At 40.7% G+C, this 57671-nt stretch carries 57 protein-coding genes and 4 tRNA genes (1 of these 61 running past the window's edge); 8 read left to right on the plus strand and 53 right to left on the minus strand.

The annotated features are described in order from the left end of the window. The 6 genes from O3598_RS03990 to O3598_RS04015 all read right to left on the minus strand — a co-directional run. On the minus strand, positions 1 to 3519 hold a 3519-nt coding region (locus O3598_RS03990), incomplete at its 3' end, for an ESPR-type extended signal peptide-containing protein (protein ID WP_371451895.1). 565 nt (positions 3520 to 4084) lie between these two features. Next, a complete protein-coding gene (locus O3598_RS03995) occupies positions 4085 to 5116 on the minus strand; it encodes a 5-oxoprolinase subunit C family protein (RefSeq protein ID WP_371451898.1) in 1032 nt (343 codons plus the stop codon). After that, positions 5103 to 5846, minus strand: a complete 744-nt coding sequence (gene pxpB, locus O3598_RS04000; protein ID WP_371451900.1) for a 5-oxoprolinase subunit PxpB — start codon at positions 5844 to 5846, stop codon at positions 5103 to 5105. The genes O3598_RS03995 and pxpB overlap by 14 nt, the downstream gene beginning before the upstream one ends. 9 nt (positions 5847 to 5855) lie before the next feature. Next, positions 5856 to 7052 (minus strand): NRAMP family divalent metal transporter, encoded by a 1197-nt coding sequence (locus O3598_RS04005; protein ID WP_371451902.1) that lies wholly within the window; start codon positions 7050 to 7052, stop codon positions 5856 to 5858. A 55-nt stretch (positions 7053 to 7107) separates the two neighbouring features. Continuing rightward, positions 7108 to 7875 carry a LamB/YcsF family protein gene (locus O3598_RS04010; protein WP_371442173.1) on the minus strand — a complete coding sequence of 256 codons (768 nt, stop codon included), beginning with the start codon at positions 7873 to 7875 and terminating at the stop codon, positions 7108 to 7110. Between the two features lie 310 nt (positions 7876 to 8185). Further along, complete coding sequence (locus tag O3598_RS04015) at positions 8186 to 10393, minus strand: ATP-dependent Clp protease ATP-binding subunit (protein ID WP_371451904.1); 2208 nt, start codon at positions 10391 to 10393, stop codon at positions 8186 to 8188. Positions 10394 to 10911: 518 nt separating this feature from the next. Here O3598_RS04015 and O3598_RS04020 point away from each other — a divergent pair. Then, positions 10912 to 11319: a type II toxin-antitoxin system death-on-curing family toxin gene (locus tag O3598_RS04020; RefSeq protein ID WP_371451906.1), complete on the plus strand. Its 408-nt coding sequence runs from the start codon at positions 10912 to 10914 to the stop codon at positions 11317 to 11319. Positions 11320 to 11796: 477 nt separating this feature from the next. Here the strand turns inward: O3598_RS04020 and O3598_RS04025 are convergent. The 27 genes from O3598_RS04025 to O3598_RS04155 form a co-directional block, all read right to left on the minus strand. After that, positions 11797 to 11873, minus strand: a tRNA-Arg gene (locus O3598_RS04025). A 108-nt stretch (positions 11874 to 11981) separates the two neighbouring features. Then, positions 11982 to 12055: transfer RNA gene (locus O3598_RS04030), tRNA-Gly, on the minus strand. A gap of 11 nt (positions 12056 to 12066) precedes the next feature. After that, positions 12067 to 12143 (minus strand) — tRNA-Pro (locus O3598_RS04035). A 249-nt stretch (positions 12144 to 12392) separates the two neighbouring features. Further along, positions 12393 to 13226: a nucleotidyl transferase AbiEii/AbiGii toxin family protein gene (locus O3598_RS04040; protein ID WP_009660993.1), complete on the minus strand. Its 834-nt coding sequence runs from the start codon at positions 13224 to 13226 to the stop codon at positions 12393 to 12395. Continuing rightward, positions 13219 to 13812 (minus strand): type IV toxin-antitoxin system AbiEi family antitoxin domain-containing protein, encoded by a 594-nt coding sequence (locus O3598_RS04045; RefSeq protein ID WP_009660995.1) that lies wholly within the window; start codon positions 13810 to 13812, stop codon positions 13219 to 13221. The genes O3598_RS04040 and O3598_RS04045 overlap by 8 nt, the downstream gene beginning before the upstream one ends. A 127-nt stretch (positions 13813 to 13939) precedes the next feature. Next, positions 13940 to 15145, minus strand: a complete 1206-nt coding sequence (locus tag O3598_RS04050) for an NAD(P)-dependent malic enzyme (protein ID WP_005380274.1) — start codon at positions 15143 to 15145, stop codon at positions 13940 to 13942. A 203-nt stretch (positions 15146 to 15348) separates the two neighbouring features. Next, positions 15349 to 16131: an adenosylmethionine decarboxylase gene (speD, locus tag O3598_RS04055; RefSeq protein ID WP_005377253.1), complete on the minus strand. Its 783-nt coding sequence runs from the start codon at positions 16129 to 16131 to the stop codon at positions 15349 to 15351. Between the two features lie 79 nt (positions 16132 to 16210). Next, positions 16211 to 16708: a metallophosphoesterase family protein gene (locus tag O3598_RS04060; protein WP_371451908.1), complete on the minus strand. Its 498-nt coding sequence runs from the start codon at positions 16706 to 16708 to the stop codon at positions 16211 to 16213. Further along, complete coding sequence (locus O3598_RS04065) at positions 16705 to 17286, minus strand: XTP/dITP diphosphatase (RefSeq protein ID WP_016475928.1); 582 nt, start codon at positions 17284 to 17286, stop codon at positions 16705 to 16707. The genes O3598_RS04060 and O3598_RS04065 overlap by 4 nt, the downstream gene beginning before the upstream one ends. A gap of 1 nt (position 17287) precedes the next feature. Next, positions 17288 to 18061 (minus strand): ribonuclease PH, encoded by a 774-nt coding sequence (rph, locus tag O3598_RS04070; RefSeq protein WP_287500709.1) that lies wholly within the window; start codon positions 18059 to 18061, stop codon positions 17288 to 17290. A 141-nt stretch (positions 18062 to 18202) separates the two neighbouring features. Next, the gene (locus O3598_RS04075; protein ID WP_371451910.1) at positions 18203 to 19576 is read right to left on the minus strand and encodes a histone deacetylase family protein; all 1374 of its coding nucleotides are present in this window, start codon (positions 19574 to 19576) and stop codon (positions 18203 to 18205) included. After that, positions 19563 to 21227 carry a hydantoinase/oxoprolinase family protein gene (locus O3598_RS04080; protein WP_371451912.1) on the minus strand — a complete coding sequence of 555 codons (1665 nt, stop codon included), beginning with the start codon at positions 21225 to 21227 and terminating at the stop codon, positions 19563 to 19565. Before O3598_RS04080 ends, O3598_RS04075 begins: the two co-directional genes overlap by 14 nt. A gap of 94 nt (positions 21228 to 21321) precedes the next feature. Then, entirely contained in the window at positions 21322 to 21975 is a 654-nt protein-coding gene (locus O3598_RS04085) for a coenzyme F420-0:L-glutamate ligase (RefSeq protein WP_005377243.1), read from the minus strand. A gap of 12 nt (positions 21976 to 21987) precedes the next feature. Continuing rightward, positions 21988 to 22527, minus strand: coding sequence for a hypothetical protein (locus O3598_RS04090; protein ID WP_371451914.1), 540 nt, complete (start codon positions 22525 to 22527; stop codon positions 21988 to 21990). Positions 22528 to 22539: 12 nt separating this feature from the next. Next, complete coding sequence (murI, locus tag O3598_RS04095) at positions 22540 to 23349, minus strand: glutamate racemase (protein WP_005377276.1); 810 nt, start codon at positions 23347 to 23349, stop codon at positions 22540 to 22542. Then, positions 23342 to 23761 carry an acyl-CoA thioesterase gene (locus O3598_RS04100; RefSeq protein WP_005377257.1) on the minus strand — a complete coding sequence of 140 codons (420 nt, stop codon included), beginning with the start codon at positions 23759 to 23761 and terminating at the stop codon, positions 23342 to 23344. Before O3598_RS04100 ends, murI begins: the two co-directional genes overlap by 8 nt. A gap of 117 nt (positions 23762 to 23878) precedes the next feature. Continuing rightward, complete coding sequence (locus O3598_RS04105) at positions 23879 to 24217, minus strand: YkvA family protein (RefSeq protein ID WP_371451915.1); 339 nt, start codon at positions 24215 to 24217, stop codon at positions 23879 to 23881. A gap of 14 nt (positions 24218 to 24231) precedes the next feature. Next, positions 24232 to 25095: a hypothetical protein gene (locus O3598_RS04110; RefSeq protein ID WP_287503536.1), complete on the minus strand. Its 864-nt coding sequence runs from the start codon at positions 25093 to 25095 to the stop codon at positions 24232 to 24234. Positions 25096 to 25254: 159 nt separating this feature from the next. Then, positions 25255 to 26022, minus strand: coding sequence for an SDR family NAD(P)-dependent oxidoreductase (locus O3598_RS04115; protein WP_005377228.1), 768 nt, complete (start codon positions 26020 to 26022; stop codon positions 25255 to 25257). Between the two features lie 11 nt (positions 26023 to 26033). Continuing rightward, entirely contained in the window at positions 26034 to 26828 is a 795-nt protein-coding gene (locus tag O3598_RS04120; protein ID WP_316065542.1) for a TSUP family transporter, read from the minus strand. A 135-nt stretch (positions 26829 to 26963) separates the two neighbouring features. Beyond that, the gene (locus tag O3598_RS04125) at positions 26964 to 27263 is read right to left on the minus strand and encodes a YerC/YecD family TrpR-related protein (RefSeq protein ID WP_005380196.1); all 300 of its coding nucleotides are present in this window, start codon (positions 27261 to 27263) and stop codon (positions 26964 to 26966) included. Between the two features lie 8 nt (positions 27264 to 27271). After that, the gene (locus tag O3598_RS04130; RefSeq protein WP_005377242.1) at positions 27272 to 27925 is read right to left on the minus strand and encodes a methionine ABC transporter permease; all 654 of its coding nucleotides are present in this window, start codon (positions 27923 to 27925) and stop codon (positions 27272 to 27274) included. Further along, positions 27906 to 28952 carry a methionine ABC transporter ATP-binding protein gene (locus O3598_RS04135; protein WP_016475934.1) on the minus strand — a complete coding sequence of 349 codons (1047 nt, stop codon included), beginning with the start codon at positions 28950 to 28952 and terminating at the stop codon, positions 27906 to 27908. Before O3598_RS04135 ends, O3598_RS04130 begins: the two co-directional genes overlap by 20 nt. A gap of 74 nt (positions 28953 to 29026) precedes the next feature. Then, on the minus strand, positions 29027 to 29884 hold the full coding sequence (gene dat, locus O3598_RS04140) for a D-amino-acid transaminase (RefSeq protein WP_371451918.1): 858 nt from the start codon (positions 29882 to 29884) through the stop codon (positions 29027 to 29029). A 208-nt stretch (positions 29885 to 30092) separates the two neighbouring features. Next, positions 30093 to 31208: an acyltransferase gene (locus O3598_RS04145; RefSeq protein ID WP_371451920.1), complete on the minus strand. Its 1116-nt coding sequence runs from the start codon at positions 31206 to 31208 to the stop codon at positions 30093 to 30095. A 6-nt stretch (positions 31209 to 31214) separates the two neighbouring features. After that, positions 31215 to 33011 carry a DUF4127 family protein gene (locus O3598_RS04150; RefSeq protein ID WP_371451922.1) on the minus strand — a complete coding sequence of 599 codons (1797 nt, stop codon included), beginning with the start codon at positions 33009 to 33011 and terminating at the stop codon, positions 31215 to 31217. 139 nt (positions 33012 to 33150) lie between these two features. Further along, complete coding sequence (locus O3598_RS04155) at positions 33151 to 33777, minus strand: trimeric intracellular cation channel family protein (protein ID WP_371451923.1); 627 nt, start codon at positions 33775 to 33777, stop codon at positions 33151 to 33153. A gap of 105 nt (positions 33778 to 33882) precedes the next feature. Here O3598_RS04155 and tadA point away from each other — a divergent pair, with 105 nt between their 5' ends. From tadA to O3598_RS04170, 3 genes are all read left to right on the plus strand, one after another. Continuing rightward, complete coding sequence (tadA, locus tag O3598_RS04160; protein ID WP_287505525.1) at positions 33883 to 34431, plus strand: tRNA adenosine(34) deaminase TadA; 549 nt, start codon at positions 33883 to 33885, stop codon at positions 34429 to 34431. Beyond that, positions 34385 to 34475, plus strand: a tRNA-Ser gene (locus O3598_RS04165). Before tadA ends, O3598_RS04165 begins: the two co-directional genes overlap by 47 nt. Before the next feature lie 240 nt (positions 34476 to 34715). Beyond that, a complete protein-coding gene (locus O3598_RS04170) occupies positions 34716 to 35903 on the plus strand; it encodes an MFS transporter (protein ID WP_371451925.1) in 1188 nt (395 codons plus the stop codon). A gap of 86 nt (positions 35904 to 35989) precedes the next feature. On the opposite strand, the gene O3598_RS04175 is transcribed toward O3598_RS04170, so the two are convergent. The 4 genes from O3598_RS04175 to O3598_RS04190 form a co-directional block, all read right to left on the minus strand. Further along, positions 35990 to 37237: an L-cysteine desulfidase family protein gene (locus tag O3598_RS04175; RefSeq protein WP_371451926.1), complete on the minus strand. Its 1248-nt coding sequence runs from the start codon at positions 37235 to 37237 to the stop codon at positions 35990 to 35992. Between the two features lies 1 nt (position 37238). After that, positions 37239 to 37610, minus strand: coding sequence for a RidA family protein (locus O3598_RS04180; protein WP_005375663.1), 372 nt, complete (start codon positions 37608 to 37610; stop codon positions 37239 to 37241). 81 nt (positions 37611 to 37691) lie between these two features. Further along, positions 37692 to 38516: a hypothetical protein gene (locus O3598_RS04185; RefSeq protein WP_371451928.1), complete on the minus strand. Its 825-nt coding sequence runs from the start codon at positions 38514 to 38516 to the stop codon at positions 37692 to 37694. Then, the gene (locus O3598_RS04190) at positions 38516 to 39460 is read right to left on the minus strand and encodes a glutamyl-tRNA amidotransferase (RefSeq protein WP_371451930.1); all 945 of its coding nucleotides are present in this window, start codon (positions 39458 to 39460) and stop codon (positions 38516 to 38518) included. Before O3598_RS04190 ends, O3598_RS04185 begins: the two co-directional genes overlap by 1 nt. 202 nt (positions 39461 to 39662) lie before the next feature. Here O3598_RS04190 and O3598_RS04195 point away from each other — a divergent pair, with 202 nt between their 5' ends. Continuing rightward, positions 39663 to 40559, plus strand: coding sequence for a prenyltransferase (locus O3598_RS04195; RefSeq protein WP_005375669.1), 897 nt, complete (start codon positions 39663 to 39665; stop codon positions 40557 to 40559). A 235-nt stretch (positions 40560 to 40794) separates the two neighbouring features. Further along, complete coding sequence (locus O3598_RS04200; protein ID WP_005382209.1) at positions 40795 to 41616, plus strand: MetQ/NlpA family ABC transporter substrate-binding protein; 822 nt, start codon at positions 40795 to 40797, stop codon at positions 41614 to 41616. An 82-nt stretch (positions 41617 to 41698) separates the two neighbouring features. Here O3598_RS04200 and O3598_RS04205 read toward each other — a convergent pair whose 3' ends face one another. The 4 genes from O3598_RS04205 to O3598_RS04220 all read right to left on the minus strand — a co-directional run bounded on the left by O3598_RS04205 (position 41699) and on the right by O3598_RS04220 (position 44824). Then, the gene (locus O3598_RS04205) at positions 41699 to 42103 is read right to left on the minus strand and encodes a cytidine deaminase (protein ID WP_371451932.1); all 405 of its coding nucleotides are present in this window, start codon (positions 42101 to 42103) and stop codon (positions 41699 to 41701) included. Positions 42104 to 42113: 10 nt separating this feature from the next. Continuing rightward, positions 42114 to 43415 (minus strand): pyrimidine-nucleoside phosphorylase, encoded by a 1302-nt coding sequence (locus O3598_RS04210; protein WP_316595666.1) that lies wholly within the window; start codon positions 43413 to 43415, stop codon positions 42114 to 42116. A gap of 53 nt (positions 43416 to 43468) precedes the next feature. Then, entirely contained in the window at positions 43469 to 44131 is a 663-nt protein-coding gene (gene deoC / locus O3598_RS04215) for a deoxyribose-phosphate aldolase (protein WP_005382204.1), read from the minus strand. 63 nt (positions 44132 to 44194) lie between these two features. Continuing rightward, the gene (locus O3598_RS04220; RefSeq protein WP_227068837.1) at positions 44195 to 44824 is read right to left on the minus strand and encodes a 3'-5' exonuclease; all 630 of its coding nucleotides are present in this window, start codon (positions 44822 to 44824) and stop codon (positions 44195 to 44197) included. Between the two features lie 231 nt (positions 44825 to 45055). Here O3598_RS04220 and pyrF point away from each other — a divergent pair, with 231 nt between their 5' ends. Then, positions 45056 to 45775 carry an orotidine-5'-phosphate decarboxylase gene (gene pyrF / locus O3598_RS04225; RefSeq protein ID WP_005375655.1) on the plus strand — a complete coding sequence of 240 codons (720 nt, stop codon included), beginning with the start codon at positions 45056 to 45058 and terminating at the stop codon, positions 45773 to 45775. Further along, complete coding sequence (gene pyrE, locus O3598_RS04230) at positions 45772 to 46359, plus strand: orotate phosphoribosyltransferase (RefSeq protein WP_005375671.1); 588 nt, start codon at positions 45772 to 45774, stop codon at positions 46357 to 46359. The genes pyrF and pyrE overlap by 4 nt, the downstream gene beginning before the upstream one ends. Positions 46360 to 46549: 190 nt before the next feature. Here the strand turns inward: pyrE and O3598_RS04235 are convergent, their stop codons facing one another. The 12 genes from O3598_RS04235 to O3598_RS04290 all read right to left on the minus strand — a co-directional run. Continuing rightward, positions 46550 to 46918: a hypothetical protein gene (locus O3598_RS04235; protein ID WP_005380198.1), complete on the minus strand. Its 369-nt coding sequence runs from the start codon at positions 46916 to 46918 to the stop codon at positions 46550 to 46552. Positions 46919 to 46927: 9 nt separating this feature from the next. Beyond that, on the minus strand, positions 46928 to 47503 hold the full coding sequence (locus O3598_RS04240; RefSeq protein ID WP_005382199.1) for a DUF1700 domain-containing protein: 576 nt from the start codon (positions 47501 to 47503) through the stop codon (positions 46928 to 46930). After that, positions 47490 to 47819 (minus strand): PadR family transcriptional regulator, encoded by a 330-nt coding sequence (locus O3598_RS04245; protein WP_038124780.1) that lies wholly within the window; start codon positions 47817 to 47819, stop codon positions 47490 to 47492. Before O3598_RS04245 ends, O3598_RS04240 begins: the two co-directional genes overlap by 14 nt. A 229-nt stretch (positions 47820 to 48048) precedes the next feature. After that, positions 48049 to 49146 (minus strand): S1C family serine protease, encoded by a 1098-nt coding sequence (locus tag O3598_RS04250; protein ID WP_371451935.1) that lies wholly within the window; start codon positions 49144 to 49146, stop codon positions 48049 to 48051. A gap of 445 nt (positions 49147 to 49591) precedes the next feature. Further along, entirely contained in the window at positions 49592 to 50281 is a 690-nt protein-coding gene (locus O3598_RS04255; protein WP_005377711.1) for a response regulator transcription factor, read from the minus strand. Continuing rightward, positions 50274 to 51617, minus strand: a complete 1344-nt coding sequence (locus O3598_RS04260) for a sensor histidine kinase (protein ID WP_005377717.1) — start codon at positions 51615 to 51617, stop codon at positions 50274 to 50276. Before O3598_RS04260 ends, O3598_RS04255 begins: the two co-directional genes overlap by 8 nt. 138 nt (positions 51618 to 51755) lie before the next feature. Then, positions 51756 to 53108, minus strand: coding sequence for a pyruvate carboxylase subunit B (locus O3598_RS04265; protein WP_009661019.1), 1353 nt, complete (start codon positions 53106 to 53108; stop codon positions 51756 to 51758). Positions 53109 to 53597: 489 nt separating this feature from the next. Continuing rightward, positions 53598 to 53915 carry a hypothetical protein gene (locus O3598_RS04270; protein ID WP_005382186.1) on the minus strand — a complete coding sequence of 106 codons (318 nt, stop codon included), beginning with the start codon at positions 53913 to 53915 and terminating at the stop codon, positions 53598 to 53600. 82 nt (positions 53916 to 53997) lie between these two features. Then, complete coding sequence (gene waaF / locus O3598_RS04275) at positions 53998 to 55077, minus strand: lipopolysaccharide heptosyltransferase II (protein ID WP_371451938.1); 1080 nt, start codon at positions 55075 to 55077, stop codon at positions 53998 to 54000. 168 nt (positions 55078 to 55245) lie between these two features. Next, positions 55246 to 56187 (minus strand): hypothetical protein, encoded by a 942-nt coding sequence (locus tag O3598_RS04280; RefSeq protein WP_005377691.1) that lies wholly within the window; start codon positions 56185 to 56187, stop codon positions 55246 to 55248. Positions 56188 to 56195: 8 nt separating this feature from the next. Then, complete coding sequence (locus O3598_RS04285) at positions 56196 to 57134, minus strand: phosphodiester glycosidase family protein (protein WP_118353540.1); 939 nt, start codon at positions 57132 to 57134, stop codon at positions 56196 to 56198. Positions 57135 to 57145: 11 nt separating this feature from the next. Next, positions 57146 to 57671 carry the 3' portion of a polysaccharide deacetylase family protein gene (locus O3598_RS04290; RefSeq protein ID WP_005380216.1) on the minus strand. Its footprint extends 281 nt past the window's final position, so 526 of the gene's 807 nt are visible here — the last part of the coding sequence; its start codon lies beyond the right edge, outside the window — the gene reads right to left on this strand; the stop codon is at positions 57146 to 57148.

Below are 57671 nucleotides of genomic sequence, written 5' to 3' on the forward strand. Positions count from 1 at the left end.
AGTGCTAGAATTTGTTGTTAGATTCCATGCAGAAGCACTCTTAGCCGCATTCTTAATGGCTTGTTCATCAATTGTCAATGTTACATCGTTACCAGTTGCTTTAGTTGTAAGATATGTAGGACTGCCACTCTTAATGCCAAAGTTAACATCACCAGAAGATAAGGATTTAGCCGTTGTAGTACCTGTATCTCCACCAAGAGAAATCGTACGCGCTACAGCAGTAGCAGAATCAGTAATCGATTGCTTTGTTGCCGTATTAAGATCAAAGGACACTTGACCATTCGTTCCTACTGTTGCCGTAGTAGTAGTACCATTTTTAAAGTTTAAGCCATCAGATAGCTTAACTGAATTATTACCGGTACCATTAGCTTTATATGTAATAGTTCGATCTGCATTGGCTTGGTTAATTACATCAGCTACATTTTGAGCAACTGCTAAGCCATTAGCACCATTAACAGATACAGTACCAGACGTATTTTGCAAAGTACCTTGCGTTGTCTTAATTTCTAATTTCTTATTAGCAGCCGTAGTAGTAATAAAGGAATCAGTACCACCTTCAACAGCTAATTTACTCTTAGATAAATTAACGTCTCCACTACCAGAATTGCCTTTGAAGGCTAGGTTAACACTCTTCAATTGTGCTACGTTAACGGCATCAGTATCGGCTTGACCTGCTGCAACGCCTACAATTTGTCGTGTGCTAGTAGCAGCACCACTAGCATCAGTTACACCAACTGATAGAGCCCCTAAGTTACTATTCAATGCCACGCCAGTTAGACCAGCATACTTATCTGTACGAGCAATATTTTCTGTATTAGCATTATAACCAGCAACACCAGAAGCTACATTAGCTTTAGAACCAGCACCAATCGCAATGCCTTTGTCTACATTAGCTTGAGAATCCGCACCAATTGCAATAGAATTAGTAGCTAAAGCTTGCGCATTTGCACCATAAGCAAGAGCTTTTTCTGCAGTAGCTTTAGAATCACGGCCAGTAGCAATTGAATCTACACCACTTGCTGTTACATCACGACCAATAGCAATACTATAATTTCCGCTTGCTGTCGATTTATTATTACCATATGTACCAATAGCAAGCGCTGCAGTGCCTGTAGAGGATGCATATCGACCCATAGCTACACTATTATTACCATTAGCTACTACTTCGCTACCTATGGCTACGTTATAATCTTGTTTTGCCTCTGCAGATTTACCAACAGCAATACTTTGTTGACCATTAGCTTTAACACTTCTACCCATCGCAACAGAATCAGCCTTTGTTGCTGCTGCATCCGGGCCAATCGCTACAGAATCACTTCCTGTCGCGCCATCATTATTTTGGTTATTACTTATTGTAGAATTAATAGATACATATTTTGTACGAAGGCCTTCAGCTACGGCATATAACTGTGCACCGTTGATAGCATCTGTACTAGTTGCAGAAATCTTACCAGCTGCAACATTTTTAATTTGGCGTTCTGCACCAGTTGCCCCAACAGATACTTGCATACCATCCAAATTAGTACCAGACAACACACCTGCAGTCCAGGTGATATTTTTATTACCAAATGTTACTGAACTTTCAGATGTCGCAGCATTAACTGTACTTGAATTACTGCCCAGTGATACAGAATTCTTACGCGTTGCATTTGCATATGTACCCAATGCTAATGCATTTTCTTCAGATGCAGTAGCACTCATACCAAAAGCAGATGCAGAATTTTCGGAAGCTTCGGCTAAAGGACCAACTGCAGTTGCATTTAAGGCACTAGCCTTTGTCTTACGACCGAGAGCAATCGCACTTTCCTCTGTAGCCGATACATCTGTACCAATAGCAACAGCATTTGTATGTGTTGCTTTTGTATTATAACCAAAACTTATTGATGTACCACCAGAAGCATTAGACAATCTACCAATTGCAACAGCATCAGAGGAAGATGCAGTTGCGTCTGTCCCAATAGCCGTCGCACTTTCACCTGTTGCTTGAGTAGCACGGCCAATAGCAATAGCATTTTTGGCGGTTGCTTGAACTTTTTTTGCAGGCATAGATCCTAGAGCATCAGTACCAGCACCAATAGCAACAGAACCCTCACCTTGAGAATTCACACTATAACCAATGCCTGTTGCATATTGAGCAGTGGAATTAATAGTAGAACCTAACGCAACAGTTTGATTACCAGATGCAGTCGCATAGTAACCTAAGGCTGTAGCAGCACCACCACTAGAGGTAACACCAAGACCAACTGCAAGATCATTCCCAGTTTTTGCTTTAGCATTGTAACCAATAGCAGTGGATTTTTCACCTGTTGCCTCAGTTTTTTCCGTATTGTCTGTAGCAGAATCGCCATTGCCACCACCAATAGCAATGGCATTGGCAGCAGTAGCTGTCGCGCTGCGACCAAGAGCAGTAGCATTACCACCAGAAGCAATTGCACGCAAACCTATAGCCGCATCACCCCATTTAGCATAATTGGCAATATCTGTACTAGAATCATCAAATTTACTGTTGGTACTATTAAAAATATTAGCACCGGATAGAGCTTGATAACCAAGAGATATAGCGCCACTGCCATAAGCACGTGCACCAGCTCCCATTGCTGAAGCACCATCTTTGTTAGCTTTGGCTGATACACCTACGGCTGTAGAATTAGATCCTGATGCATTTGCTTGGAAACCAACACCTGTACTATACTCTCCGGACGCCTTACTATATGTACCAAGTGCCGTTGATTGTTTTTCAGTTGCATTGGCATTTCTACCTAATGCAGTTGCATCGGTAGCACTAGCAATAGAATATGCACCAATAGCGGAAGAATTTTCACCTTTTGCATTAGTGTTACGACCAAGAGCTATCGCACTAGTTTTATCAGATATAGAGCTACTACCAATAGCAATAGCACTTTCTTCAGAAGCATTCGAGTTATGCCCTATAGCAATAGACTTCTCACCACTAGCACGTGGGTAATTAGTTCCAGCCGTGTAATCAGTTCCAACATCACCACTCCCTAATGCTAAGGAGTATTTACCTGATGCATCAGCACTTACCCCCATTGCTATAGAACCTGCTGTTCTTGCACGAGTTGCAACACCTACAGAAACACTAGCATAGTTATTATTAATTGAATTATCATTATTTGTCTCAACACCAAGAGCTACAGTATTTTTCCATTTTGCCTTTGCATTAACCCCCATCGATACCGAGCTACCACCACTTTGTGCACCACTACCAATAGCAACAGCACCATTGTCATTAGCATTAGCTTTACCAATAGCTATAGAGTTAGCTCCACCTGCGCTAGCTGTACTACCCCCACCAGCAGAAATTGCAATACCTTGGATATCACTATGCCCTGTAAAGCTACCACCAGCCTCAACTTGCATAGTTTGCCCAGCGACCATTGCCGCAAAAATACTGGCAACTATAATTTTCTTTTTCCCTGTTGTATTCTTAGCCAATTCAGATACAACAACATAGCATTGTTTCGACTTAGACCAAATAACTTTAAAGATTTTATTCATTTTCGCTTCCTTTTTGCTAACTAACCTCTCAACTACATGAAATATATTTTCAAAAACATAATGAAGTTTAGCTCTTTGTAGAGTAATAAAATCCATTAACTTCTAAAAAACTATGAATTTGATTTCATTATTCTATCATATTCTACTCATATTTCTCAATTGTAAATTATACGGATTAAGAATATTTAATTCCTATTTCGAATTTTGTCTATTTTGGTATTTTACTTATATTTACTATGTTCTATATGAACTCTTTATGTATTTTAATTCATATCATATGTATTTTCATCATATGTAGCATTTCTGCTATTCTCATTATCAATCCGTTATTGATTTTACACAACTTAAGCTATACCAAATTGGTTCATTTTATCCTCATTTTTTATAGAAGATTTTTGTTTAAGAAAATGTATCGATATATTTTTAAGTAATCAGATAAATTATTTAATATTGATTTATACTTCATGCACAAAAAAGCCACTCCTTACTACAAGGAGTGGCTTTCATAAAATACATATACATACAAAATTATGTGTAAACTTATAAATCAGTCGTTTTTTACGTATTATATTGTTGTTTGTAGAGAGAATACAAATGTACTTTGTGCGGAAGCCAAGTTGATTTTGCTATGCAAATTTTGCATATATGCCCTATACATCTCTTGTGCCTCTTCCACCGATACAATATCAAAGGTAATTCCATCCCCAATAGGCAATTGGCTCAATCTAGGCAAATCCGCCGTAATAACGGTACCGATTTTTGTATAGCCCCCCGTCGTTTGCCGATCCGCCATGAGGATAATTGGATTACCATCAGATGGGACTTGAATCGATCCAAACACAGCGCCATCCGAGATGATATCAGCACCGTCGATGTGTTCAACAGGGGCTCCATCTAATCTAAATCCCATACGGTCGCATTGAATGGTTAATGTATAGAGTTCACTACTAAAATTGCGAATACCTGTTTCTGTAAAGTACTTAGCTTGCGAGCCCAGTACAACGCGCAGCGGTTCATGGCATTCACGGCCGCCCCGATTAAATAAAACCGTATTAAATAAATGATTTGATTCTCTAGTATAGTCACAGATGATAGTATCACGGGTGCAGTCCTTTAAATGTACTTCATCACCCGCTGCTAGAGGACGGCCCTCAAATCCGCCAATGTTCGCCTTTGTGTGGGTCGCCACGCTGCCGTTGATTTCGGGCACATCGATGCCGCCGGCAAAGGAAATATACATGCGCACCCCACATTGGCTAAAGCTGCCAGAGATTATATCGCCGTCATGACAGACAAAAGGAATGTACCGCGGCACCTCAACATTATTAATGGTAGGCTGCATATCTGCACCTGTGAAAGCAACAATACACGTACCTTTCACCTTCAGCGTAGGGCTGAGTACGGTACACTCTAAAGCCCCTACGGGTGTCGTATTTCCTACAAGGGCTTGTCCGATAGCATAGCTTTCACCATCCATAGGACCGGCCACGGGCATACCATATTGTTGAAAGCCTACGCGCCCTCCGTCTTGGACGGTGGTCATCATACCAGGCGCGACCACCTCAAATGACGCATTCTTATATTCACTTACCGCCACGGAGGTCACCTACCTTTACATGATGTACAACAGGCTTAAAAGAAGAGCCCAATTTCTTAATACAGTGGAACTCACTTTCATCAATAGGAACATAGCGCACATAGTCGCCCGCCTTAAGCAGAGCCGCCTCTTCACGGGATGCATCGTACATGGACAGAGGCGTGCGTCCTATAATTTGCCAGCCACCAGGGGAATCCGACGGATAGGTGCCGGTCTGCTCCCCTGCGATACCTACAGATCCTGCCGGAATATGCGTACGCGGCGAGGACAAGCGAGGTGTAGTGATGCGCGGATCCATGCCCCCTAAATAGGTAAAGCCCGGAATAAAGCCCATCATGTACACGAGGTAATCCGTGCCGCTATGAATACTCACCACATCGGCCTCTGTAAGGTGATTATGAGAGGCTACAAATCCAAGGTCTGGACCAAATTCACCACCATAGACGGTCGGTATCTCAACGACCGTCACGAGTTCATTTTCATCAGATTGGATAGGCTGCGTACAGATAGGTTCAAGAATGCGGCACAGTTCAGCATAGGTGTAGCGCAGCGCATCATACTGAATGAGAAGCGCACAATAAGTAGGCACCATCTCAATAATACCCTCTAAATGGAGGCTTTCAATACCTGCCACAGTCTGACGGATACGCTGATTAATCTTAGGGTCAATAACTTGACCGAATTCGATGGAGATAGCACTATCCCCAACCGGAGAAATTGTGGGATTCATACGTGCCCCCTAACCTAATAATTTTGCAATACCTTGCAAGGATGTAACGCCGATATAAGCAGTCACAAGCACAACAATCCAGCCAGTATAGAATAAAACCGGATTGTGCTTATAGTCCCCTACGATATTCGTCTTACGCGTTGCCAATAACATAACGGCTAAGGTAACAGGCAAGATCAAACCATTCACAGAGCCCGCCACAATTAATAGTGTAGCCGGTTTACCAATAAAGATAAGAATGCATGTGGACACGAAGATGAATGCCATGATGGTCAATTTTTCATACTGTTCTACCACCTTGAACAAGGTTTTAAGGAAGGATACCGATGTATAGGCAGCACCCACAACAGATGTCAACGCAGCACAGAAGAATACGATACCGAATAATTTATGACCGATTTCACCAGCACCGAGTAAGAACGCAGAACCTGCTGGGTCCTTTGGATCTAATGCAAAGCCCATGGATACTACGCCGAGTACGGCTAAGAATAACAATATACGAACAATAGCGTCTACGGACATGCCCATGAAGGCAGCGCGACGCACATCTTTTAAATGTTCACGGCCTGTAATGCCCGCATCAATCAAGCGATGGCCGCCGGAGAATGTAATGTACCCACCTACGGTACCACCGATAAGGGTAATCGTAGCTAGCCAAGGGTAATTGGTTGGCACAATGGCATGGGTTGCGGCCTCTGCTACAGGAGGATTAGTAGAAAATGCTACATAACCGATGAGTACAAGCATCACTGTGCCCAACACTTTCGCCGTATTATCGAGAACGCCACCCATTTTAGGGGATGCAAATAATAAAATACCCAAGATACCACTGATGGCCGCTGCCGTCGTCGTATCGATACCGAATACGATGTTAAGGCCCATGGACGCGCCCCCAATATTGCCGATATTGAACGCAAGGCCTCCAAGGGAAATCAAGAATGCTACGAAGTAACCAAGGCCGGGCAAGACCTTATTCGCAATATCTTGGCCCCGCATTTGGGATATGCCGATGATGGTCCATACATTGAGCTGTGCAATGATGGAAAAAATAACGGACACCACAATGGCGAACGCAAAATCCGCCTTTAACTGGCCTGTAAACGCCGCCGTTTGTAACATAAATCCTGGCCCAATGGACGACGTGGCCATCAAAAATGCTGCCCCTAAGAGGACAGATAAACTCGCTTTACCTGTAATCGGTTTCATACTGACTCCTTTTATCTATTCTGATTCTATCTATTCTTATACAATCGATTGTAATCTATCGATTCTGAAAATTCGCTACCACGACACCTGCCTTAGTAAGGCCTTCACGAATATACTTTGTGAAAGCTATCGCTTTTGGATTATCGCCATGAACGCATACGGAATCGGCTGCAATATCGATTGTTTTGCCTGTATTCGTTACGACCTTGCCTTCTTGTACCATCATGAGCACCCGTTCCAAGGCCTCTTGCGGGTCTTTTATGAAAGCCCCCTCTTCCGTACGGGGCACCAAGGTGCCTTCTTCTGTATAACCTCGGTCTGCAAAGACCTCTTGGATGACAGGGATACCTCGTCGCTCTGCCTCTTTGGCTATATAACTACCACTGAGCACCATGGCACGGACCTTTAAATTGACCGCTTCTAATCCATCTAACACCGCATCAGCAAGTTCCGGCGTTACGCACGCCATATTGTAAAAAGCACCATGTAATTTCATGTGCTGCAACTCTACATCGTACTGATTGCAAAATCCTTGCAACGCACCGAGTTGGTAGATCATATACGCCCGTGCCTCATCGGGGCTGACCGCCATCTTGCGGCGTCCAAAGCCCATTAAATCAGGATATCCCGGATGGGCTCCTACGGCTACGCCCTTCTCCTTGCACATCTTAACGGTGGCCTCCATGATGAGAGGATCGCCTGCATGCCAACCACAAGCCACATTGGCACTAGTGACGTGATTTAACACCTCACTATCCATGCCTAATGTGTAATTGCCAAAGCTTTCACCTAAATCGCTATTTAAATCTATATAATGTGACATCACTATGCTCCTCTCGTTCTTAATTTTTCTTATATGCTTGGTTTTCCTTATATTCTAATTTCCCTTATATTCTAATTCCCCTTATATTCTTCATCTTTTCTTTTAATTCTATAGAATATAGTAACATGATTATACAAAATATATTGATACGTTATCAATGATTTTTGTCATGTATACAAAATTCATATAATAACACAAAAAAGCACTCGACGTAATGTCGAGTGCTTTCACAATCAATAGGACTATTGTTATTTGTGTGTATATGGAGAGAGTTGTAAGGGATTCAATGAAAGGGTCAATAGCCTACCGATTATTTATTGTCCTTGGATGCAGCATCATCAGCTTGTTTGCTGTCATCTGCAGATTTGTCATCACCGGATTTAGCATCGGATGTGTTAGCAGCATCCTTGTCGCTGATCACGATGTGACCATCTACAACATCAGCCATCAAGTGTTTTGCATCGATGTGATCCAAGTAGTAATCAGTTACATTATCGCGAATTTCAGATTCAATAACACGACGTAATGGACGAGCGCCCATTGTTTTGTCATAACCTTGTTCCATCAACAAATCTTTAGCTGCGTCAGTTACATCTAAGGTAATTTGTTTTTTAGCCAAAGTTTTGTTAACTTGGTCGAGCATCAAATCAACGATTTTCTTCAAATCTTCTTTACTCAATTGATTGAATTCGATAACAGCATTGAAACGATTCAAGAATTCAGGACGGAAGAATGGAGCAATGCGGTCCATTACATCGACTTTGTTTTCATCGTCATTGTCACTGCCATAACCGAAGCCTGCGTTGGATGTAGCAATGATAACAGTATTCTTGAAGTTTACTGTGTTACCTTGACCATCTGTTAAGCGACCATCGTCCAATACTTGAAGAAGTAATGTAATAACTTGAGGGTCTGCTTTTTCGATTTCGTCGAACAATACGATGGAGTAAGGATTACGACGAACGCGTTCAGTCAATGTGTTGGAGTTATCTTCGTAACCAACATAACCAGCTGTAGCACCAATCAATTTAGAAACCGCTGTGCGGTCACTGTATTCAGACATATCCAAGCGGATAATAGCGTCCTTGTTACCAAACATATCAAGAGCTAATTGTTTGGCCAATTCTGTTTTACCAACACCAGTAGGACCTACGAATAAGAAGCTACCGATTGGACGGTTGCCTTCGTCAAAGCCTGCACGGTTACGACGGATTGCTTTAGATACAGCTTCTACTGCTTTATCTTGACCAATGACGTGAGCTTGTAAACGAGATTTCATGTCTTTCAAGCGTTCGATGTCGGATGCACCCATTTGAGATACAGGGATACCAGTCATACGTTCTACCGCTTCGGCTACATCGTTAACCTTAGCCACTACCTTTTGGTTATCAGTGTGTTTGTCGATTTCTTCTTGTAATTTTTGAATACGCATCTTTTCGTTAATAGCGGATTCGTAATCTTCTTTTTGAGCAAACTCTTCTTGTTTTGCTTTAGCTTCTGCAATATCTGCTTCCAATGTTTTGATATCGGTTACAGGATGTTGGGAAGCCAAGTGAGCTGCTGTTACATCAATCAAATCGATTGCTTTGTCTGGCAAGCTACGTTGAGGGATGTATTGTACGGAATAATCTACAGCGGCTTTCAAAACGGCATCTGGCAATTCGATGTTATGATGCGCTTCGTACAATGGACGAATGCCTTGTAGAATTTTGAAAGTATCTTCTGCAGATGGTGCGTTTACCTTTACTTCATTGAAACGACGAGCAAGTGCTGCGTTTTTCATGATTGTGTTGCGGTATTCATCTTGTGTTGTAGCACCGATAACTGTTAATTCACCGCGGGACAAAGCAGGTTTTAAGATATCTGCCAAGCCTTTGGATCCTTGACCATCACCTGTGGAACCAGCGCCCAAGATTTGGTGAATTTCGTCGAAGAACAAGATGATATTACCAGCGGCCTTAACCTCTTTGATAAGGTTTTGAATATTTTCTTCGAAGGAACCACGATATTGAGTGCCAGCTTCCAAACCGGAAATATCGATGGAAATGATTTCTTTATTTTTAATCGCTGCTGGAACATCGCCATTTACAATGGCTTGTGCCAAACCTTCTACAACAGCTGTTTTACCAACACCTGCATCACCGACTAGAACTGGATTGTTTTTTGTACGACGTGCTAAGATTTCAGCAGTTTCTTGAATTTCTTTGTTACGACCGATAACAGGATCAAGCTTACCATTACGAGCTTCGTCTGTTAAGTTCGTACCTAAACGAGCAAGGATACCATCCTTTTTCATTTGACCTTGTTGAGCTGCAGCTTGTGCTGCTTGGATTTCTTCATTAGTAGGCAAATGACCTGTTTGACGATAATAAGCAAACTCTTCAGGAGTTACTTCACGACCATTTATTTTATAACGACGATTTTCTGTGGAATAACCACCCATGTTACCCATCAATTGATTGAACAAATCATTCATGCTACCAAATTCGCTACCAAAGTTATTGAAGTTGTTGTTCATATAAATTACCTCACTTTTTCACTACAAGTATATCTGTTTGACCTTTTAAGTCTCTTTAATTTCTTGCTTTATTTCTAGGTTTCTTTAACCTTATGTCATTATAATAATCTTATTAAGTCAAAAAGTCAATAGGTCAAAATATAAATTTTTGACTTTTCTTGACTTTTATTTTGACAAATCAGATTTATATGGCAAGAATATAGATAAACGCTGAGTTTGTGAGAGATAATTAAATTTGAACTTTTAAAATATTTACTATAAGTTATATTGTTTATATTGATTTATTCCCTATATAATAGAAATAAAAGTCAAATATATAGTAAATATAAAAGTCAAAAATACAGTAAAGGAATTTAATTTATGATGACAAAAGATCAGAAAAATACCGATTGCAAAACAAACCACAAACCCTCTATCTTAACTAGTGATACTAATAAAGAGCTAAAAAAGCAGATAAAAGACATCTCGCAACAAGTATTAAAGCGTAATTATAACCTATATAAAGCATTGGAGAACAAATGAATACAGCTAATATCCAATTCACCTTACAAGATATCTATGAACTCCACGCCCAACTAGAAAGTGCATTTGTCCTTTCACCAGGCGTACGCGATGAAAACCTATTAGCATCAGCCGTCTATACCCCCTTTCAAACCTTTATGGAAAAAGATCTATACCCATCCATCTACGACAAAGCAGCACAATTATGTTATGGCTTAGCCAACAATCATCCTTTTACGGATGGAAACAAACGAACAGCATTGCATAGCATGTATGTGTATTTAATTATTAATGGATTCGATATTATGGCAACACAACAAGACGTAGAAAACATGATTATCGATGTTGCCGCAGGTAATATGACAAATACAGAACTAGCACAATGGTTGCGGGAGAATACTGTAGAGATTGATACGAATTTGTAATTCGACAGAGATACATAGGGTTCTACAAATTAGTACAGGCCTGTTTTATTTCTAACGAGACCTATACATAGGGTCCTTCAAATTAGTACAGGCCTGTTCTATTTCTAACAAGGCACATATATAGGGTTCTTCAAATTAGTACAGACCTGTTCTATTTCTAACAAGGCACATACATAGGGCCCTGAAAATTAGAACACGCCTGTTCTATTCCTAATAAGGCACATACATAGGGTCCTGAAAATTAGTACACGCCTGTTCTATTTCTAACGAGACCTATACATAGGGTCCTTCAAATTAGTACAGGCCTGTTCTATTTCTAACAAGACCTATACATAGGACCCTTCAAATTAGTACAGGCCTGTTCTATTTCTAACAAGACACATATATAGGGTCCTTCAAATTAGTACAGACCTGTTCTAATTTAAAATAGCAATGCAAAAGCGGATAGCCCATTACGAGCTATCCGCTTAATTTCTTTGGTGATCCAGGAGGGATTCGAACCCCCGACCCACGGCTTAGAAGGCCGTTGCTCTATCCAACTGAGCTACTGAACCATGTGGATTACCTTTATATGTAATTATCTATTATAGTATAAATTATGTGGCATGTATCGTCAACTAATGACGTCATTTTTCGTTAACCCTAAAAAAGGCAAAAAAAAATGGAGCGGGTGAAGGGAATCGAACCCTCGCGACCAGCTTGGAAGGCTGGGGCTCTACCATTGAGCTACACCCGCAAAATAAAAAATGGTCGGAGCAGCAGGATTCGAACCTGCGACCCCCTGGTCCCAAGCCAGGTGCGCTACCAAACTGCGCTATGCCCCGTCATTAATTACTTGCTAATTATAGCAAACCCGGTAGTTGATGTCAACCACTACTTTTGCTGAGTTTTACTCAATTGTGAGTACCTCTCTGCAACGAAAATTATTATATCATTGGACCACTATTCTGACAAGTATTTTTTTATAAATTCATTAAAAATTTAGGATTATCTATTCCCAAAATTATTTTCATAATTTCTAAATCAAAAGCACATAGTATCACCCCCTCTTTCCCTCTTTAAAAAAATTTCTTTTATAATCCCATACAATCAATAATCTGTTCAAATACATCTAATGTTTTATCAAAAGTAATTTCTACAGCGTAAGGTGAACGTTTTTGATATCTTAGCCACGATGAATGTAAATCATCATCATTTCTTAACATCATAAGAACATCCTCAAATGTTTCCTTATTAAATGAAGTATTCCTATATGCAAATGTTTTTACACAGGCAGCATGTAACAACTTATAATCTATACTGTCATTTAATGTACTATAAATCATAAATACGTCGTAAAAGTCTTTACATCGACTATTAAATACACCCCGTTCACATATGGTCTGTAGTTTCTCTGCCAACATAGTTTCTACATTATATGCACAAATATTAAATTCACTTTCATCAAAAATGCTCTTATAGGAATATCTTATAGCTTCTGGTGTAATCGGATCACCTGTAGCTATATCTAAAGGAATAACTTGTCTAATATTTTCTAATTGACAGAGTATTGTTAGTCTATAGCCTCCATACTCATCAGATTCACGAATTGGTTCTATTCGCTGTATTGAATATTTAATATCCGATGATGAGTTCAATAGTATAGACTGGAATTTCACTAACAATACTTCTTCTGTCAGTGGAAATTGCCGAATAACAAAATCAATATCTAATGTACTCCGTTGCCGTATACCAATAACATTTGATAGTAAAAAACCACCTTTAAATATAAAATTTTCACATTCACTACTAGATGATATTTGCTCTAGTATCCGCTCTAAAAAATAATGTGTTTGTATCATATTAAAAGGCAGTCCAGACTCTTTCGATAATTTATGACATAAAGCTTTCAGTTTATCCTTATTCATAGATAACCTCCAAAATACTTTTAACCTTATCATATATCTTCATTTTCTTAGCGTAATCGTATAAACGATTCAGATTTCGATTTTTATAACGCATATACCTATGTAAAGTTTTAGAAAATAATTCAGTATCGATTTTATTTCTATTTTTAATGAAATCACATAAGGTCCGTTCTAAATCATAGGTTTTGACAATATTACCATATACCGTTTTACACTCTATGATACCTAATTCATATATATCTTTCGTAACATAATGTACAAGATTCACGTTGTTAATTCTATGAATATTATACCCTCGATACACAGTTACCTCTAGTGCCGGATAAATATCATCTGTAAATTGATGTAAATACAGGGCTGATGCATATGAAAAAATGGGAACTCCATATTGTTTTTGAAAGAGATAGTATTCATCATAATCACCTTTTGTGCTTAAATAAATACCTCGACTTACACGATTAAGTATCCCCTCATTTACCATTCTAGTTAGGTATATGGAAGGTATATTAAGAGCTTTAATATCGCGACTTGAAAGTATACCATTATTTTGTTCTAGTTTTGATTCTATAATTCCTCTATAATCCATATAATATCTCCTATTGTTATTATTGTGCTTACATTTTATAATTTTGTACGCACAAATGCAACATCTATATAAAAAAACATGCACCCCGTAGGGTGCATGTTCAAAATCATATTTGATTTAGTTAAAATTAACCTTCGTAATGACCGTCTTCAACGATTTGAGGGTTTTTGGCAATGCCTTGTTTTACAGCTACTTCAGCAACTGCTTTTGCCACTGCAGGAGCTACGCGAGGGTCGAATACGGATGGCATGATGTTTTCATCATTCAATTCGCTGTCTGGAATCAAGTGTGCCAATGCATCGGCAGCAGCCAATTTCATTTCGTCAGTGATTTTAGATGCACGAACGTCAATAGCACCACGGAAGATACCAGGGAATACAGCTACGTTATTGATTTGGTTAGGTGCATCGGAACGGCCTGTACCTGCAATGCGAACGCCAGCAGCTTTCATATCAGCGTATGTTGCTTCTGGGTTAGGGTTCGCCATAGCGAATACGATAGCGTCATCAGCCAAGTTTTCCAAAATTTCTTTTGTGAAAGCACCTGCTGCAGATACGCCAAGAAGGATGTCAGCGCCTTTAGCGTTTTCAGCCAAGTTGCCATGTTTTTCTTCAAGGCCAAGCAAATCGATCAATTCAGTTTGCAAGGAATCAAGGCGTTTGTAATCTTTGTGCAATACGCCAGAGGATACCAATACGGTAATATCACGAGCGCCTGCAAGGTATAACAAACGAGCGATGTTTGCACCAGCTGCACCAGCGCCGTTTACTACGATTTTAGCTGTAGCTAAATCTTTTTTAACGAGGCGAAGAGCGCCTTTTACACCAGCTAAACATGCGATTGCTGTACCGTGTTGGTCATCATGGAATACAGGGATTTCCAATTCTTCTTTCAAACGATTTTCAATTTCGTAGCATTTAGGAGAAGAAATGTCTTCCAAGTTGATGCCAGCAAAGTTCTTTTGCAACAATTTTACAGTGTTGATCAATGTATCAGCATCTTTAGTATCTACAACCAATGGAATGCAGTCTACATCGCCAAATTTTTTGAACAATAAGGATTTACCTTCCATTACAGGCAATGCGGCAGCAGCGCCGATATCGCCAAGGCCGAGTACACGAGTACCGTCGGATACAACGGCAACCATGTTGGAACGGCAAGTTAATTCAAAGGATTCTGCTTCATTGTCTTTAATACGCAAGCATGGTTCTGCTACACCTGGTGTGTAAGCAACGGATAAATCATGAGCGTCTTTTAATTCATATTTAGTTCCTACTGTGAGGAAGCCTTTTAATTCACGTTTTTTTTGTACTGCTAATTCACGTACGTCCATAATAATTCTCCTTTGTGGATGACAACGGACACAATAGTTTCTTGGTATTAATTATTAATACCCCTTACAAGTTCATTATACAGAATCAGAAACAATAATACAAGATTTTTCGATATAGTTTTTCGAAAATTTTAGAATTAATCATGAATTCATATTCTTAGCATTAATTACATGTCCACAAATAACTAAGCGTTTTAAACAATCTAGGCTTTCACAGATGGCAAATTGCGTCCGTAGAAGATTTCTGTCATTTCTTGTCGCAATTGGTGTTTAATTTGCTTAATTTCTCGTTCGCTCAATTCCGCTTCGGTAATGCCGAATAAGTAATTATCCAAATCAAAATCCTTGAGCATCATCTTAGTGTGGAAGATATTTTCTTGGTACACGTTCACATCGATCATGTTGTACAAATTGCGCGTTTTCGCATTAATGTAATTTTGAATAGAGTTGATACGATGGTCGATGTAGATTTTCTTGCCCGACACGTCGCGCGTAAAGCCACGCACATGATAGTCCAATGTCAAAATATCCGAATCAAAGCTATTGATCAAGTAATTGAGGGCCTTTAGCGGAGAGATTTGACCACATGTGGACACTTCGATATCGGCACGGAATGTACTAATCCCCTTGTGCGGATGGCTTTCAGGGTACGTATGAACTGTAAGATGGGATTTATCCAAATGCATAACCACATCTTCTTTTTCAATTTCTTCTTCAGAAATCAAAATCGTAACCGATGCCCCTTGTGGGTCGTAATCTTGTTTCGCAATATTTAAAATGTTAGCACCGATAATATGACTCACTTCGGTCAAAATATTCGTCAAACGCTCCGCGTTGTATACTTCATCAATGTATTGAATATACTGCTTTTTTTCTTCCTCTGTACGAGTATAACAAATATCATAAATATTAAAACTCAACGTTTTCGTGAGATTATTAAACCCATATAACTTCATTTTAGGCTTTGCTTTAACTGGTGTATCCATGATATGCCATAACCCTTTCCATGCATAGACTTACTATTTTTTTGTGAAAGCCATACAAAATGTAGCTTTCACACATATACTATATAATATCCTGTTTATACACAAATTCTACATCAAAGGCGCCATCTTCGTAGGTGACGATGGCAAAGGTACCGCCCGATCCATCCCGAGGCAATGCTATACTGCCTGGATTGACAAAGAGAGTATCACCTAAAAGTTTTTCTTTATGAATATGGCTATGCCCGCATACGATGAGGCGCGCCCCCATAGCATTGCCAATGTGTATCAATTCTTGTGCTCGTTTACAATATGATACCTCATGACCATGGGTCATGTAAATATAGGTATCTTCTAAGGGGATCAGTTGTTCCTTAGGCTCTAAGGGCTGCACGCGGTCATTATTGCCGCGCACGGCATAGACCGGTACATCGGTGCGCGTTTGCATATACCGCGCATCATCGCCGTAGTCACCTGCGTGTAGCCACATGTCGATATCTTGCTCCATCGTTGCATCTAATGCGAGATCAATGGTATCGAGATAACCATGTGTATCACTAATAATACCTATTCGTTTCATTTATTCACCTTTGCAACTAACTCTTGCAACGCCTTGCCACGATGACTGATGGTTTCCTTAGTATCGATATCGAGTTCCGCCATGGTTTTACCAAATCGGGGAACAAAGAAATATGGATCATATCCAAATCCATTAGTACCAACCGGCGTATCTTGAATTTCACCATCACAAGAGGCTTCGGCCGTCACGCTAGCACCGTCCGGATGTACCAAAGCTAAAGCGCATACATAGTGCGCAGTTCTATCCGATTTACCTTGTAATTCGCGAATTAATTTTTCATTATTTGCTTCATCATCGCCATGAACGCCCGCATAGCGTGCGGAGTATACGCCAGGTGCCCCATCAAGAGCATCGACAGTGAGCCCCGAATCATCAGCTAAGCACGGCAATCCCGTTTTTTCGCTATAATATTTCGCTTTGAGGATGGCATTTTCCATAAAGGTTGTGCCCGTTTCCTCTGGTTCCGGAACGTCAACTATATCTTTCACAGGCACACAGGTAATGTTCATATGAGAAAAGGCCCGTTCAAATTCACGTATTTTCCCCTTATTGCCCGTTGCTAATACAATACGTTCCATATTATTGTTCTCCTTCAGCGGTTTGAACAGGCACATCAGGATACACCTTGCCAATTTTGTCCGCTACAGAGCCGAGTACATTGCGTTGCACAGCCATCAATTCATCGGTAGCAGATTCTGCAAGGTCTAATAATTGGTTAAGTTCATCGCGGCTAAATGTGCCATGTTCACCCGTACCTTGTACCTCGATGAGATTACCAGCACCGGTGCGCACCACGTTCATGTCCACTACGGCAGCGCTATCCTCTTCATAGCAAAGGTCTGTAATAGGACCTTCTGGACCAATGCCGACGGAAATAGCGGCACAGAAATCGGTAATAGGGAATTTACCAAAGCCGCCAAATGTAAAATCGATGGCATCCACAAGGGCTACAAAGGCACCTGTAATGGACGCCGTACGCGTACCGCCATCGGCTTGGATAACATCGCAGTCTACGGTGATAGAGCGTTCGCCTAAAGCCTTTAAGTCTACAACAGCGCGCAATGCACGACCGATTAAGCGTTGAATTTCAACAGTACGGCCCGTTTGTTTACCGCGAGCGGCCTCACGGCTTACCCGTGTTTTTGTAGAACGTGGCAACAAAGAATACTCTGCAGTCACCCAGCCTTGACCGGAACCTTTTAACCAGCGCGGTACATTTTCCTCGATAGTAGCTGTACAAATGACCTTTGTTTTACCACATTCGATGAGTACAGAGCCTTCTGCATATTCTGTAAAATGTCTCGTTATTTTAATAGGTCTCAATTGACCTGCTGTTCTATTGTCACTGCGCATAACAACGCCCCCTTTATCTCTAATATACCCATACTGAATAGTTCATTATAGGATATGTATCACAATAGAAACGCCCCTCACACGAGGGGCGCTATCTCGTTTATTCTATTATATCATGAACAATGGTTCCCATTCGACAGGCTAAATCTCAACTTGTCCCTGTCCCATAGGGTCCACCACTACATAGCGATTGAGACCACCCTGTTCTTTCATGCGACGTGCTTCAGTGAAAGCCTCTTCACGCGTAGCATCATCGGCTTGCCAGGGAATAAACATGGCGTACACACTTTGCTTTGCATAGGGCCCATAATTACCATAGGATTCAATGCTATGCCAGCCAATTTTATCTGGATAGAGGCGCACTGTTTCACGACGCTCTTCTTGTACACCAGATTCGTCGTAATACACAGAATAATCACGGCCCCATCTATCCTTGTGACCGATGAGTTCATCTCGAGCTATTTCTTCACGCCTAGCCCATTGGTCCTTCCATTTCAAAATAAGATTATCAATATATCTCGTTACATCAGCCGTCTGATGTTGTTCTACATAGTTTGGCTCGATAACGCGACTGTAATCTAACCCAGCCATCGATAAAATGATACCTGTATTTACATAAGGCAAGGCCTCTTGTACGGAATAGCCACCTTCAAGGACTGCAATATCTGCCTGCAATAAATCCACTAATTCTGCGTAGCCCTTAGCGGTCACATTCATATTGGCTAATGGGTCCGAGAAATGGTTGTCCTGACCTGCTGAATTAATGACGATATCCGGTTTAAATTCATGTAGAATCGGCAATACGAGTTCGCGCATCACCTTTAATAAACCTTCATCACCCGTGCCAGGAGGTAGTGGAATATCTATGTTAGCACCAATGGCTTGAGGGCCTCCGAATTCATCCATAAATCCGGTACCCGGATATAAGGTCCGTCCATCTTGGTGAAAGCTTATATACAATGTATCTGGGTCATGGTAGAACACGTCTTGTGAGCCATCACCATGATGTACATCAGTATCTACGATGGCCACCCGTTTCACACCATAGGTTTGACGTATATGTTGAATCATAACGGCTTCGATATTGATGGTACAGAATCCACGGATGCCATGAACCATAGCCATCGCATGATGTCCTGGTGGTCTAACGAGGGCAAAGGCTCGATCAACTTCACCTCGTAGCACTGCATCAGCTGCTGCAATGGCACCACCAGCCGATACGCGATGCGCATCGGTTACCCAAGATGCTAAATCAGGGGCCCCAACGTGAACTCGTTCTATCACATCCCAGTCGGCTACGATAGGATTATATTCTCTAATATTCGGTACATCCAATAAGCCTTCTTCCACAATTTGATCCCGCGTATAGAGCAATCGTTCTTGCCGTTCTGGATGGGTAGCAGAAATTTTCCAATCAAAGGCCGGGAAAAATACGAGGCCTAATGAAGGATGTTCTATTGTGCTAGCCGACACGATTCCATTACGTACCCGGTAACTGTCCTTATGATTCCACATAGATGCTCACCCCCGCTTTCAGTTGTACCTTCACAGTAATAATGCGTTCCATCGATTGCCATCCATCGACAACAGGAAAATCTTCAATACTAATCGTTTCTATAGCAGGCATTGTACCTTGAGGTACAAGACCTTGTTCCTGAGCAGCCTCGCGCAGTAAGCCATAAGCTACTTTTGCGACAGCGTCAGCAGAACGCAAAGAGCTACTTTTATCTTGAATACCCAGTTCTGGCACTACCATAGTACGACGTTTTGTATCGACGTGAACCGTAATCGCCATCGTATGGTTAGCCACACCAGCACCGATGGCATTAGCCACGGCCGCATCGGCTGGAATATGAACAGGCAATCCTAGTTGGTCCCCAATAATAGGGCCCAAACTAGCCGCCGTGCCACCGACGATAACAAGCTGGGCCGGCACAAATGGATCAGGATGCACAATATCGGCCACTACATAGATAGGTCGTTTATTTTCCTTCGCCACGACCGTATCAATCCCTTGCTTTACAACACGGACGGCTTCATCTACGATGCGTTGAGCCATGGTTTTCGCATCAATGGTCATATCAATCTGTGCAATAGCATCGTACGCCTTCTGTTCATCACCATAATGCGCGTTACCAAGCACGATGAGGGCATCCCCTAATGTAGGGATAGTGCCGCCCAATGCAACAGATGGGCCAATCCGTTCAGGGCCAACCATGAGTTTCCCATTTTCATAGCGCACCGCCGATTCACCGCCAATGCCCACCGAGGTAACCGCAAAGGAGCGTACAGCACTTGGATATTCACGAATGGATACGCCCTCCTTTGTCATCAGTGGTTTGCCCTGTTTCCACAAGGAAATATCCGTTGTAGTCCCGCCAATATCAAGGGCCACCGTATGGGCGTCTTTAGTGCTGCGCAATGCTTCCAAGCCAAGTACCGTTGCAGCTGGTCCGGTAAATACCGTTTCTACAGGAATGGATTCCACCGTATCTATCGGTAGCGAACCACCGTCAGCTTTCAAAATATATACCGGTGCCGTAATGTGAAAGGTATCTAATGCGTGGTAAACAGCGTTCTTAAATTCCTTAAATACAGAGGCCACGGCACTATTAAAATATGCACTGATGGTGCGACGTGGAAAATTAAGATTGCCACTTAACGCACTGCCTGTAGAAATCGTATGATATGTGTCAGCTAGAGCCTGAGCAATATCGATTTCTTCCTTTGGATTGCGAACGCCAAATTTTGCGGATACAGCAGCCAAATCGGTACCACTCTTAGCTTGCACCATGTTCGCTAGTTGATGAGTCCCCTTTATATCTGTACGTTCCACCACGATGCCACGATGGTCCGTATACCCTTTAAGATACACAGGTCTTACAGGGAATATATCATCTACATTGCGCCCTGGCCCCGCTACTACATAGAGATCTACAGGCTGTTCTTTATGCTCCACAATTGTATTTGTCACTACCGTAGTGGATAGCGTTACCTGTTCTATTTGTGCAGGGTCCACACCACGCATCACCGCACCTAAGGCATCCGTTATGCCATTCATAAGATTCTCCTTCGTGGTTCGCCGCTTCGCCGATGAAACGATGGTACCCCCATCTATAATAACGGCATCCGTAAAGGTGCCGCCTACATCTATGCCTAATAACATATGTCCTCCTTTAAACAGAAAAGAGACCGCCGGAGCAGTCTCTTTTGTTAATCTCTAGACTTACCAGTTCTGCACCGGAAACATCGAGAATCTTTTATTTTGCTCCCGAAACAGAAGCGTAGTTTTTAATAATAACGATTGGTGTCATTTGGCTATCATTACCAAATGGATTATCAATCAACAATTTAGCGATTTTCTTCGCATCAATACCGCGACTTGTACCGAGAATTGCAGAGCGTTTCAAGTCGTTTACGTCTGCTACAACAGCGCCATAGCAACCTGTGCGTTGAACGATTTTTTCAGCCACCTTATCTGGATCTTTTGGACCAAATACGATGTGTTTATCGAATGGAGGCATTGTACCTGTTACGTCATCGGTTAAGGATGCAGCACGGGCGATAGCGTAAAACACGCCTGGTTTGCGGAAAATTTTAGCAATAGCGCCTAAGAAGAAAGCACCTAATACCTTCCATTTACCATCTAAGTTCATAGCAGATTGCATACCATAAATAGAAGCCATGGAACCATCTGGATGGATAAAGCGGTTGATCATACGCGCTTGCCAACACACATTGAGTTCTTCAGGACGTGTAAAGCGACCTTGTGTAATAGCCACAACGGATTCTGCTACGCATACGATGTCTTCTGGTCCAATATTGTGACCACCAAATTCAACGATAGCATCAACGATGTCATCATTATCTGTAAGAATACGTGTAGGAACACATACTAATTCTAATTCTGCCATTGTTATGCCTCCTTAGTGAACCAATGCTGCTTGTACTTCTTCTGCAGTCAAACGAATACGTTGTTTGTCGATATGGTAATCGGTACGACCTACGATTTGGTAATAAATGTCGATGTCCATATAAGGGAATCCCTTAATATCTTCACGAATATTACCATTTCTACCAGTTAAGGTAACGTAAACGCGGATTGTACCACCCTTGCGAGGCTTGATGATGATAGCTTCAAAGTAACCATCGTGGCGTGGACGATCGATATCCATAGCCCAAGCGTCTACTTTCACACCATCAAAATGTTCTTCTGGAAGCAAAGGACGTGGGAATAAATCCATGATTGTACCAAGTTGACGGCCTTTGTTTACAAATGGCACATCGCAGAACAATGTCATAGAACTCATATTCATATCTGCCAATTGAAAGATTGTTTTCCGCTTTGGCAACAAAATAACGCGTTCGTTACCTTGTTTTAATACGAATAGACGGAATAATAGGTACAAAACAGCTACGATAACTGCAATGGCAACTATCACATTTATTATGTCATAAAACCACATATGAATTCTCCTTTATAGTGTAATCAATTCCACCGAAAAATCATCAGTATCTAAGAATTGGGCGCCTAAATCAGCCCCTAGGGCAATATCCTTTGTGAAATACAAGGTGCTATGGCCCTTCTCGGTAGATGGATTATGCAAATGATTGCTGTCCATCGTACGTCGTACTAGATCACTAGTCTCATAAGCAGGGTCGATATATCGGATGCGGTCACCTGATAACTCCTGCAGGACAGGGCTAACAAATGGGAAATGAGTACATCCCAATACGACAACATCGATATCCCGTTCTAGCATAGGTGCTAAGTACTCCTTAGCGGCTTTACGAACAGCGTCATCATGCAAATGACCTTGTTCAATTAAGCCGGCTAGTTCTGGGCATGGTTGTTCCCATACAAAAACCTCATGGTCGATGTCCATAGCCACATATTTATGAATATGACTATTAACGGTCGCCACCGTCGCCATGATACCGATGGTATTACTATTGCTTTCACGAATAGCAGTCTTAACACCTTGCGATACACCGATAACCGGCACATTGACGCGACTGCGCACCTCATCGAGGGCCACTACGGTGAAAGTATTGCAAGCGATAACCATCAATTTTACAGGTACTTGATGTAATGTTTCTGCAATACGGCAAGCGATTTCTGTAATCTCCTCGGTTGGACGATTGCCAACGGGATTATTAGCATTATCCCCTATATAGATGAAGTTTTCATTGGGAAATTGTTCCTGTAGAACTTTCAAAACGGATAGACCACCTACACCTGAGTCAAAGACGCCGATAGGCAATCGTTGTGTATCTATATTAGTCATGAGGCATCTCCTCAACAGCATTTAGAATAGGTTGATAAAAGCGATCCTCTAATCGTACGATTTTCCCAGACGATTTAGACATAAAGGCATTCTTAGTCTCACCCGTCGCCAATAGAGCACCATCGCTAGCGCGGCGCATGCGGTATTTAAATACCATCTGAGCACGGGTCATTTTGACTAAATAGGTTTCTATATTAATCGTGTCATCGAACCGAGCAGGTTCCTTATAGTTACACGATACATTCATAATTGGAAATACTATATCCTCGTCCATCATATCCCACAAGGTGACACCGATGTGACGAAGGAATTCAATACGCGCCATTTCAAACCACCGAAAATGATTGCTATGGTGAGCAATTCCCATCATATCGGTTTCATAGAAACGGACGTTAATTGTCGCTGTATACATTTATTCATCCTTCTTATTACAATACAAATTTAATTGTATATCTATTAACAAAGGGTGTCAAATAAACAAAGGCAGTCCAACCAATAACAATGATTAAACTGCCTTTTTATGTACTTGTTAGTTGCCAAAAGGGATTAGCTTTTTCGCTTGTTCTTCGTGGGATGTTTTGATATAGCGGTTGGCTATTTTGAAAGCAATACCGAGAACTGCTACATCATCTACCCAGCCAAGGCCCGCAATCGTATCAGGAATGATATCGATTGGTAGGACGAGATACCCTAAGGCGCCGGCTAAAATAGCCTTTACATATTTTGGTGTATCTTGATCGCGCAAGCAAAAGAATAACACCACTGCTTTTTGTACAAAGGCAAGTTTTTTACCATAGCGAGTGGCAAACGCCAAGAATCGAGACTCACTAAAATACTTGCCATATTTGATAATCTTTAATGGATTCATACCAATCCTTCTAACTATTTACGAAAACCGTTAATTGTGGATTTTGTCGTTTCTTTTACTGTTTCAACAGCTTGGAACGCAGTATCTTTTGCATTTTCCACAGCTTTAGACGCTGTAGTTTTTGCGTTTTCCACAGCCACTTGAGTAGTTGCTTTCGCTACTTCTACGCCACCTTTAGCCAATTCTTTTGCAGTATCCAATGTTTCTTTTGCTACATCGATTTTTTCTTTTGCCGCATCAGTTACTTTTGCTACTGCTTCTGCTGCATTATCATGCAATTGGTATTTCGTTTCCGTATTCCATTTTTCAATAGCAGGTGCTACTTTTTCAGAATATACTTGTTCTAATTGTTCTTTTGCAAGACCTGTTTCATTGGCAATACCAGCCCATACATCGCGTTGGCCTTGAGTGAACGGAATGCTTGCTGCTGCATCGCGAGCGATTTCGCCAGCAATGGCTTTACCATTTTCATAGAACTCAGCAATCATAGGTTTGTAGCGTTCGATGTCGGATGGCATACCATCTTCGATCCAAATATGAGCTACCTTACCAATAGCATAGGTCAAACCAATAGCTACCGGTACGCGTACTGCTTTAAAAGGTACGAGTAAGGAAATAGCAGCTGTAGCAATAGCAGTGCTCAAGCCACCTACTAAACCTACAACAGCACCTGTTTGTAATTCAACATCATATAAATGAGCAATGCGAGTTACCATGTATGTTGCATTTGTGCATAGTGCAACATTGCTGAATTTTGGAGACAAAGCCAATACGGCAGCACGGCCTGCGCCCCAGAAAATAAATTGTTCAACTTGATAATTTAAATCTTGACCACCATCGCTAAGCGGTTCAATTCTAACGCCATTATATTCTGCCATAATCGTTCTCCTTTTTCTCCGGATTCCACTTGTGAATGTATGTATCGTTCATTAGTATTATTATACCATTCTCAATGTAGAATTGAAATGAATAATATATATTTTACCCTGTATAAACTGTCTTATTATGACTATTAGTAATAGATAACACTCTATTCACTACCAACTCGTAAGACCTCCATCAATCGTCCACGCAGCACCTGTTACAAAAGATGCTTTTGAACTAATTAAAAAAGCGATAACTTCTCCAATTTCATGAGGTTTTGCAATACGTCCTAACGGATAATGTTGGCCCATCTCCTCTTTTGCTTGCTCCGCATCTTGATGGGATTGGGCAATTTGCTTATCTACAAGCGATGTATCTACGTCGCCAGGACATACACAATTTACACGTACTTCATGAGGTGCCATCTCAAGGGACAGTGATTTTGTAAAGCTTACGATAGCACCTTTTGACGCACCATATACTGAGCAGGCTACATTGCCTTGTAGGCCCGCATCACTAGATACGGTAACAATACTGCCCTTTACTTGACGTAAATAAGGCAATGCTGCTTGGCACAAGAATACAGTTCCTTTTACATTTGTTCCAAACATTTCATCAAAGGCCGATTCAGATACATCGGCTAGTAGCTCTTCTTCATAATATCCAGCCGCCGTTACAAGAGCCGAAATACTACCAAAGAAATCTACCGTTTCTTTTACGATGCGCTGACAATCGCTAACACTAGATACGTCGCCTTTCACATAGCGCACCTTCGAAGAATATCGGCGCAATTTCATCTTTGCCCTTTGTCCCGCTTGTTCATCGCGGCCATTGATAACGACGCACCAACCTTCTTGCAATAATAGCTTAGCTGTGGCAAATCCAATTCCCGATGTACCACCGCTGATCAATGCCACTTGAACATCATTTTTATGAGGCATACTCACACCTCCTACAAGGTAGAAATATAATCAAACACTAATTTTAACAACATCACTGTCGTAACAGACAGGAATACAACACGCACCAAAGAGGACCCTTTCGCAATGGCTAAATGAGATCCTGAATAGGCGCCCACAACTTGTCCCACCGCAGCGGCAAGACCATACATAATATTGACGTGTCCTAAATATAGAAACACAAGTAAAGATGCTAAATTACTGGTAAAATTTAAAATTTTAGCATTTGCCGAAGCATGGAGAAAATCAAATCCGGTAAAGATAAATCCCATAATGAGAAATGTACCCGTACCAGGGCCTATAAAGCCATCATAAATACCGATGCCAAGAGCAAAGGCCATACAAATATAAAGTGCTCGCCCCATTACTTGAGAGGTGCGATTTACTTCGCCCCAGTTCTTTTTAAAGACTACAAATAATGTAACGGCCACGAGTAATACGATAATAATCGGTTTAACATATAGCGGCGGTAATGATACAACCGCCAAAGTACCCAGCATAGAACCTATAAAGGTAAAAGGCAATAGTTTACGAACCAGCCTAAAATCAACCATATGGTTTCGTAAAAATGTAATTGATGCACTACCGGCCCCAAAGATACTAGACAATTTATTACTACCTAGAGCCACGCTAGGAGGCAAATTAGTTAGCAACATGGCCGGCACAGATATCAATCCACCGCCACCCACTATGGAATCCACAAAGCCCGCAAAGGCCCCTGCTACAGCAAGCAATATAAGTATCATTACCTCATAGGGTAATCCGGTTATTGCAATTAGCCATTCCATATACGACCTCCCATATCTCACATACATATACTATCATTTTACCATTCGTATTAGTAAAAACAATAGTCCTATATACAAAATAACGGTGACCAGGGTCACCGTTATGTATTATATCCTACTATGAATATGTTACGACTATTTTTTGTCTGCCAATCGATCTAATACCACTGTATAACCATCAGCACCATATACAAGGCATCGTTTCACACGACTAATCGTCGCTGTACTAGCACCGGTTTCTTCTACAATCGTTTCATAGCTATCACCAGCGCGTAACATTTTAGCCACTTGAAGTCGTTGCGATAATGCTTTCAGTTCATTAACAGTACAAATATCCTCAAAGAATGCATAACATTCTTCTACAGTTTGAAGTTGTAAAATGCCTTCAAAGAGCTCGTCATGTTGAGCACTTCTCAATTTTTCATTGACGCTCATAACGCCTCCTATTTCTTATTCATCGCTTTGGATAAACCGTCACCAATCATTTGGATAACTTGAACCATAATGATGAGAATGATGATGGTAGCAAGCATGATATCTCCTTGGAAACGTTGGTATCCGTAGCGGATAGCAATATCACCAAGGCCGCCGCCACCAATAGCACCAGCCATTGCAGAGTAACCAATCAAGTTAACGATAAGCACCGTAACATTATCGATAATCGTTGGCAATGCTTCTGGTAGCAATACCTTGCGGATAATTTGGAATGGGCTTGCCCCCATCGATTGAGCAGCTTCGATAACACCGAATTGAATATCCTTAATGGATGTTTCTACAAGACGTGCTAAAAACGGAATCGCCGCCAATGTCAACGGTACACAAGCAGCCGTCGTACCAATGGACGTACCAACAACCATACGTGTAAACGGAATGATGGCAACCATTAAGATGATAAACGGAATGGAACGAGTCGCATTAACGATAGCCCCTAGAATCTTATTAAGCGCTGCATTTTCTAAAATATGCCCTTTAGATGTAACCACCAATACAACGCCGAGCGGAATACCAATAATCATGGCCATAATCGTAGAGATAACGGTCATTTGCAATGTATCCAAGGTACCGGTTATCAACAATTTAATTACTTGCTCTGACATAACCGATCACCTCGCTTTCAATTGGTAATGTTCTGATATAGTCTAGCCCTTCTTGCGCCTTCATAGGATCACCATTCAAAATGATGATAAGACGGCCTACACTAGTGTTTTGAATGTAGTCGATGCCACCAAACAAAATGCTTACATCGAGGTCAAAACGACGTACTAAACCTGCTACAACAGGTTCATCTGTGGCTTGCCCGGTAAACTTCAATTTTACCAATGGTGCCGTACCAGCAATCCAGTCATCATGAAGTTCAATATGTTCAAGCGCTTCTTGTGGTAGGTTATCGCTTACTACTGAGCCAACGAAATCTTTTGTAGTCGGTTTCTTCGGATTTGTAAATACTTCGAGCGTGCTACCTTCTTCTAAGATAACACCGCCTTCGATAACGGCTACGCGGTCGCAAATTTCACGGATAACCTTCATCTCATGAGTGATGAGCACAATGGTAAGCCCCATCCGTTCATTGATATCCTTCAACAATTCCAAGATGGATTCTGTTGTTTGTGGATCCAACGCAGATGTAGCTTCATCGCACAATAATACCTTTGGATTAGATGCCAACGCACGAGCAATGCCGACGCGTTGCTTTTGACCACCGGATAGCTGGGATGGATAGTTATTCACGCGGTCCGATAAACCTACGATATCGAGAATCGGAGTGATGCGCTCCTTGATTTCAGCCTTGCTAAGCCCTTGCAATTCCAATGGGAATGCTACATTGTCATAGACCGTGCGCGATGATAAAAGATTAAAATGTTGGAAAATCATGCCAATGTGTTTACGCGCTTTACGCAGTTCACTAGCACTCAATTTCGTTAAATCTGTGCCGTCTACGATAACGGAGCCCGATGTAGGGGCTTCCAGCATATTGATGCAACGAATCAGTGTAGATTTACCGGCCCCTGATTGACCGATAATGCCGTAGATTTGCCCCTTTTCAATGGTGAGGCTAATATCCTTCAGCGCTTCTACACGATTAGCACCTTCGTAGACCTTGCTAATGTGTTCTAATGTAATCAAAATATGTCCTTTCTTTGTGAAAGCTCCCCTTACCAGCCACTATAGCTACCATATTGATACCTATAGTATGCTAATTAAGCCAAGCCTTCTTCCATTAATTTTTCTAGACCATGACGTAATTTCATAGTCACTGCACCTGGTTTACCATCAGCTACAGGATTTCTGTCGAGTTTTATAATCGGAATCACACCACCGGTTGTATTGGTAAAGAATAGTTCATCCGCATCATCAACGAAGGCGCGGTCAAACTCTTTTTCGATAACAGTGATGCCCAATGAAGGTGCCACACGAGTGATAACCATTTGACGCGTAATGCCCTTCAAAATATGACTATCCGCTGGATGTGTATAAATAATTCCATCTTTCACGGCAAATACATTAGATGTAGCCCCTTCAGTACAAATGCCATCGCGGAATAACATCGCTGTATAGGCAAATTTCTTTTCCGCCTTTGTTTGTGCCAAAATGTTAGGAACCAAATTCGTTGTTTTAATGTCTACATGACCCCAACGTTCATCAGGCAATGCGATAGCTTTCACACCGGATTCCAACTTGTTCACTGCATCCATATCGAGATTATGAATGGACATGAGCATTTGTGGTTCAAGTTTAGAGCGATCGTACGCATGATGACGTGGCGCCACACCACGGGAGATTTGTAAGTAAATGTAACCTTCTTTGATTTCACTTTGTTCAATCAAAATTTCGTGAAGTTCGGTCAAATCATCTGGTGTCATTTTTACGGGAATGTCCATTTCACGCATGGACCGATATAGACGGTCTTGGTGATAAGACAATGCAAAACAACGACCTTTTGTAACACGTACAACTTCATATACAGAATCGCCGAATAAGTAACCACGGTCATCAATGCTGATTACCTTTGCACCTGGTTCGACGAATTCACCGTTAAAATATGTTAATTCTTTCATAAGAGCACCTCATTTTCCCTTGTTGTAACTCTAATCAGTATGATTGTATTATAGCACAATCACAGATTAATTTTCACACTTTACATTGTGAAAGTTTTCATTTTAGTCATGAAAAAATCCGCCCTCTGCCGATAACTATAAGTTATGGTAGGAGCGGATTCTATTGTAATTAGTTATATACCAATCTTACAGGGCTTGTATAAGCCTATTAGTTGCCAAGAATATATTTTCGAATTGGCTTTGGTATTTGTTTTAAACCTACTGTCGTCAAGTAGGATAATCCTACGGCCATCACATACAACAGCACTACGTGAGGCACTGTAAATAGAAGATTATACTTGGCCATAATTCCGGTCATAATCAATAACCAAAACGGATGCGCCAAATAGATACCGTATGAAGTATCCCCAATTTGTGACCAGAACGCCTCCATCGTATTGTTGAGGGGCATCACTTGGAATAGGAATAAGCTAAACAATGTGCCTAATGCCGTATAGAATACACCCATTGGACTCAACTGATGTACCGTGTAAATCGCTTCGAGCACCGTATAATGCCATACATCCATGACATAGTAGTAGGCGCCCAACATGGATAGAATCGATAAAATGGCACATGTGGCCAATAGATATCGGTAACGCCACATATAATCCTTCACCTGTTCATATCGTTCGGCTACAACAGCACCAAAAAGGAATATCCATACATAATGAATCACCCAATAATTAAGGCGCATATCGAAGAGATATTTTATGGCTGGAGAATCGCTAAACTGTTGTGTCACCCAGGCTCCCAATCGATAAGATGATATAAAGTCAACACCTAATTGGATGACAAATAAGATGACAAGCCACGGAATGGGGGCTTTCAAAATCCACCGTACCATCACACGCCATAGTGGCATGAGCACATAGAACCATACCAGTATAACCATAAAATATAAATGGTACATACTGTTACCAAACAAGAGGTTCACAAGCAATGGTCCGGGATGGAGATTTCCAAAATTGTGCGCCGTTATGCCTGTATAGACGAGGTAGAATAGAGACCACACAATGTAAGGATAGAGCACCACTTGAAAGCGTCGTTTCATAAAATCCTTGTAGCTAAATGGATCGTTTACCGATGTATGGTAGAACAAACCAAAGGCTGACAGGAAGAAAAATGCAGGCACTGCAAAACGCGATAAGATTTCCAACACGCTAATGAGTTGTAAATTAACGAACGGATTTTGTAATGCATAGGAGCCGACATGAATGCCGATAACGCCGAGCATACAAAGGCCACGCATATAGGTTATTTCAGGCAAAAACGATCGTTTCATAGGCGATTATTGTTGAGGCACAGCGGCCGGTGTTGGAACGATGCGCGGTGAAGTCGATGCTTGATGTACTACCGTTGTCGAAGTTGCAGCTGGTGCAGCTTGAGTTGTTGTAGTTGGCACAGCTGGAACGGCTTGTTCTTGGCCATTGGCTTGTGCAGCCGCAGCAGCAGCTGCTGCAGCTTCAGCTTGTCTCTTCGCTTCTGCTTCCCGTTGCATACGAATTTCTTTTTGAAGAGGTACTACTGGTTTATCATAAACAGTAATATCCGTTTCAAACAAACGGCCCCATGGGAATGTAGCCTTAACTGTACGAGGGTCTACCTTCAAATAAGTTTCACTGAAATCTTGTACACGTTCTTGTAAATACTCTTCTAATTTTGAATTCAAATCACCAGAGTAGCGTACATTGTCGGTACGAATGGAATCTTGCATACGATAAATATCCTTGCGGATATTCGCTTGGTATGCCCAGTTATCCAAATATTGTTGGGTCAACATATCGCGATGCCCTTCTGGGGACATAGTTTGTAGCAATAAGCCTTGTGCAATCGCATAGCCTACCGTATTACTTGCTGTATTCCAGCCATTGTAAGCGCCGATTTTATAGAGTAAATCGCGTTTATATAAAGCACCTAACAAGGTATTATCAGAGCCATTGTTATAGGCAATATCCGCAATGCTCACGTTTACACCTTGTTCCGTAGCTTGTTGAATACGATCTACAAAGGCAGTCGTAGCTTGAGAAATCATTGGGAAATTACCAAAGGTTTCAGATTCAGATGTACTCGTAGAAAGCGGTGTATTAACAGCGAGAAGAACAGTTGGTTTACCTGCAGTTGTCATCGTACCACCAACGGCTTCTACGTGTTCCGAAATCGTTTTATCAACGGTTTGGTCTTCGTAACCTGGCAATGTTTTGCCGGCACCACCAAGTGGATAGATAACGGAGAACGTAGGTTTTTCCGCACTTTCATCGGTACGAGAACGAGCCATCAACAATAAACCGAGTTGATCTGCCCCAGGGAAGCTGCCATATTGTGTACGTGGAATGCCCTTGGAATATTGATTTAAATAGCGTCCTTCCAATGCGGATTGAGACAATTGAGACGTATCATCATGGCCCAATGCAAAGTATGCAAAGACACCATTACGCGCTTCATCGATCAAGTCTTTATTCACTTGCATATTTTTTTGACGGCGAGAGAACCAGTCTTGTAGATATTCTACAGGGACAGAGGCTTGCAAGCTCATCAATTTTTGCGTTTCCGCTTGTGTCAATGTGCCTGCATCCAATTTATCTTGTAGTGCAGCAATTTGGAATATGGTTGGACCATAATCTGCATAGTAGGATGGTTCTGTACCACCCCCACTAGCGCGTGGGGAACGCATTACGGTACCAAAACCATAAATGCGTATATTTTTATGGTTTGCCTTAAGCGCTTCGATGCGTTTTAAACGATTTTCCAATGTGCTCAATGGCAAATTATGTTTACGAGAATCCACAAGGCCGCCATAGATTAAGGTATCTGTACTCAATACCATAACATCGGCACGGCCCGCATTTTGCTCTACCCAATTCCAGATTTGATCGGCTTGCCCTTTGTAGGTTTTACCGGAAATCAAATTTTGTGGTGGTGTTAACACCGTCATTCCCGCTGCCTTTGCAGTATCAACTGTATATTGTAGGCTTACTGGACGATCATCTTGCGGAACATATAACACAGTTTCCGCATCAACTTGAATGGATGTACCCGTAGCAATAGCCGTAACCATTAACGCTACTTTCAACCATTTTTTAGACATAGGTTAAACTCCTTTATCAAGCACGCTTGTGCGTACCATTTCACAACTGTTGTAAGGGATACAATCATAAAAAAATAACTAATATTACAATTATATCACTTAGTCATAATTTGGCAAATATATCGCATAAAACCGATTATTATCTGACACGAGGCAGGCTCCAGTGATATTTTATAGCTAGTAGACGAATAACAAGCACAATGGTGAAAGCCCCATATACAGCTTGGCCCACCCAATCGCTAATTACCAGTAGATAATAGGCTATACCGCCAATAATACTAGGCAACGCATATACGTCTTCTTTCAGTACGGAAGGCACGCGCTGCGCCAACATATCGCGCAGAATGCCACCACCTACAGCGGTAATCGTACCAAGCAATACGATGAATATAGGCAAGTCAGGATATAGTGTATATCCTGCGGAGGCACCCGTTACGGTAAAGGATGCTAAGCCAAGAGCATCGGCAAATAAATAACTAGCCCTACTACGAGGTCCCATTATGTTGCGATGATAGCGACTGTTATAAATAGCAAATACAATAAAAGTCACTGCGAGAACGACCGTAACGTACACCACATTACGAAGTGAATTAGGCGGGAAATAGCCTAACAGTACATCACGAATCACACCGCCCCCAATAGCAGTAGAAAGCGCGAGCACGGCCATGCCAAAAATATCCATTTTACGGGACACACCCACAAGTGCGCCTGATACGGCGAATGCGATGGTACCAATCATGTCAAACATATACCAAATAATATCCATACTAGCCTCACACAAGCAACTGACACAACGATTAAATCTATTCGCAAAAATACGATAAAATATGATAGACTCTATGTAAGATATTATACATTAAGAGGTGCAATAATGACAAAAGACCTAATGGATTCAACCGAACTTAATACAATGGACGAGCGCAGTCGTGACGAATACTTTATGAGCCTTGCCATCGAAGAAGGCAAAAAAGCGTATGCCCTTGGCGAAATTCCTATTGGCGCCATTTTGGTCCACGATAATCAAGTCATTTCACGTCATCATAACCGCCGTGAACTGGATCATGATGCAACAGCTCACGCCGAGGTTCTCGTCATCCGTGAGACCTGTAATAGCCTAAAGCGCTGGCGGTTGACTGGATGCACCCTGTATGTTACGATAGAGCCGTGTCCTATGTGCGCAGGGGCCATTATTAACAGCCGTATTGATCGCGTTGTATATGGTGCTAGCGACTACAAAGGAGGCGCCGTAGAATCTCTGTTTAATGTGCTATCCCATCCGGGACTAAACCATGAACCACAATTGCAAGCAGGCATCCTCGCTGATGAATGCAGCCAATTGATGAAAGATTTTTTTAAAGAGCGTCGTAAAGCACGGAGGAGTACCCAAGAGGCTGAAGGGTCCGCACTCGAAATGCGGTAGGTCGGGCAACCGGCGCGGGGGTTCAAATCCCTCCTCCTCTGCCATATTTTTAACAATTAACTAGCACATATAAAAAAGACGGTACTTGGGGTACCGTCTTTTTTCTTTTGCGTTAAGCAATCAAAATACTCATTGCCTTAGTCACTTATTATATTACATCTTGCAAATAAATCTGTAAAGATTTTCAAATTCTCAATACGCATCGTACAATTTATATTTTGAGATACATATAGTATATAATATAAATATATTATATACCATATCATCAACCAACGAGGTTTACTATGCAAAAGTATTATCCTTATCTCATCACGCTGAGTCACATGATTAATGACTCATGCCAAAGTGTATTACCTGCATTATTGCCGCTGTTTATCTATACGTATGGACTGTCCTTGGAGCAAGCAGGTTTTCTTATCTTGGCGAATACGGCATTATCATCATTGCTACAACCATTGCTAGGGTATATTTCAGACAAACTCAATCAGCCACGCCTCATCGCAGCAGGCACGCTATTGTCCGCATGTAGTACAGGGATGATGGGTTTTGTTTCGTCTTATGAAAGCCTCCTTGTATGCGCTACACTAGCAGGTGTTGGTTCTTCCATTTTCCATCCTGAAGGGGCAAAAATTATCAACCGCCTCGGAGGTGGTAAAAAGGGTAAAGCTATGGGGACCTTCGCCATCGGCGGTAGTTCAGGCTTTGCCTTTGGGCCTCTATTTGCGGGCGCTATCGCCTATACAGTGGGTGCACATGGTCTAGCAGCTTTCACAGTAGCTGGTATTATTATATCTACTGTTCTATTCCTGCTCATGCCGCGTATCGTAGCTCATGCTAAGACTATCGATCAAGCCGTAGCCACCGAAAATCCAACAGTAGCCGCTAAACCTCTGAAAAATTATTGGAAATATTTCGGCATATTATTCATTATCATCCTAAGCCAATCGGTTAATTTCCGCGTTATTAATGCATTTATTCCTGTATTCTGGACACATGAACTCGGCACGAGTCCCGAACAAGGTAGTTTTGCATTAACCGTATTCTTTAGTATCGGTATCTTTATGACCTACATCGGCGGCTTATTGGGCGATAAATATGGTCCTATTAAAATCATTAGATTATCTCTGTTAATTTGGTTGCCATCCATGTTCCTATTAACACAAATCCCTCAGTTTTCTGTAACGATTATGATGCCACTCGCCTATCTGATTTTACTCATGATTGGTGCTGCAAAGGCCATCAGTTACAGCCCTGTTATTGTACTGGGCCAAACTTATCTAGCTAAGAGCATCGGATTTGCATCAGGCATCACCCTTGGCGTAAGCCAAACAATCGGCGGCATCATCGCACCGGTTGTAGGGAATTTAGCAGATACCTATTCACTATCATTAGCCATGATGACACTGGTTCCATTCCTTATTGTGGGGCTAGGCGCATCGTTGCTACTAAAGGATCCCAAAAAATTACAATAATATGACAAAAACAGCGTTATGACCAAACTGATCATAACGCTGTTTTCTTGTTTATGGGACAAACTATTTTTCGTATATGAAAGCAATTAATGCTTTAACATTTCATTCAAAATGACCACATCGGTTTCTTTCATACCTTGCGCAACGACACCGATACTTTTAATCGTATCATCAACGGAGTGCGCTACAAGACCATCGCCTTTTTGATAGCTCTTGTTAAGACGAGCTTGTTTATAGCCCATAAAAGCGCCATCTAAGGAGATGGCAATTTTACCTGCACAAGATGGTTTCGCTCCATCACATACGATGCCGGATAGACTAACAAGACCATTTACAAGTGTATCTTCGATGATATCTTTGCTATCGCCTTTCAAGAAAGCAATACCGGCCACACTTACAATGCCAGCTGATACAACACCACAGTATGCAGATAATTTACCAATACCAGATTTAACGTAAAGCGTTAACAAATTGGCAAATACAAGAGCTCGGTACAATTCCTCATCGGTTTTGCCAAGCTCCTCCGCGGTTGTAATGATAGGCATAGATACGGTCAATCCTTGGTTGCCAGAGCCGGAGCAAATAACTACAGGCAACGGGCATCCACTCATGCGTGCATCAGATCCTGCTGCGGCACGAGCCTTGCACTTTGTTTCTAGAGATGGGGTTTCATCATCAAGCAATAACAATCGACCTATATTGGCACCATAATCATTGGATAAACCTTCATTGGAAATGGCCGTATTATATTCTACCTGCTGCTTAATGCTAGGTAAGATACCGGAAATATCACCAGCTTTTGCAAATTCGTAGATACTATCGAATGTCATCGGGCAAGTACTACTTTCAGCCTCTTTAATTTCGTTAATGGTTTCAGAAATCACGTTTCCATCTATGGACACATAGGTAATATTGGTATGTGCATTTTCAATGCGTACCACTGCCGTATGTTCATCGGTGGTTGCCGTAATTTCAATGTAGAGATTATCAACGCCTTCTGCTAGTTCTACAGTACAAAAGTTAGCCTCTAATAAGGTACCTAACCACTTACGATCTTCATCGGCAGCCGATTCTAACACCTCTAGTTCTCGTTCAGGATGTCCTACGATGGCACCGAGTACGGCAGCCGCAGCTAAGCCTTTACGGCCTCCAGAGTTCGGAATGACCACGGATTTTACGTTTTTAATGATATTGGCACTGCATCGCGCATGAATGTGGTTTGGAAACTCATCCAATACGGATGCGGCCTTGGCTGCTGCATAAGCCAACGCAATTGGCTCTGTACAGCCAAAGGCAGGTTTCATTTCTTTTTGTAATAATGAAATATAATCCATATTATACTTCCGCGATGATTTCCACTTCTACTGCAACGCCCAATGGAAGATCTTTTACAGCCACGCAAGAACGAGCTGGTTTAGATGTAAAATATTTTGCATATACTTCGTTGAAAGGTTTGAAATCATTGATATCAGCTAAGAAGCATGTTGTTTTAATAACCTTGGAGAAATCAGAACCAGCTTCTGCTAATACCGCTTCAATATTTTTGCAGACTTGTTCAGTTTGTGCTTCGATACCGCCTTCAACTACGGAACCTGTAGCAGGGTTAATCGCTACCTGACCAGAAGCGAACAAAAAACCGCCAGCTACTTTAGCTTGGGAATAGGGACCTACTGCTGCAGGCGCTTTATCTGTGTGAATTGTTTTCATAATAGGACTCCTTTTTACAATACATACATCATATAGAAATTATTATACATTAATATCGATGTTTTTCAATATATTTTATTTTTATTTAATAGATTTGAAAGCATCTGCAAAGATTGGCATAAAGTATTGACGTTGTACATCACTAGTCAATGCCAAGAACAATGTAGGCTTTTGTGGATTCATTACGAGTGCCGCTTTTGCATAATATGGGAATTTGATACCTTCCGCATCAACTAATATGCGAGAACCTACGGTATATGTTTGATACTTTGTATTATTCATTTTCTCCATTTGTTCTGTGTTTTCTACAGTAATGGTAGTAGGATTTTTGCTTTCACCGACAATACCAACGGCGGTGCTGTAATCTTTACCAGCACTTACATAGATGGAACCGGGCACGTTCTTATCTGGTAATGTAAATGTTTTAGATTCTTTTGGCAACAGATTATTAACCGTAGTCAACATGAGTTGTTCTGTAATCGGATCCAACTCACCATTATTGAGTATGGCTAATACAGGAAGGACAGACGCATTAGCCTTAGGGTTATCAAACAATGCATTGGCTGCTGTTTTCAAATCTACGGCTACTAACAAAGCGTCCTTTTGGCCGGTTTTATCTTCCCCTTGTAATTGATATACATCATAAGAAACGCCCATATAGTTAAGCGCAGATAATGCATCCTCATTACTTTGGCGAGTCCGTTTATTCGTAGTTGGTTTTGCATTATCCTTGATAAGCAAATCCTTTATAATATCCACAGAATCTGTAGTAGATGCGGTTGCTACCGTAACTGTATTCGGAACAGACATGGATCCTGCTATGGTTTTTACATCTTTTGCACCCGCAAAACTAGTAACTGCACCAACTAAACAAGCTGCTAGCACAAGAGTTTTTAATGGTTTCATTATTTATTGCCTCCCTTTAGGGTTTTCAATCCATACATGGATTCTAATTGTCCTGACCAGTAGTCTCGGCTCGTATCTTCGGTTGCCAAGATTTGTACTGTAAGCCCATCGTTTTGTGGCATTGCATACATAGTTAAACTACCAGGCAATACAAAGCCATCATATTTTAAGCTGCCGCGCATATTCATGCCAGCCATAGTACCAAACTTAGATGTATATGGTTTAAATGATATTTCTGTAGCGCCTACAGTAAAGTTAGGAATGACTCGTTTAAACAGATCCACACCCTCTTGCACACTTTGTTTATTCTTTTGCGACAACGATGCATCTTGCATAGCACTTTGTTGTATCGTTTTAATCATATCGCGATGCATAATAGCATTTAAATTTGCCATTTGTGGTTCTAACATCTTGCGATCAAGTGTAACTGTGGCCATTTTTGAAATAAACTTCTCTGCATTAGATTTTGTGTAAGGTTCGCTAACAGATTGTGCTTTCACTTGTTTATCAGCCATTGCGGAATTAACAACTTGCGTAGCCATACGATCTAGATAATTAATAGCCTCTTTATTTACATTGTACGTAAGTAACCAACCCGTATGATGACCTAGTGTACTATCACCAGATAATTGGTACAAACTATATCCATCTAGAGCTGTACCTTTGAACTCTTCCGTTACCATGGGATAGGATATTTTTATGCGGTCGTTCATAGATTGTGCAGCTCGTTCATTAGCTGTTTGAAGGGTCTTATTTTGTTCCATCGTTCTGAAAGTAGGATTTGTAGGAATCGCATCTACAGCTACCGCGTGTACACCATTATTAGTGGTAGCATACTGACCATAGCCTAAATCAATTGTATCGGCACAAGCTACAGCCGCCATACCTACCGTTAAGCAGGTAGCGCAAGCTAGTGTCATTACCTTCTTACTCCACGTTTTCATAGTCTCACCTCATGAATATATGAATTGAATTATATAAGTAAGTTACATTAAGAATTTTAAATATACATATAATATTATACTATATAATTGTACTAACATGATAGGTACACCAAATTTACATTTCTCCTAATGTACTATACAATACTTAAAGATAAGAAAACGTATTTCTAACAGAAAGGAGTTGGCATTTCGCCACACCATTATGATACAAGAATTAATTCCTCTCACTAGACCTCGCACATTGGCTGCTGCATTAGGGCCAACCATCTTAGGTGCTGCATTTAGTTATTATACCTTCGGTGCACTTCATGGCACAGGACTCGCCATATTCCATACAATTCTTATATTTTTAGCCGTCGTATCGGCTCAAATCATTGCCAATTTATGGAATGAATTGAAAGATTTTAAATCTGGTCTTGATGCGGGGCAAAAAATAGGTAATGCTGGTTCCCTTACCCGTGGTGCTGTGACGCCAAAGCTCATCTCCACTATGATTAAGGTTCTTATGATTGTACCTATCATCATCGGCCTATACCTATCAGCCACCATTACATGGTGGTACATTCCGGCCGGCATCATCTGTATTTTAATTAGTTTTTTGTATTCAGGTGGCCCAAAGCCAATTTCTCGCACACCATTTGGGGAAATCTCATCCGGTATCGCCATGGGTTTTGCTATTGTCCTCATTACAGGCTTTGCGTGGACGCGTGAACTTTCACTAGCATTCCTAATCCCTGCACTACCAGCTACCCTATTAGTTGGATCCATCATGCTCACCAACAACATTCGAGATATTCGAAACGATGAAAAACACGGTCGTCGCACATTACCAATTGTATTAGGCCGCGACCGTGCCATCAGCCTAATGAGCATTACCTATATCTTTAACTTCTTCTGGATTGGTGCCTGGATCTATTTGAAAGTCCTCCCAATCCCAGCATTACTCGCATTACTCGCCATCATCCCAGCATTTAAAACCATCAAAACATTCTATACCCATGTGGACGAAATCAAATTAGATAAAGCCATGGGTACTACTGCTGGTGCCGCCATGTTATACCAATTACTATTAAGTATAGGGCTCATTATTAGCCGTTAACCAAACTAAAAGACAATAAGCAAAGGAGCTACCACTCAAAACCTCCACCGGCCGGGTCTGACTCCGGCCTACGGCCTTCGCAGGGCCAAAGTCGGTTTTGAGTAGCAGCTCCTCTTTCTATATAACTTTTAGTTATGGATAACTTCTAATAATACATAGTTGCGGAATAGGAAATAATTTAGTACTATAAGTTTATTAAATTACATTTAATTTTCTCGAAAAGGAGAGTGTTTGTATGAACAAATTTTTAGCATTAGCGGCTACTGTCGTTCTTGGCGGTGCGCTATTAATCGCAGGTTGCGGCAGCGATAATAATAAAGCGGCTAGCAGCGGTGACAAACAAGTATTAAAAATTGGTGCTACTGCAGTACCACATGCGGAAATCTTAGAACAAGTAAAACCGATTTTAGCAAAAGATAATATCGATTTACAAATCACAGAATTCACTGATTACAATACACCAAATCTAGCATTGGGTGATAAAGAAATCGACGCTAACTTCTTCCAACATGTGCCATACATGGACGAATTTGCGAAAGCTCATAACCTTCCTCTAGTATCTGTGGGTGGCGTTCATCTTGAACCAATGGGCTTATATTCCCGTCAAATCAAAGATTTAAAAGACCTTCCTAAAGGTGCAAAAATCGCTATTCCTAATGACCCTACAAATGGTGGTCGTGCATTAATGTTATTACAAAAAGCTGGTCTTATCACATTGAAAGACTCTAACAATATCTTATCCACTGTACAAGATATCGCTTCTAATCCTAATGGTTACCAATTCGTAGAATTAGAAGCCGCTCAAGTGCCTCGTTCCATCGACGATGTTGCACTAGCAGCTATCAACACAAACTATGCATTAAGTGCAGGTCTTAACCCTGGTAAAGATGCATTGTTCATCGAATCTAATGATTCCCCTTACGTAAATATCGTAACTGTTCTTAAAGGCAATGAAAACGACCCTCGTATCAAGAAATTGATGGAAGCTCTTCATAGCCCTGAAATCAAAAAATTCATTCAAGATAAATACCAAGGTGCAATTGTTCCTGCATTCTAATGGTCATTATCTTATGCTAAAAGGCTGGAGCCACTCGCTCCAGCCTTTTTCTTGTACTACGTATATTTCACTGTAGAAGGATCTATTTACCAGTTACATCGCATTCAGAAAAACTAAATGGTAATAGTTCCTCTATAGTTACTATTTTTATATTCCCCATCAAGTTTCCCATAATGATTAGAGGTATTTTAAATTCAGCCATTACCTGACGACATGCGCCACATGGCGCACAAGGTCCTTCCGTATCAGCAACTACGGCAAGGGCCTTAAATTTTGTATGACCTTCGGATACGGCTTTGAAAATGGCCGTTCGTTCAGCACAGTTTGTGAGACCATAGGAAGCATTTTCTATATTGCATCCTTCGAAAAGGGTACCATCTTCGCATAACAAGGCAGCGCCAACAGCGAAATGTGAATATGGAGAATAAGCGTTTTCACGAGCTTTTATGGCGCAATCCATAAGTTTTTGAATTTCTAATTCTGTCATATACGGCTCCTTATTCCACAATATCAAGGATTGTATCCACTACGCTCGGCAGTTCGTCACCAATTGTAATAGCCTCACTATAAGTCTTAGCTGCATTAGCAAGTAAGCTTTCATCAGAGGCATACAAGGTCGCAATACTTTCACCTTCAGTAATGGCATCACCAGTTTTTTTATGCATGATAATACCTGCACTATAATCGATAGGGCCATCTTTAATAGTGCGACCAGCACCGAGCATAACAGATGCTATACCACATTGTTCGGTATTCATATGGGTAATGTAACCAGCCTTAGGCGCTATTACATCATATGTACATGGGCCGATAGCTAGTAGGCTTTCATCATCAATCACAGAGCTATTACCACCTTGAGCGTCAATCATGAGGCGTAAACGTTCGAGTGCAGCGCCAGAATCGAGAGCCTCACGCACACGAGTTAGGGCGGTTTCATAGTCGCAGATTTGGCTTAAAACGAGCATATGAGCAGCCATGATAATACATTCATGAGTCAAGTCCTCAGGGCCATGACCTTTTAATGTATCAATGACCTCACGAATTTCTAAGGCATTGCCTATGGCATGACCAAGGGGCCGATCCATATCCGTCAAAACAGCCTTAACGGAACGACCGTTTTCACGTCCAATATCTACCATAGCCTTAGCCAAGGAACGGGCCTCTTCAATGGTTTTCATAAAGGCTCCACTGCCGACCTTTACATCTAGTAGAATGGCTTGCGCACCAGATGCCAATTTCTTGCTCATCACGGAGGACGCAATAAGAGGAATACTGTCCACTGTTCCCGTTACGTCGCGCAAAGCGTAAAGTTTTTTATCGGCTGGTGCCAAGCCTTCTGATTGACCTATAACGGCAAGGCCTATTCTATTCACTTGGGCGATAAAATCTTCTTGACTTAAGGATACTTTCAAATGAGGAATCGATTCCATTTTATCGATAGTCCCCCCTGTATGCCCTAGGCCTCTACCAGACATTTTTGCGACCTTACCACCACAGGCGGCCACTAAAGGAGCAATGATAAGTGTCGTCTTATCCCCTACACCACCTGTACTATGTTTATCTACGGTGATACCATCAATTGACGATAAATCCACCATTTGTCCAGACTGAGCCATCGAGAGTGTCAACGTACCGAGTTCACGAGCATTCATACCATTAAATACGATGGTCATCAATAGAGCACTTACTTGATAATCAGGAATAGTACCATGTACATAGCCCTCTATGACAAAGCGAATTTCCTCATTTGTTAGTGCTAAATTGGCTCTTTTTTTCAAAATAATATCATACATGCGCATAGTTACACCGCCATTCTAAGAAACCACCTAAGCACTGCCTAGGTGGTTTTTCTTTATACTTCTTCGTCCAAATGATCTTTTAGGAGCTCTACGGCCGCACTCGCCCCGATACGACTACACCCTTCTGCAATATAAGCCTTCATATCAGAAATGGAACGAATGCCTCCGGCAGCCTTAATCTGTACATTAGGACCAATGTGCTTCTTAAATAGTTGCACATCTTCTAATGTAGCGCCACCACTACCAAATCCAGTTGAGGTCTTGATAAAATCTGCGCCGCCTTCCGTTACACAATGGCATAGTTCTATCTTTTCTTCATTCGTTAAGAAACAGGCCTCGATGATAACCTTTAAAATGTTATCACCGCATACGGATTTAAGAGCCTTGATTTCCTCTGTTATAGCATGAAAGTCCCCTTGTTTCGCATCACCTAGATTGATGACCATATCCACTTCTGATGCACCTTCTGCAATAGCTTGTTTCGCTTCCGCCACCTTAGATTCTGTCGTTTGATAGCCTAGAGGAAACCCAATAACGGTACAAACATTCAAATTGGGATATGCATTATGAGCGGATGCCACAAAATCAGGTGGAATGCAAACTGATGCCGTATGATAGGCCAATGCATCCTCACAAATCACCTTAATTTCATCCCATGTAGCAATGGGTCTTAACAATGTATGATCCACATAGGTTAATAGTTCTTTACCTAACATGACTACCTCCAAAACAATCTATTATTCTATCAGGATTAGTTACTATCGTAACCGAGCACGTCTTTAGAAAAAGGACATCTGCTCTGGTTCTGGTTCCTTATGTAATTCTGCTTGTGCAGCTTTATTTTTTTCATCGATGAATGGTTCAAGAGGTACGCCTGTTTTTGAAAGTAGTTCGGGTAGTGAGTTCGCCCCTTTCAAGCGAGCTGCCTCGATAGCAACCTTGGCGCATGTTTCAGCATCATCCAATGCATAATGATGCTTAAATTCTACGCCTAAGTACGCCGCCATTGTGTTCAATTTGTGATTTACTAAATCGGGCCATACGGCACGAGAAATTTTTACAGTACACGCATAGTCAAGTTCTGGCCAAGGAATGTTATAGTAATCAAGAGTGGCACGCAATACATTCATATCGAATTTTGCGTTATGGGCAATCATGATTTTTCCCTTCAAATGATTTTCATAGATAGCAGGCCATAGTTGATCAAATGTCTTTTCATGCAATACTTCTTTAGGTTCAATTCCATGAATTTCAATACATTCTGGGTCAAAGGACATAAACGGTGGTTTAATAAGACTATACGCTTTTTTGGTAATCTGCCCATTTTCAACGGTAATAACCGCTAAGGAACAGGCGCTATTTTTATATTTATTAGCTGTTTCAAAATCCAATGCTACAAAATCTAACATGGTAATCCTTTCTTAGCTATTAACAACATATTATATACATCAGTCCGATATACATATATCAACTCGTATTAGGAATCATCTTCACTTCTGTATTTATTATATCATGAACGCGAAGAAAATCGATGTATAAAAGCAGTTCTTAAGCCGACTTTCACAACGGATTTTCATTGACAGGACGCCCTATTCTATGTGAAAATTATTTAGATATATAAGTACTATGGAGGTTATAACATGGCAGATGACAGATTAATCGTCGCCCTCGACGTATCCACAATGGATGCGATGAAATCTATCGTGTCCTCACTCGGGGACTCCGTTAGTTTCTACAAGGTGGGCATGGAATTATTCTACGCCGAAGGGGACCAAACGGTTCGCTATTTGCAAGAGCACGGCAAACATGTATTTCTCGATTTGAAATTACATGATATTCCTAATACGGTGGCCCATGGCGTATCTTCCCTTACTCGTTTAGGCGCCAATTTAATTACCATTCATGGTCAAGGTGGCCCTATAATGATGAAAGCTGCCGCTGAGGCTGCTCGTGAAAGCGCTGAAAAACTAGGCATCGAACGTCCAAAACTATTGGCTATTACCGTTTTAACGAGCTTTGATGACGAATCTTGGACATCTATTGGCGGTCAATTACCAATTGCAGACCAAGTCATTCGCCTTGCTAAACTAGCAAAAGAATCCGGTATGGACGGTGTTGTATGTTCCGCTTTAGAGGCTAAGATGATTCGCGAGGCCTGTGGACCTGATTTCCTTATCGTTACACCAGGTATTCGCCCATCCTTCGCAGCTACAAATGACCAAAAGCGCATTGCTACACCATCGAGTGCATTACAGGATGGTGCATCTCGCCTTGTTATTGGCCGACCTATTACGCAGGCTGAACATCCACAAGAGGCGGTACGTTTAATTATTGAAGAAATGGAGAGTGTATCCAAATGATGTCAGAACAAGAAGTAAAACAATTACTTATCGATACTCAAGCAATTTTAGAAGGTCATTTCTTATTGACTTCTGGTTTACATAGCCCTATGTACGTTGAAAAATTCAACGTATTACAACATCCAAAGTACACTGAAACATTGTGCAAAGAATTAGCTGAACGTTTCCGCGATCAAAACGTAGAACTCGTTATTGGACCTATGACTGGCGGTATCTTATTAGCTCACGAAGTCGGTAAAGAATTAGGCACACGCGCTATCTTTACAGAACGTGAAAAAGGCGTTATGACATTGCGTCGTGGATTCAAAATCGAACCAGGTACACGCGTACTTATCGTAGAAGATATCGTAACTACAGGCGGTTCCGTACAAGAAGTTGTTAACGTAGTTAACCAATCCGGCGGTGAAATCGTAGGCGTAGGTCTTCTCGTTAACCGTTCTGGCGGAAAAGCTGAATTCGGTGTACCAAAAGAAAAAGTACAAGCATTACTTAACCTTGAAGTGCCAACATACAAACCAGAGGAATGCCCTCTCTGCAAAGAAGGCGTAGCTATGACAGAACGCGGTTCTAAACATATTAAATAAAATTATAAACAAATACAAAAAGAGCTCCTTCACTGAGGAGCTCTTTTTGCTTGTGTGTAGTTATTGTGTGTAAGAGAGAGATTCTGATACGAATGTATCACATAGAGTGTGTAGCTCTATGGTGGCCATGAATGCACTTTCATGACCACGCGCTCTAAAAGTGTTGTGAGAGAAAAGAATCAATAGAATACTATAGATTTTGAGTAGTCTGTGGTGCACCTTGTTCCACAGGTGGTTGAGGCGCATTACCATTTGGTTGACCCCCTTGAGGCATTTGGCCAGGTTGACCTTGAGGCATCATTTGGTTTTGACAATTTTGGTACATATGTTGACCATTATTTGGTCCCATACCATCTTGAGGCATCATTTGATTATTTCCATCCATCATATGTTGGTCCATATGCATATTAGAACCATCATGTCTATGTGGTTTTCTAAACTGTTGTTCATTGGTTTTCATCCATTCACCAAAATTTGGTAAATCATTTACAGCAAAGGATGTACCTACCCCTACAGCACTGATTACAGTTAGAATGGCAGCAATTATAATTCGTCTCATAGGTCCTCCTTAATCTACATTGCTAAAATAACGTTCGCGTACACCACGAAGTTCAGCACCGATAAATATACATGTAAGGCCACCAAAAAGGCCTACACCTGCGAGTGCAACTAAAGTTATCATAGATAATGCAGGAAATGCGGTTACATTTTCAAATGGTTGCCATGAGCTACCTAATAAATATAAAATAGCTGGCGTAATCACCAATATAAGTACGCCTACAATATAGGCTAACGCACTGCCAATAGCAACTAATGTCTTCGATGCCTTTTTTGCCATTCCCGGCAGTTGTGGTAATAAGCGTTCTTTATACTCATCAAATCTAGCATAGATTTCTTGCATATTTACAGATTTACTTGTATTACCATCCTCATTTAACGTATCTGTAATAATTCCAGCATCTACATAGGATGCATAAATTTCCTCTGGAGTCCCCAAGGATTTAATAATTTCATCATCTGTAAGGCCTTTTTCATGGCCTACAGCAAAGTGTTCCTCATAAACCTCTATAATACTCTCTACATCGGCAACGTGCGCCTTTTTAAAAATATTGCGCAATGCCTCTAAAAAGCTATTTTTGTCCATTATAGTCGACTCCTTTCAACAGGATATTGATGACACCAGAAAATTCATCCCATTCTTGGCGCATCTGATTGTATGCTGCACGGCCGTTTGCCGTGATGTGATAATATTTTCGAGATGGCCCTGTGGACGACTCTTTCAAATACGTTTCAACATACTTTTCTTTTTTCAATCTATTAAATAATGGATATATCGTTCCTTCAGAAATTTCTATGTATTCCGAAATAGTGCTTACAATTTCATATCCATAGCGATCCTGCTGTGTTAATAATGCTAGCACCAACATATCCATAACACCTTTTTTTAATTGAACTTGCATAGTTCCTCCCTTTAGGCTGTGCCTACTTGCCAATGTGAAAGCTCTCTTACGGTCACTATCATGTACTGACAAATACATAATAACACAAGGTACCTCGAATTGCAAGGTACCTTGTAAAAAACTTTTTATAAAATAAAAAATCCTTTCAACATGCTGGAAAATGCAGATAATATCTAGAGTTCCACCAGTCGAAAGGATTTTATATATAATTTTTCTATTTCTAAAACTATTAGTTAGACGAGGATTGCCCTAATGTAACTTGAGTACTTTTCATTTTACCATTATGAGTATAGGATACTAAAATAGTGTCGCCAGGGCTCTTGGCGTCAATTTGCTCTTTCAATTCGATTAATGTACTTACATTCTTACCATCGATTTGAGCAATCGTATCACCTTCTACAATACCAGCTCGAGCCACAGGACCGGTAGAATCCAATTGTACAATAAGAAGGCCTTCTCCTTCATAGCTTACATTATTACGAGCCGCTGTTTGCCGATCTACAGCCCATACGCCTAAATATGGACGAATGACCTTACCGTTTTTAATGATAGAATCAATTATAGGTTTTGCAGAATTAATAGGAATGGCAAAGCCCATTCCTTCTACACCCTCTTTAGAAATTTTAGAGCTATTAATGCCTATTAACTCACCATCAGCATTTAGCAATGCACCACCAGAGTTTCCTGGATTAATAGCAGCATCAGTTTGAATCAATGGGAAACGTTGTCCTTGATCATCAATGGTACGAGCTAAAGCACTAATTACACCAGATGTAACAGAACCTTTAAATTCCAGACCTAGTGGGTTACCAATGGCAATTGCTGGTTCACCTACCTGTAAAGAATCGGAGTCACCTATAACAACAGGTTGAATATTTTTAGGTGGGTCTATCTTTACGACAGCTAAATCAGATTGTTCATCAGTGCCCATAACAGTACCTTTAACGGTAGTACCATCAGACAGCGAAACTGTAACCTCACCATTGCTAGCACCGGATACAACGTGGTTATTCGTTACAATATGACCTTCATTATCTATTAAAACACCTGAACCAACGCCTTCACCTGCATAAATGGTACGATTAAAAATATCCTTTTGGAATACTTGTGTTGTAATACCCACTATGGCGGGGCCCGATTTTTTAGCCGCTTGTACAACATAGGTATTACGAGCTTCAGTCAACGGTTTTGTTTGTTTAGTTTGATTTGTTACAACACTCTGTTGCGTACCTGCTGGTGTACCAAAGAAATAATAACCTCCTCCTACACCTACGCATAGTGCAATAGCACATGCTATAATCTGTTTCTTATATTGTTTTATATTCATATTTTATCTCCTATTTTTAATTGCATACAATCAATGCACAATTATTATAGGGCTAATTCTTTAGATTTGCAATATAACAATTATTACCATTCCTAAATTATATGTAAAAAGATAAGAAAACAAAAGAGGTATTCATTAGCATTAACTAATGAATACCTCTTTTGCATATAGTTTGAGAGTGTAAGGACTGTGAGAGAGAGTTATATATGAAGACGGAAAAGTTGAGAGAGAACTTATTAAGAGAGAGAAGTTAAGTGTATCTTTTCCGTATATCTTCATAATAATCCTTACAGTTATAGTATACACAAAATCTCTAAAAAATAAAGCATAGTATATAAAAAATATATAAAACTTCGATTATTTCTCTATAAGATAGTCCCTAAAAACATATATAACATCAATAGCTCACCAATCCATGAACTAAAAGTGAATTTAGCTATGCTTTTTATACAAACTTGTAACCTACGCCCCAAACTGTAATGATATGTTTACTATCAGATGGATTTTCTTCGATTTCTTCACGTAAACGATTGATGTGAACAGCTACAGTTGCATAGTCGCCATACGAATCTAACCCCCATACACGGGAATATAATTCTTCTTTGGAAAATACGATATCGCGGTTACGCATAAGAAATTCTAATAATTGGAATTCTTTTTTCTTAAGATGAACTTCTTTGTCATTTACCCAAACTTTCATCATCTTAGGATCAAGGCGAATATCACCGGATTGAATAGCATTTGTATCAACAACATCTTTTTCAGTAAGTCGTTTATATTGTGCTAACATAGCCTTAATTTTTGCAATCAATACAGATGGAGAGAATGGTTTTTCGATGTAATCATCAGCACCTACGCCAAGGCCACGGATTTTATCAATATCATCGAGGCGTGCAGTTACCATCACGATTGGTACGCGCACTTTATCACGAATAGCGCGACACACTTCAAAGCCGTCCATTTCTGGCAACATAACGTCCAAAATGATTAAATCTACTGGCGTATTCAAAGCAGCTTCAATACCATCAGTACCATTATTCATAACAGTTACGTCATAACCAGCAACCATCAAATAATCACGCTCAATATTAGCAATATCAATATCGTCTTCAATTATTAGAATATGTTCACTCATGATTTTCTCCTTTTTTCGGGAACTCTAAAATAATTCTAAGTCCATGTGGTCTAATATTTTCTATCACTACACGACCTTCGAAAATTTCCATAATACGTCTAATAATCGAAAGACCAAGTCCACTCCCCTCCTGTGGATTAGTGCGGGACGAATCAACTCGATAAAACGGACGCATAAGTCGGTCAAGCGACTCTGGCGGAACCCCAGGGCCATCATCACTTACCACACAGTACACATGACTTTCATCTTCGGTGACATCAATAACACTATGTCCTATATCTGCCATCTTATATTTTGCACTATTATTTAAAATATTTTGCAAAACCCGCTGTAATAACTGCGGATTCGCCATAATAGTAGCATCCTTAACTGTAACACGTTGGCTCAGTTCAAGACCTCTAGACTTATAATGTTCTATATGATCTTCTACAAAACCTTGTACGTATTTCCCTAATTCTATTTTCTCTGATGGTCTAGATTCCTTTTTATAGTTCAATGTTGTAATAAGGAACAATTCCTCCAACATAGAATCTAGATCATTAGCGCGCTTCAAAATGATTCCCATGTAGCGTTTTTGTTGCTCTTCGGTTGGCGCGATACCATCCCGAACGCCTTCTGCATAGGCCTTAATTGCAGTTAATGGAGTACGGATATCATGAGAGATACCTGCAAGCAATTCTTTTTGTTGCTCCTGCTCCATTTCGATTTGGTAATTAGCAGCTCGTAATGATTCCGTCATATTGCGGACGTGAATCATAATGAACTTCGTCACAAATCGGTTGATTGCAAAAAATGTAACTATAAACAAAAGTAATGCAACAATGCTAATGTAGAACGAAACGGTCTCCATCAAGCTATCACTACCATGCACAGCTCGTTTAATAGCTATGTGATATAGATATGCATGACGTCCTTCATTCTTACGCATTTCGTACACAAAGGTATGATTTGACTGATAGACAATCCCCTGTAACTCAGGATTTACATCAATCAAGCCAACGATAGCAGATTCATTGTAAATCTGTTGTGTACCGTAAGAATACAGAACCTTTCCCTGATCGAGAATTTCTACATACACCTCATTAGGGTCTAACAAACTATAGCTTGGTTTAACAAGAGAATCCATTAAACCATTGTCTATACCATAAAAGGTAATAGTCTCAGCCACACGGCTAACACTTTTAAACTGTTGTTCTTGCTCGATACGCAAATAGTATCCGGCATTCGCTAAAATGCGTAGTCCTGAAAAATATAACAAAAATAGAATAATTGCAATTAATATAGGAACTACAAATAGAACAACATTGGATATCCAAATTCTAATTTGTAAATTCACAGGATTACCTCAATATCATAATTAGTAGATACTCCTTATAGTGTACGCTATTTTACTCATGATTAGCAAGAGAAAATATAAAATTCGTATAAACATAAAAACAGCCCTACCAAAAAGGTAGAGCTGTTAATATTAAGATTAACGACGGTTAGCTTCGAAGAAGTTAATTGCAACTTCTGGGAACATAGCATATGTTAATACGTCTTCTTCAGTGATGCCAGTGTAACCTTTGGAGTTCAAATCTTCAGTGTAACCTGCCAATTCAGGTTCAATAAGATCTGCTGGACGGCAAGTGATAGGTTCTTCATCATCAATGATAGTGTGACGAATTTCGTCAGAAATTTTACCAGGCAATGCACCATATTTACCGCGTACAAGGTCTTTAACTTCGTTAGGAACCATTTTATAACGGTCGCCCATCATAACGTTCATCATAGCCATTGTACCAACGATTTGAGATGTTGGAGTTACCAATGGAGGGTAACCCAAGTCTTCACGAACGCGTGGCATTTCATCCATTACGTCGAAGAAGCGATCGCCCATACCCATTTCGTTCAATTGGTTTTGAGTATTGGACAACATACCGCCAGGAATTTGGTAACGACGAACAGCTGGGATTACATCGCTAGCTGGTTTCAAGTTGAATTCTTCAGCGATTTGTTGTTTTACTTTACGGAAATGATCAACTAATGGAATATATTTATCAAGGTCAAGACCAAGATCCCATTCAGTGCCTTTGAACATTTCGATCATAGTTTCAGTAGCTGGTTGGCTAGTTGCATGAGCAAATGGGGAGATAGCAGTATCGATGATATCTACACCAGCTTTAGCAGCTTCCCAGTATGTAGTGCTTGCAAGACCGCAAGTGAAATGGCTGTGCAAGTCGATTGGCAATTCACCAAAACGTTTTTTGAATGTGGAAACCAAATCATATGCATCAGCAGGTCCTAACAAACCGGACATATCTTTAATACAAAGAGAATCAGTACCCATTTCAACCAAAGTTTCAGCAACTTTCAAGAAGCTTTCAGTTGTATGAACTGGAGAAATAGTGTATACCATAGCGGATTGAACGTGTGCGCCTGCTTTTTTGGAATATTTAATAGCAGCTTCCATGTTACGAGGGTCGTTCAATGCGTCGAAAATACGGATACGGTCGATACCATTTTTTACAGCAGCTTTACAGAATGCTTCCACTACATCATCAGAGTAATGTTTGTAGCCCAACAAGTTTTGGCCACGAAGTAACATTTGTAGTGGTGTATTTTTTACATTAGCTTTTAATTTGCGAAGACGTTCCCATGGATCTTCGTTCAAGAAACGAAGACAGCTATCATAAGTAGCGCCGCCCCAACATTCAAGAGCTTCATAACCGATTTCATCTAAAAGGCCAAGCACTGGTTCCATTTGTTCGTAACGCATGCGAGTTGCCAAAATAGATTGATGACCGTCACGAAGAACGGTTTCACAGATTCTTAATTTTTTAGCCATGTTAATCCTCCAATTCGAAATAGTAAGGTGATGTAATTTTATACATACACTCAATGACTATCTCATACCTATTTATCAACAATTCCTATAGTTCCTACTTATGTAGGTAAAATATACTAGGAATTATTGGAACATACTTATATTAGACTACTTCTAAAATTCTTTGTCAACAAGTATATTATGCTTATTTATCATCAAAAAGCATGCATTTTTGATATAAAAGTGTAAAAAAAATCACCAAAAACTCTCGTTATGCTAGATTTTATCTTGCATTTTTAATCATTACCAAATGAGTATGTTAATGAGAATGTAAAAGTAAACTAATCCTCATATCGTTATAATTTTTATTTATGTACGAAAGTATATCAGTATTTATTGATGTAGTACAACGAATTATCTTGATTTACAGATCTTGTTATCACTTTTTTTGATGACTGACAAAGATAATCTAATATTCATGAATATACATTTTCTATTTCAAATATACTTTTATTTCACCTTTTTAGGTGCTGTTTCAAGAACAATATTCTTTCCATCTCGTTTTACTTGGATAGAGAATGCCCCTTCGCCCTCTTTAAAATACTCCATTTTAATGTCTAACAGCATCTTACCGATAAGCGTTTCCACCTTCTCAGTTAAAAATTCACGATAAAATGCATCTTGTGTTTGCTTAGGACTTTGATGAATCACAGGTTTCGCTGCATTGCGTTCCGCCTGCATCATAGTTTCTTCAAAGTTATCATTTCCACCCCATTGCTTCATCATTTCTGCGTCTGATAAGCCTTTTTGAATTTTAAACTTTGCCATTATATACTCCTATTCTACTAGTTAGACGACCAACATAATGCGTATTCTAACTAACTTTATATATTATCACTCTTATTTAAGTCTAATTCTTTACACCTAATAATTCAATAATATGTTCCTTCACCATAACTGGATCAATACCAGACATACAGTACGCTTTTCCCTTCGGACATTTTCGTTTACGGCATCCTAAGCACTCCATATCATGATTTTGTAGCACTATATAGGTTCCAGTCAGAGGTCCCCACTCTGCGGGGTTTGTAGGACCAAATAAAGCTATTACAGGGCGTTGTAGAGCCACAGCCATATGTAGTGCACCCGTATCACAGGCCACTACCACCTCACATTCACCAAGAAGAGCCGCCATTTCACGTAAAGTAGTCTTGCCTAATTTATTGTAAACTGGCAAATTCTCTTTCTCTACATGTTGCATCAATTCTTCAAACTCTTGTGCTTCTTTTGGTCCACCCAAGCATATAAAATTGCTTCTATAGGACAGGGAATCAATTAGTTGTTGCCACTTTTCATAAGGCCAGGACTTAGTCTGCCATGATGAACCTAAAACTAAACCTATCAACGGTCTATCTTTTTCTGCAAACGCCGTTTCCACTTCGAATTTAGCCCGTTGTTGCTCATCAGCTGTTACAATGAGATCCATTAGATTCATATTCTTAGTCTCAACAGGGATAGTCTCTGTGTTTAATGCACCTGGCAGTAATTTAGCTACATCAAGATATTGCTCTATAACATGCTTTGACCGATTCTTCGATTTGTAATTAGTAAATAACCAATTCAGTTCTTTAGTACCCCCTAATCCTAACCGTATAGGTGCACCAGATGCCAATAATACAAGCCCCGTAATAAGCCGGCCTTGTACATCAACAGCTATATCGAAGTGATAAGGCTTTAAACGTTTTCGTAAATCCCACCACATATTCCACATGGTACGAAGGTGTAATTTTTTCGAATGAGCCTCATATTCATCCCGTTCCCAAGGAATTATATGATCTACATAGGGATTATGTTCTAATAGTTCAGCCATGCTAGGTGTAACAATCCAATGTAATTTTGCATCCGGATACTGTTGCTTTATCCACCTTGCGGCGGCTGTGGCATGCAGTATATCACCAATATAACTGAGCCGAACAAACAATATATTCATAGACAACCGCCTTTCTCATGTATTATCGTCGCCCGTTAAATCATCATCTCGTATACTCATATACCGATTATAACGAAATATATATGAGTTCAACTTGAATTATGTCGTATAAAACTAAATAAGTTTATAAATAAAGCCTTTATAACCTGCGATTATAAAGGCTTTATATTAATTCTTTTTCTTAGAGCTAGAGTCTTTAGATGATTTATCGTTATCTTCTGTTACTTTGGTCGTATCATCACTGCCATTGGCAATAATTTCTTTCACCGCATTCATAGTTACTTCAGACAAGGTAGTCGGATTATTGTATTTATAAATAGGTTTAAATCCTACGCCTAATTTACCAGAGTATACAGTTAATACATTATTATCTTCATCGACACGAGCAATATAGATGGTCTTGCTAGTATCTACACCAAGCAAACGGAATCGTCCAGGTGGGTTGATAACACGCCAACCACCTTCGATACCATTAAACATGAAGATGTCGCCAGTTTTAGCATTATCATAGAAGAAATTATCTTCATCATAGAATACAGCAATACGACCAATGTCCGTAGCTTGCATGTAAACGCGACGCGTATCATAGTTCGCATCAGTTCTGTAAATCCGGTATGCACCTTCACGAACTTTCACCTTCATGTACACCACATTTGTCGCTTCGGAATATGCCGCATCAACAATGCGACTTCCCTTTGGTACATCTTCAAGTTCTGTATCTACTTCGTGTTCCGGATCATCTGCATTGAGTCGGGCCATAACAACCTTGTTGTCCGTATACAGGCCCATAATTGCGTAGTTACGATCTGGCATCCAGTCAAAATAGCTAATGGAGCGACCTTTCAAACTAACCGTTGTAGGCTTGCTTTCACCAGCCTTATAAATCCGAAGAGATTCATCTGTAACAACAGCCATAAATTGATGGTCATAAGATACGTATTTACGTCCCTCTTTTACGTCAGGAAAGTTTTTCGTGTCATCCTTAGACGCACCAGAGACGTTAAATTCCGTAGTCGGTGCAAACATATATTGATCAAGGTACAGATACACCCCTCCTTGCAGTAGAATGCCTACCGCAAAGGCGCTCAGTACACGCGTAAAAGGTTTCATTGTTCCTCCTATTTCACGATAAACGCCGTAGGAATCATCCGTTCCCCTAACAAATCGGCTGGTTTATTTACAACTTTGCCATTTAAATACAATGTAGAGCTAGAGCCACCATCGAGGTTAGCCGCAATGTATGCGCCCTTTTCATAAAGTACATCTTGCACATCACGCAAGGTAGCACCCAATGAATAACCTGGTTGACGACCGTCGATTACAACGAACAACACAGTACCATCCTTACGTTGACCTATGGCCGTACGAGGACCTACGCCCCAACCGCCATCGCCATCGGTAATCATCTTCTTACCATCTACGATAAGAGGTGGCCCAAAGGTAATACCTTCCATAGCTTTCATATCAGCTAATTCAGTTTTATCATAGTTACCCGCAATGAGGTTGCCAGATTTAGAGAAACCTACAAAATCAACGGATTCATCAGGCCCTACATCCTTACCGATAATATAATCCCCTTCGTGAAGGATAAAGCCATAAGGCAAACGACCTGTACCAGTACCATTAGGATCGTGGAAACCTCCGCCATTGATAGCCGCTACGGCACCATTCATTTTAGCGATATTACTTGTAGTATCCCCTTTTTCTTGGATGTTTGCAGCTGTCGCCACTTGGATACGGCGAGGGTCTGGAATTTCAAGTACATACCCTACATAACGGGAAGACTCAATTTTTTCCAATTTAAGATCTTTATCTTCGCGAGCATTAAATTTAAACAAATCTTGACTCTTTACAACGCCTACTGTCCCCAAAATAGATTGCAATTCATCGTTGCTGAATAACCATGTAATGTATTGAGGATGACGAGATTGTAAGATAGCACCAATAACGGCACGTTTTACATTATTAAACGGTCCAAACAATACCACGAATGGTGATGTGACTGCGGTAAATACGAACACCATAATGATGAACTTTACCCAATTCTTTTTAAACAATGTATATCTCCTTATAAATCACTGTAATGTTCAGTGCTAATTCGTTCTTCAAAATGCTTGATGTCTACGGCATTACCAACCCAAACACGTAAAATATTGTATGGATTATCCCCTGTATGAGCCCAACCGGACTTCATAGCCATTGCCATCTTTATACCACTGTCTTTTGTGGCAGCATCTGTATCCTTATTTTTGTCCCCATAGGGATAACAGAACCAAGGGTTATCTGTAATTCCTAACTTATCAGCTAACGCTTGTTGTGCTTTTTGAATGTTTTCCATTTGTGCTGCTTTTGAAAGTTGGCCCATTTCCACGTGTTGGAATCCATGATTAGAAATAGTTATACCATTGTCTTTCATTTCTTTTAGCTGTTCCCATGTAAGCCGCGTTCCTACATCGCCGGGATTAACAAATACAGTAGCAGCAAAACCATATTCTTTCATCAATGGATACACGATAGAGTATGTATCTGCATAACCATCATCAAAGGTTAGTACTACAGGCTTTTCAGGTACCGCTGCACCATTAACTACATAA

It is taken from the genome of Veillonella atypica (assembly GCF_041431435.1).
Lineage (GTDB): Bacteria > Bacillota > Negativicutes > Veillonellales > Veillonellaceae > Veillonella > Veillonella atypica.

Coding starts and splice junctions, on each gene's coding strand:
- deoC (WP_005382204.1), bottom strand. CDS start 44,131: ATGTTAGGTAAAGAACTATTAACCTATGTGGATCATACATTGTTAAGA.
- O3598_RS04155 (WP_371451923.1), bottom strand. CDS start 33,777: ATGGATATTATTTGGTATATGTTTGACATGATTGGTACCATCGCATTC.
- speD (WP_005377253.1), bottom strand. CDS start 16,131: ATGGATACACCAGTTAAAGCAAAGCCTAAAATGAAGTTATATGGGTTT.
- O3598_RS04005 (WP_371451902.1), bottom strand. CDS start 7,052: ATGAAACCGATTACAGGTAAAGCGAGTTTATCTGTCCTCTTAGGGGCA.
- pyrE (WP_005375671.1), top strand. CDS start 45,772: ATGATGTCAGAACAAGAAGTAAAACAATTACTTATCGATACTCAAGCA.
- O3598_RS04115 (WP_005377228.1), bottom strand. CDS start 26,022: ATGCCTCATAAAAATGATGTTCAAGTGGCATTGATCAGCGGTGGTACA.
- pxpB (WP_371451900.1), bottom strand. CDS start 5,846: ATGAATCCCACAATTTCTCCGGTTGGGGATAGTGCTATCTCCATCGAA.
- O3598_RS04195 (WP_005375669.1), top strand. CDS start 39,663: ATGATACAAGAATTAATTCCTCTCACTAGACCTCGCACATTGGCTGCT.
- O3598_RS04220 (WP_227068837.1), bottom strand. CDS start 44,824: ATGTTAGATTTTGTAGCATTGGATTTTGAAACAGCTAATAAATATAAA.
- O3598_RS04185 (WP_371451928.1), bottom strand. CDS start 38,516: ATGAAACCATTAAAAACTCTTGTGCTAGCAGCTTGTTTAGTTGGTGCA.
- O3598_RS04255 (WP_005377711.1), bottom strand. CDS start 50,281: ATGAGTGAACATATTCTAATAATTGAAGACGATATTGATATTGCTAAT.
- O3598_RS04180 (WP_005375663.1), bottom strand. CDS start 37,610: ATGAAAACAATTCACACAGATAAAGCGCCTGCAGCAGTAGGTCCCTAT.
- tadA (WP_287505525.1), top strand. CDS start 33,883: ATGACAAAAGACCTAATGGATTCAACCGAACTTAATACAATGGACGAG.
- O3598_RS04175 (WP_371451926.1), bottom strand. CDS start 37,237: ATGGATTATATTTCATTATTACAAAAAGAAATGAAACCTGCCTTTGGC.
- O3598_RS04060 (WP_371451908.1), bottom strand. CDS start 16,708: ATGAAACGAATAGGTATTATTAGTGATACACATGGTTATCTCGATACC.
- O3598_RS04020 (WP_371451906.1), top strand. CDS start 10,912: ATGAATACAGCTAATATCCAATTCACCTTACAAGATATCTATGAACTC.
- O3598_RS04245 (WP_038124780.1), bottom strand. CDS start 47,819: ATGCAAGTTCAATTAAAAAAAGGTGTTATGGATATGTTGGTGCTAGCA.
- O3598_RS04120 (WP_316065542.1), bottom strand. CDS start 26,828: ATGGAATGGCTAATTGCAATAACCGGATTACCCTATGAGGTAATGATA.
- O3598_RS04100 (WP_005377257.1), bottom strand. CDS start 23,761: ATGTATACAGCGACAATTAACGTCCGTTTCTATGAAACCGATATGATG.
- O3598_RS04010 (WP_371442173.1), bottom strand. CDS start 7,875: ATGTCACATTATATAGATTTAAATAGCGATTTAGGTGAAAGCTTTGGC.
- O3598_RS04235 (WP_005380198.1), bottom strand. CDS start 46,918: ATGAGACGAATTATAATTGCTGCCATTCTAACTGTAATCAGTGCTGTA.
- O3598_RS04170 (WP_371451925.1), top strand. CDS start 34,716: ATGCAAAAGTATTATCCTTATCTCATCACGCTGAGTCACATGATTAAT.
- O3598_RS04090 (WP_371451914.1), bottom strand. CDS start 22,527: ATGTGGTTTTATGACATAATAAATGTGATAGTTGCCATTGCAGTTATC.
- O3598_RS04065 (WP_016475928.1), bottom strand. CDS start 17,286: ATGGAACGTATTGTATTAGCAACGGGCAATAAGGGGAAAATACGTGAA.
- O3598_RS04150 (WP_371451922.1), bottom strand. CDS start 33,011: ATGTCTAAAAAATGGTTGAAAGTAGCGTTAATGGTTACGGCTATTGCT.
- O3598_RS04085 (WP_005377243.1), bottom strand. CDS start 21,975: ATGGCAGAATTAGAATTAGTATGTGTTCCTACACGTATTCTTACAGAT.
- dat (WP_371451918.1), bottom strand. CDS start 29,884: ATGAAAGAATTAACATATTTTAACGGTGAATTCGTCGAACCAGGTGCA.
- O3598_RS04050 (WP_005380274.1), bottom strand. CDS start 15,145: ATGGACGTACGTGAATTAGCAGTACAAAAAAAACGTGAATTAAAAGGC.
- O3598_RS04130 (WP_005377242.1), bottom strand. CDS start 27,925: ATGTCAGAGCAAGTAATTAAATTGTTGATAACCGGTACCTTGGATACA.
- O3598_RS04190 (WP_371451930.1), bottom strand. CDS start 39,460: ATGAAAACGTGGAGTAAGAAGGTAATGACACTAGCTTGCGCTACCTGC.
- O3598_RS04210 (WP_316595666.1), bottom strand. CDS start 43,415: ATGCGCATGTATGATATTATTTTGAAAAAAAGAGCCAATTTAGCACTA.
- O3598_RS04105 (WP_371451915.1), bottom strand. CDS start 24,217: ATGAATCCATTAAAGATTATCAAATATGGCAAGTATTTTAGTGAGTCT.
- waaF (WP_371451938.1), bottom strand. CDS start 55,077: ATGAATATATTGTTTGTTCGGCTCAGTTATATTGGTGATATACTGCAT.
- O3598_RS04250 (WP_371451935.1), bottom strand. CDS start 49,146: ATGAATATAAAACAATATAAGAAACAGATTATAGCATGTGCTATTGCA.
- murI (WP_005377276.1), bottom strand. CDS start 23,349: ATGACTAATATAGATACACAACGATTGCCTATCGGCGTCTTTGACTCA.
- O3598_RS04015 (WP_371451904.1), bottom strand. CDS start 10,393: ATGAACAACAACTTCAATAACTTTGGTAGCGAATTTGGTAGCATGAAT.
- O3598_RS04280 (WP_005377691.1), bottom strand. CDS start 56,187: ATGAAACCTTTTACGCGTGTACTGAGCGCCTTTGCGGTAGGCATTCTA.
- O3598_RS04080 (WP_371451912.1), bottom strand. CDS start 21,227: ATGTTATTAGGCATAGATGTAGGCGGCACCTTTACGGATGCCGTTATT.
- O3598_RS04075 (WP_371451910.1), bottom strand. CDS start 19,576: ATGTGGAATCATAAGGACAGTTACCGGGTACGTAATGGAATCGTGTCG.
- O3598_RS04125 (WP_005380196.1), bottom strand. CDS start 27,263: ATGAGCGTCAATGAAAAATTGAGAAGTGCTCAACATGACGAGCTCTTT.
- O3598_RS04045 (WP_009660995.1), bottom strand. CDS start 13,812: ATGGATTATAGAGGAATTATAGAATCAAAACTAGAACAAAATAATGGT.
- rph (WP_287500709.1), bottom strand. CDS start 18,061: ATGCGCAGTGACAATAGAACAGCAGGTCAATTGAGACCTATTAAAATA.
- O3598_RS04110 (WP_287503536.1), bottom strand. CDS start 25,095: ATGGCAGAATATAATGGCGTTAGAATTGAACCGCTTAGCGATGGTGGT.
- O3598_RS04270 (WP_005382186.1), bottom strand. CDS start 53,915: ATGGCAAAGTTTAAAATTCAAAAAGGCTTATCAGACGCAGAAATGATG.
- O3598_RS04145 (WP_371451920.1), bottom strand. CDS start 31,208: ATGAAACGATCGTTTTTGCCTGAAATAACCTATATGCGTGGCCTTTGT.
- O3598_RS04240 (WP_005382199.1), bottom strand. CDS start 47,503: ATGGACAAAAATAGCTTTTTAGAGGCATTGCGCAATATTTTTAAAAAG.
- O3598_RS04200 (WP_005382209.1), top strand. CDS start 40,795: ATGAACAAATTTTTAGCATTAGCGGCTACTGTCGTTCTTGGCGGTGCG.
- pyrF (WP_005375655.1), top strand. CDS start 45,056: ATGGCAGATGACAGATTAATCGTCGCCCTCGACGTATCCACAATGGAT.
- O3598_RS04265 (WP_009661019.1), bottom strand. CDS start 53,108: ATGGCTAAAAAATTAAGAATCTGTGAAACCGTTCTTCGTGACGGTCAT.
- O3598_RS04205 (WP_371451932.1), bottom strand. CDS start 42,103: ATGACAGAATTAGAAATTCAAAAACTTATGGATTGCGCCATAAAAGCT.
- O3598_RS04040 (WP_009660993.1), bottom strand. CDS start 13,226: ATGAATAAGGATAAACTGAAAGCTTTATGTCATAAATTATCGAAAGAG.